Annotated in this window: 49 protein-coding genes and 2 pseudogenes (2 of these 51 cut by a window edge); 13 read left to right on the forward strand and 38 right to left on the reverse strand. The window is 63.8% G+C overall.

Annotated features, from left to right (window positions below):
• The 6 genes in view from P6U25_RS23315 to P6U25_RS23340 are tightly spaced (at most 18 nt apart) and all read right to left on the reverse strand, a layout consistent with a single transcriptional unit that may run on beyond the window.
• Window positions 1-706, reverse strand: partial view of a type II secretion system protein J gene (locus tag P6U25_RS23315; protein WP_407147112.1) — the 5' portion only. 11 nt of this gene lie to the left of the window's left edge; 706 of the gene's 717 nt are visible here — the first part of the coding sequence; its start codon is at window positions 704-706; its stop codon lies beyond the left edge, outside the window.
• Window positions 707-714: 8 nt separating this feature from the next.
• Window positions 715-1131, reverse strand: coding sequence for a prepilin-type N-terminal cleavage/methylation domain-containing protein (locus P6U25_RS23320; protein WP_407147113.1), 417 nt, complete (start codon window positions 1129-1131; stop codon window positions 715-717).
• Window positions 1103-1567, reverse strand: a complete 465-nt coding sequence (locus P6U25_RS23325; RefSeq protein ID WP_407147114.1) for a Tfp pilus assembly protein FimT/FimU — start codon at window positions 1565-1567, stop codon at window positions 1103-1105. The genes P6U25_RS23320 and P6U25_RS23325 overlap by 29 nt, the downstream gene beginning before the upstream one ends.
• Window positions 1560-2066, reverse strand: a complete 507-nt coding sequence (gene gspG, locus P6U25_RS23330; protein ID WP_407147115.1) for a type II secretion system major pseudopilin GspG — start codon at window positions 2064-2066, stop codon at window positions 1560-1562. The genes P6U25_RS23325 and gspG overlap by 8 nt, the downstream gene beginning before the upstream one ends.
• Window positions 2067-2084: 18 nt before the next feature.
• On the reverse strand, window positions 2085-3296 hold the full coding sequence (locus P6U25_RS23335) for a type II secretion system F family protein (protein ID WP_407147116.1): 1212 nt from the start codon (window positions 3294-3296) through the stop codon (window positions 2085-2087).
• A 4-nt stretch (window positions 3297-3300) separates the two neighbouring features.
• Complete coding sequence (locus P6U25_RS23340) at window positions 3301-4980, reverse strand: GspE/PulE family protein (protein ID WP_407147117.1); 1680 nt, start codon at window positions 4978-4980, stop codon at window positions 3301-3303.
• A gap of 343 nt (window positions 4981-5323) precedes the next feature.
• Here P6U25_RS23340 and gspD point away from each other — a divergent pair, with 343 nt between their 5' ends.
• Entirely contained in the window at window positions 5324-7678 is a 2355-nt protein-coding gene (gspD, locus tag P6U25_RS23345) for a type II secretion system secretin GspD (protein ID WP_407147118.1), read from the forward strand.
• A 43-nt stretch (window positions 7679-7721) separates the two neighbouring features.
• The gene (locus tag P6U25_RS23350; protein WP_407147119.1) at window positions 7722-8213 is read left to right on the forward strand and encodes a tetratricopeptide repeat protein; all 492 of its coding nucleotides are present in this window, start codon (window positions 7722-7724) and stop codon (window positions 8211-8213) included.
• 75 nt (window positions 8214-8288) lie between these two features.
• Here the strand turns inward: P6U25_RS23350 and P6U25_RS23355 are convergent, their stop codons facing one another.
• On the reverse strand, window positions 8289-8726 hold the full coding sequence (locus P6U25_RS23355; RefSeq protein ID WP_407147120.1) for a cupin domain-containing protein: 438 nt from the start codon (window positions 8724-8726) through the stop codon (window positions 8289-8291).
• A 3-nt stretch (window positions 8727-8729) separates the two neighbouring features.
• Window positions 8730-9389 (reverse strand): helix-turn-helix domain-containing protein, encoded by a 660-nt coding sequence (locus tag P6U25_RS23360; protein WP_407147121.1) that lies wholly within the window; start codon window positions 9387-9389, stop codon window positions 8730-8732.
• Window positions 9390-9578: 189 nt separating this feature from the next.
• On the opposite strand from P6U25_RS23360, the gene P6U25_RS23365 reads away from it, so the two are divergent.
• Window positions 9579-10781 (forward strand): ABC transporter substrate-binding protein, encoded by a 1203-nt coding sequence (locus P6U25_RS23365; protein WP_407152587.1) that lies wholly within the window; start codon window positions 9579-9581, stop codon window positions 10779-10781.
• A gap of 46 nt (window positions 10782-10827) precedes the next feature.
• Window positions 10828-12597 carry a sulfatase-like hydrolase/transferase gene (locus P6U25_RS23370; RefSeq protein ID WP_407147122.1) on the forward strand — a complete coding sequence of 590 codons (1770 nt, stop codon included), beginning with the start codon at window positions 10828-10830 and terminating at the stop codon, window positions 12595-12597.
• 118 nt (window positions 12598-12715) lie between these two features.
• Here P6U25_RS23370 and P6U25_RS23375 read toward each other — a convergent pair whose 3' ends face one another.
• The 6 genes from P6U25_RS23375 to P6U25_RS23400 are packed head-to-tail and all read right to left on the reverse strand — an operon-like array spanning window position 12716 to window position 21357.
• Window positions 12716-13435: a peptidylprolyl isomerase gene (locus tag P6U25_RS23375; protein WP_407147123.1), complete on the reverse strand. Its 720-nt coding sequence runs from the start codon at window positions 13433-13435 to the stop codon at window positions 12716-12718.
• Entirely contained in the window at window positions 13432-14151 is a 720-nt protein-coding gene (narI, locus tag P6U25_RS23380; RefSeq protein WP_407147124.1) for a respiratory nitrate reductase subunit gamma, read from the reverse strand. The genes P6U25_RS23375 and narI overlap by 4 nt, the downstream gene beginning before the upstream one ends.
• 12 nt (window positions 14152-14163) lie before the next feature.
• A complete protein-coding gene (gene narJ / locus P6U25_RS23385; RefSeq protein WP_407147125.1) occupies window positions 14164-14784 on the reverse strand; it encodes a nitrate reductase molybdenum cofactor assembly chaperone in 621 nt (206 codons plus the stop codon).
• 9 nt (window positions 14785-14793) lie between these two features.
• The gene (gene narH, locus P6U25_RS23390) at window positions 14794-16326 is read right to left on the reverse strand and encodes a nitrate reductase subunit beta (protein WP_407147126.1); all 1533 of its coding nucleotides are present in this window, start codon (window positions 16324-16326) and stop codon (window positions 14794-14796) included.
• On the reverse strand, window positions 16326-20081 hold the full coding sequence (locus P6U25_RS23395; RefSeq protein ID WP_407147127.1) for a nitrate reductase subunit alpha: 3756 nt from the start codon (window positions 20079-20081) through the stop codon (window positions 16326-16328). The genes narH and P6U25_RS23395 overlap by 1 nt, the downstream gene beginning before the upstream one ends.
• A gap of 40 nt (window positions 20082-20121) precedes the next feature.
• Complete coding sequence (locus P6U25_RS23400; RefSeq protein WP_407147128.1) at window positions 20122-21357, reverse strand: nitrate/nitrite transporter; 1236 nt, start codon at window positions 21355-21357, stop codon at window positions 20122-20124.
• A 473-nt stretch (window positions 21358-21830) separates the two neighbouring features.
• Here P6U25_RS23400 and P6U25_RS23405 point away from each other — a divergent pair, with 473 nt between their 5' ends.
• On the forward strand, window positions 21831-23342 hold the full coding sequence (locus tag P6U25_RS23405) for a helicase HerA domain-containing protein (RefSeq protein WP_407147129.1): 1512 nt from the start codon (window positions 21831-21833) through the stop codon (window positions 23340-23342).
• Between the two features lie 52 nt (window positions 23343-23394).
• Here the strand turns inward: P6U25_RS23405 and P6U25_RS23410 are convergent, their stop codons facing one another.
• Together P6U25_RS23410 and P6U25_RS23415 are read right to left on the reverse strand one after the other, a co-directional pair.
• Complete coding sequence (locus P6U25_RS23410; protein ID WP_407147130.1) at window positions 23395-24447, reverse strand: hypothetical protein; 1053 nt, start codon at window positions 24445-24447, stop codon at window positions 23395-23397.
• Entirely contained in the window at window positions 24444-25085 is a 642-nt protein-coding gene (locus P6U25_RS23415) for a TetR/AcrR family transcriptional regulator (protein WP_407147131.1), read from the reverse strand. The genes P6U25_RS23410 and P6U25_RS23415 overlap by 4 nt, the downstream gene beginning before the upstream one ends.
• Before the next feature lie 181 nt (window positions 25086-25266).
• Between P6U25_RS23415 and P6U25_RS23420 the strand changes: the two are divergent.
• The 3 genes and pseudogenes from P6U25_RS23420 to P6U25_RS23430 all read left to right on the forward strand — a co-directional run bounded on the left by P6U25_RS23420 (window position 25267) and on the right by P6U25_RS23430 (window position 28283).
• Window positions 25267-26474: pseudogene (locus P6U25_RS23420) on the forward strand (ABC transporter substrate-binding protein).
• 18 nt (window positions 26475-26492) lie between these two features.
• Window positions 26493-27266, forward strand: a complete 774-nt coding sequence (locus P6U25_RS23425; RefSeq protein ID WP_407147132.1) for a crotonase/enoyl-CoA hydratase family protein — start codon at window positions 26493-26495, stop codon at window positions 27264-27266.
• Between the two features lie 3 nt (window positions 27267-27269).
• Window positions 27270-28283: an NADPH:quinone oxidoreductase family protein gene (locus P6U25_RS23430; protein ID WP_407147133.1), complete on the forward strand. Its 1014-nt coding sequence runs from the start codon at window positions 27270-27272 to the stop codon at window positions 28281-28283.
• Between the two features lie 494 nt (window positions 28284-28777).
• Here P6U25_RS23430 and P6U25_RS23435 read toward each other — a convergent pair whose 3' ends face one another.
• The 7 genes from P6U25_RS23435 to dinB all read right to left on the reverse strand — a co-directional run bounded on the left by P6U25_RS23435 (window position 28778) and on the right by dinB (window position 35290).
• Entirely contained in the window at window positions 28778-29239 is a 462-nt protein-coding gene (locus P6U25_RS23435; protein WP_407147134.1) for a hypothetical protein, read from the reverse strand.
• Between the two features lie 4 nt (window positions 29240-29243).
• Complete coding sequence (locus P6U25_RS23440; protein WP_407147135.1) at window positions 29244-30377, reverse strand: thiolase family protein; 1134 nt, start codon at window positions 30375-30377, stop codon at window positions 29244-29246.
• On the reverse strand, window positions 30374-31861 hold the full coding sequence (locus tag P6U25_RS23445; protein WP_407147136.1) for an AMP-binding protein: 1488 nt from the start codon (window positions 31859-31861) through the stop codon (window positions 30374-30376). The genes P6U25_RS23440 and P6U25_RS23445 overlap by 4 nt, the downstream gene beginning before the upstream one ends.
• Window positions 31858-32412, reverse strand: coding sequence for a biotin transporter BioY (locus tag P6U25_RS23450; protein WP_407147137.1), 555 nt, complete (start codon window positions 32410-32412; stop codon window positions 31858-31860). Before P6U25_RS23450 ends, P6U25_RS23445 begins: the two co-directional genes overlap by 4 nt.
• Entirely contained in the window at window positions 32412-33035 is a 624-nt protein-coding gene (locus P6U25_RS23455) for an energy-coupling factor transporter transmembrane component T family protein (protein WP_407147138.1), read from the reverse strand. Before P6U25_RS23455 ends, P6U25_RS23450 begins: the two co-directional genes overlap by 1 nt.
• Window positions 33032-33736, reverse strand: a complete 705-nt coding sequence (locus P6U25_RS23460; RefSeq protein WP_407147139.1) for an energy-coupling factor ABC transporter ATP-binding protein — start codon at window positions 33734-33736, stop codon at window positions 33032-33034. Before P6U25_RS23460 ends, P6U25_RS23455 begins: the two co-directional genes overlap by 4 nt.
• Window positions 33737-34042: 306 nt before the next feature.
• A complete protein-coding gene (dinB, locus tag P6U25_RS23465; protein WP_407147140.1) occupies window positions 34043-35290 on the reverse strand; it encodes a DNA polymerase IV in 1248 nt (415 codons plus the stop codon).
• A 112-nt stretch (window positions 35291-35402) separates the two neighbouring features.
• Between dinB and P6U25_RS23470 the strand changes: the two genes are divergently transcribed.
• Together P6U25_RS23470 and P6U25_RS23475 are read left to right on the forward strand one after the other, a co-directional pair.
• Entirely contained in the window at window positions 35403-35612 is a 210-nt protein-coding gene (locus P6U25_RS23470; RefSeq protein ID WP_407147141.1) for a hypothetical protein, read from the forward strand.
• A 169-nt stretch (window positions 35613-35781) separates the two neighbouring features.
• Entirely contained in the window at window positions 35782-37005 is a 1224-nt protein-coding gene (locus tag P6U25_RS23475) for an ABC transporter substrate-binding protein (RefSeq protein WP_407147142.1), read from the forward strand.
• Between the two features lie 73 nt (window positions 37006-37078).
• Here the strand turns inward: P6U25_RS23475 and P6U25_RS23480 are convergent, their stop codons facing one another.
• The 10 genes from P6U25_RS23480 to P6U25_RS23525 form a co-directional block, all read right to left on the reverse strand.
• Window positions 37079-38587 (reverse strand): glycerol-3-phosphate dehydrogenase, encoded by a 1509-nt coding sequence (locus P6U25_RS23480; RefSeq protein ID WP_407147143.1) that lies wholly within the window; start codon window positions 38585-38587, stop codon window positions 37079-37081.
• Window positions 38584-39321, reverse strand: coding sequence for a class II aldolase/adducin family protein (locus tag P6U25_RS23485; RefSeq protein WP_407147144.1), 738 nt, complete (start codon window positions 39319-39321; stop codon window positions 38584-38586). Before P6U25_RS23485 ends, P6U25_RS23480 begins: the two co-directional genes overlap by 4 nt.
• A 19-nt stretch (window positions 39322-39340) precedes the next feature.
• Entirely contained in the window at window positions 39341-40381 is a 1041-nt protein-coding gene (locus P6U25_RS23490) for a 2-hydroxyacid dehydrogenase (RefSeq protein WP_407147145.1), read from the reverse strand.
• A complete protein-coding gene (locus P6U25_RS23495; RefSeq protein WP_407147146.1) occupies window positions 40374-41954 on the reverse strand; it encodes an FGGY family carbohydrate kinase in 1581 nt (526 codons plus the stop codon). Before P6U25_RS23495 ends, P6U25_RS23490 begins: the two co-directional genes overlap by 8 nt.
• Before the next feature lies 1 nt (window position 41955).
• Window positions 41956-43071, reverse strand: coding sequence for an ABC transporter ATP-binding protein (locus tag P6U25_RS23500; protein WP_407152588.1), 1116 nt, complete (start codon window positions 43069-43071; stop codon window positions 41956-41958).
• Window positions 43072-43087: 16 nt separating this feature from the next.
• Window positions 43088-44191 (reverse strand): ABC transporter ATP-binding protein, encoded by a 1104-nt coding sequence (locus P6U25_RS23505; RefSeq protein WP_407147147.1) that lies wholly within the window; start codon window positions 44189-44191, stop codon window positions 43088-43090.
• A 4-nt stretch (window positions 44192-44195) separates the two neighbouring features.
• The gene (locus P6U25_RS23510; protein ID WP_407147148.1) at window positions 44196-45053 is read right to left on the reverse strand and encodes a carbohydrate ABC transporter permease; all 858 of its coding nucleotides are present in this window, start codon (window positions 45051-45053) and stop codon (window positions 44196-44198) included.
• Between the two features lie 13 nt (window positions 45054-45066).
• Window positions 45067-45999, reverse strand: coding sequence for a carbohydrate ABC transporter permease (locus P6U25_RS23515; protein WP_407147149.1), 933 nt, complete (start codon window positions 45997-45999; stop codon window positions 45067-45069).
• 105 nt (window positions 46000-46104) lie between these two features.
• The gene (locus P6U25_RS23520; RefSeq protein WP_407147150.1) at window positions 46105-47544 is read right to left on the reverse strand and encodes an extracellular solute-binding protein; all 1440 of its coding nucleotides are present in this window, start codon (window positions 47542-47544) and stop codon (window positions 46105-46107) included.
• A 23-nt stretch (window positions 47545-47567) separates the two neighbouring features.
• Complete coding sequence (locus P6U25_RS23525) at window positions 47568-48557, reverse strand: sugar-binding transcriptional regulator (protein WP_407152589.1); 990 nt, start codon at window positions 48555-48557, stop codon at window positions 47568-47570.
• A 184-nt stretch (window positions 48558-48741) separates the two neighbouring features.
• Between P6U25_RS23525 and P6U25_RS23530 the strand changes: the two genes are divergently transcribed.
• From P6U25_RS23530 to P6U25_RS23540, 3 genes and pseudogenes are all read left to right on the forward strand, one after another.
• On the forward strand, window positions 48742-50022 hold the full coding sequence (locus P6U25_RS23530) for an FGGY-family carbohydrate kinase (RefSeq protein ID WP_407147151.1): 1281 nt from the start codon (window positions 48742-48744) through the stop codon (window positions 50020-50022).
• Complete coding sequence (locus tag P6U25_RS23535; protein WP_407147152.1) at window positions 50019-50876, forward strand: TIGR01459 family HAD-type hydrolase; 858 nt, start codon at window positions 50019-50021, stop codon at window positions 50874-50876. The genes P6U25_RS23530 and P6U25_RS23535 overlap by 4 nt, the downstream gene beginning before the upstream one ends.
• A gap of 10 nt (window positions 50877-50886) precedes the next feature.
• Window positions 50887-51913, forward strand: a pseudogene (locus P6U25_RS23540) (class II aldolase/adducin family protein).
• Between the two features lie 47 nt (window positions 51914-51960).
• Here P6U25_RS23540 and P6U25_RS23545 read toward each other — a convergent pair.
• From P6U25_RS23545 to P6U25_RS23565, 5 genes are all read right to left on the reverse strand, one after another.
• Window positions 51961-53601 carry a choline dehydrogenase gene (locus P6U25_RS23545; protein WP_407147153.1) on the reverse strand — a complete coding sequence of 547 codons (1641 nt, stop codon included), beginning with the start codon at window positions 53599-53601 and terminating at the stop codon, window positions 51961-51963.
• Window positions 53602-53716: 115 nt separating this feature from the next.
• Window positions 53717-54826 (reverse strand): ABC transporter ATP-binding protein, encoded by a 1110-nt coding sequence (locus P6U25_RS23550; RefSeq protein ID WP_407147154.1) that lies wholly within the window; start codon window positions 54824-54826, stop codon window positions 53717-53719.
• Window positions 54827-54841: 15 nt separating this feature from the next.
• Entirely contained in the window at window positions 54842-55645 is an 804-nt protein-coding gene (locus P6U25_RS23555; RefSeq protein WP_407147155.1) for an HAD-IIB family hydrolase, read from the reverse strand.
• Entirely contained in the window at window positions 55642-57171 is a 1530-nt protein-coding gene (locus P6U25_RS23560; RefSeq protein WP_407147156.1) for an FGGY-family carbohydrate kinase, read from the reverse strand. Before P6U25_RS23560 ends, P6U25_RS23555 begins: the two co-directional genes overlap by 4 nt.
• A 65-nt stretch (window positions 57172-57236) precedes the next feature.
• Window positions 57237-57671, reverse strand: the 3' end of a protein-coding gene (locus tag P6U25_RS23565) for an ABC transporter substrate-binding protein (RefSeq protein ID WP_407147157.1). It continues 1092 nt past the right edge of the window; only the last 435 of its 1527 coding nucleotides appear in the window; its start codon lies off the right edge, out of view — the gene reads right to left on this strand; it ends in the stop codon at window positions 57237-57239.

Genomic DNA, 57671 nt, shown 5'->3' on the forward strand with positions numbered 1-57671 from the left:
CTCCCTGCCCGACGGCGTTGGCCGGCCCGCCGCTGCCAGCGCTATTCGGCTTGTCGGTGCAGTTGCCGTCAGGCCGCGTGCAATCGCTCGGCACCTGAGCATGGACCGGCGCAATGGTCGAGACCGAGAGCACGCGCTGGCTGGCGGCGTCGCGGATGGTCAGCTTGATCATGACGGGCAATTGTTCGGCCTCGCGCCATGTGCTCTTCCAGACCCGGTCCGGCCCCGCATAGGCAAAGGACAGTCGAAACGGCGAGCGCAGCAACACCACGGGATCGCGGAAGTGCAACTGCTCGGACAGCGACGAGCCGGCCGGCAGCGGCGCAAACCGCGTCCGCGAGCGCACCGTGACAAACTCTCGGCGATCGGAGCTCTCGCCGAGATGCACGACGTCGAGCCCTGGCCCGGCGTTGGGGCCAATCGCAGTGCGCACGAAGGTGATCGAGAGCTCCGAGCCATCGAACAATGGACGGCGGGATTCGCGATTGGCGGGAACGTACTCGGCTGCGGCCAGGTCGGCCGCAATGCGTTGCAGCGCCGTACCAATCGCTTCATCGCGTTGGACCCGGTCAATCCCCCGATTCCAGTTCGGCAGCCATTGCGCGGTGATGCTGGCAAGCGCCGATAGCAAAAGGCCCATCAACGCGAGCGCCACAATGGCTTCGATCAAGGTAAAGCCGGCCTCACGCTCACGCCGGGTCGCCATCACCACCGTCATTGGGAGGCGACCTTTTTCATCAAGCGCACCGTGCGAACGTCCGATGTGGCTCCGCTGGGCGATCTGACGCGCACCCTGACAAGCTCGGGTATCCAGACCACGTCGGAATCCGGGACTGTCCAGTCACCGCCGAGTGGAGTGACGTCGACCGTCCAGCCGTAGCCGTCGGCCTGCCCTGACGACGTCCCCTGCCGAAGCTGATCGCGCGGCGGAATCGCTGCAGCCATCGCGGTGCGCGTGGCCTGCACCAGAGCGACATGTCGCTCCAACGAGCGCACCCCGCGTACGTTGGTGCCCATCACCGAGCCGATGGCAACGATCACGACGGCGACGAGCGCCAGCGCCACCAGCACCTCGATGATGGTGAAGCCGGCGTCGTGGCGTTCAGTTGATGGCGACGTGGCGGGGAACAATCTCGACCCTCCCGGTCAGCCAGTTGACGCGAACTTCATAGCCTGCGTCGAAACGCGTCAAGGCGATGGTGCCACCGCACGATGTGCCGTTGGCCAGAAAGCGAATGGTCGACAACGCGGCCTGCCGCTGGCACGTCTCCGGCAGCACCGCATCAAAGCGCACGTCTTCCGGAATCCGGATCGCGCGTTGCGAAGCGCCGGACCGGATCATGCGCCCCTCGGCATCGACCAGCGTCGCGACGCTGACCTGGCGGCGGATCGCGGCATCGCGGTCCCCCTTCAGGAGCGTCGCCGCCTGCAAGGCATAGGCCTCCAGTCGCGAACGCGAGGTCTCGCGCGGAACGAACGGCAGCAGGACAGCCGAGAGCAGCGCGATGATCGCGAGCACGCAGACCATCTCGAGCAAGGTGAAGCCTTGTTCCGCCGATCTATTCATTCTTCGCAGTGAGCTTTTCCAGCGAGATGTCGGCGGCCGTGCCGCTGCCCCCTTCCTGACCATCCGAGCCGTAGGAGACAATGTCATAGGGGCCGTGCTCGCCCGGTGAGCGATAGATATAGGCGTGGCTCCACGGATCGTTGGGAACGCTGCCACCCTTGAGATAGGGCCCGTTCCAGGCCGCGACGCCCGGGGTCGACCGGACCAGCGCGGCCAATCCCTCCGCGCTCGACGGATATCGGCCGGCATCGAGATAGTAGAGGTCTAGGGCGCTCGCAAAGCTCTGTAGCTGAATCCTGGCCGCCTTGACCTTGGACTCACTGAGGTAGTTGAGCACGCGGGGACCGATCAAGCCCATGATGAGACCGATGATCGCGATCACGACCAGCATTTCGACGAGTGTGAACCCGGCCTCGCTGGCGTGCGCGCCTTGACGTCTGGCGCCCCGTCGGGCCGTTCCGTCGATGAGATTTTCGCAGATGTATTTGAATGAGATCATGTTGCACCACCCTCTGGTCTAGTTGACCAGTTGCGTAACCGACAGCAACGCTGTCATGAGCGACACGATCAGGCCCCCGACGACCGTGCTGATGGAAATGATGGCAAGCGGCCCGACGATGCCGACAATGCGATCGAGGCTGCGTTGCAGCTTGGCCTCGTAGAATTCGGCGACGCGGCCGGCGAGCGTCGGCAACTGCCCGGTCTCCTCGCCCAGCCGCAGCATGCGCACCGCCATCGGCGGCAGGCTGTTGGCAACCGCAAGCGCGTCCGACAGTTTTCCGCCGTGCCGCACGCGGTCGGCCGCCGCGCTCCAGCTTTGCTCGTTCCCGGTCACCGCCATGATATCGACGAGGATGCGCAGGGTCGCCGTGAGGTTGACACCGCTGCCGAGCAAGACGCCGAGATTCCGGCAGAACAGGCTGCTGCGATAGAACTGGAAAATGCTGCTGACACCAGGCAGGCGCGACAAGCCGCTCACCATCGCCGCGCGCGTGCCCGGCCGGCGCAACAGCACCCAGCCGCCGGCGATGGTTACCGCGGAGACCAGCATCGCCGGGGTCGCGTTGGCACGCAGAAAATCCGACAGCTTGATGAAGGCGCCCAGCGTCGTATCCGATTTGCTGCCGAAATCCTGCAGCACCGACGAGAACTGCGGCAGCACGAACAGAATAAAGAACAGCATGACGCAAGCCGAAGCGGCCAGCACGAACGCCGGATATTGCATCGCATCCGTCAGCTTGCGTCGCATCTGCTCCGAGCGTGCACGCTCCGCGCCAAGCATGTCCAGCACCTGATCGAGCGTGCCCGACACCTCCCCGACGCGGACCAGCGCGGCATACATCGGCGAGAACAGCGCGGGATGATTGGCGATGGCATCGGCCAGGCTTTCGCCTGTGAGCAGCGAGGCGCGAAGCTTGGCGACCACGGGCCGCAACCGTCCGACATCGGCATCGCCGGCCAGCAGCTCAAGCGCATCGTCGAGCCTTGCGCCGGCCTTCAGCAACAGCGCAAGGTCCCGCGTGAAGGTGGTGATCTCGGCGGCACTCGGCCGGCCGAACAGGCCGTAGGCCGTGGCGCCCGAGGCCGACCGCTTGTCTTCGATCGTCTCGATCGGGAGCAATCGCAGATATTCGATGCGGCGCGCAACCTCAGCCGAGGTCGGCGCCGTGATCGTGCCGATCACGATCTCACCGTTCTGTGTCAACGCCCGGTAGCGGAAGTTCGGCACGGCATCACCGCAGAGTTGTGACGCGGAGGATTTCGGCGGGCGATGTCAGGCCCGCACGGCACTTGACCACGCCATCGTCGAGCATCGTCGTCATGCCACCGCGTATCGCCATCTCGTCGATCTTCCGTCCATCCGTCTTGTCGCCGATCAGTTCGCTGAGCTCGCCGGTGAGCTCCAGCACCTCGAAGACGCCGAGGCGACCGCGATAGCCCGTACCGCCGCAGCGTTTGCAACCAACGGGGTCATGGATCACGTCGCCGCAATGAAAGCCGAATGCACCAAGCCGCGGGTCCTCAGCAAAATCAGCATCGGCGAGCATGCGGGGTGCCTTGCAACGCTCGCAGAGTTGGCGGACCAGCCGCTGCGCGATCACCGCGCGCAGGACCGAACGCAAAAGATATCCCTCGACACCGAGATCAAGCAGACGGGGCACCGCAGCCGCGGCCGTCTCGGTATGCAGCGTGGTGAGCACCAGATGCCCGGTCAGCGCGGCATGAACCGCCACATGCGCCGTCTCGGAATCGCGGATTTCGCCGACCATGATCACGTCCGGATCCTGGCGAACAAACGAGCGCAGCGCCGCCGCAAAGGTTAGGCCGATTGCCGGCTTGACCTGGGCCTGATTGATGCCGGGGATTTCGTATTCGACGGGATCCTCGATGGTCAGGACCTTGCGGATCGGCTCATTGAGGATCGACAGCACGGTGGCGAGCGTCGTGGTCTTGCCGCTGCCGGTCGGGCCGGTGACGACGATCATGCCGTGCGGCAGTTTCAGCAACCGCCGCAGCCTCGCTTCGTCGGGAGGAGAAAATCCCAGCTTGTCAACGACGAGCAGCCCCCGATCCTTGGGCAGGATGCGGATCACCGCCGATTCGCCGTGCTGCATCGGCATGATGGCGACGCGGATATCGATGTCGGCGCGGCCGGCCCTCAAGCGCGCGGCGCCGTCCTGCGGCAGCCGCCGCTCCGCAATGTTGAGATTGGCCACGATCTTGATGCGGGAAATCACCGCCTGCGGCAGCACATTGGCCGGCGCCGAGACGGGTCGCAGCATGCCATCGATGCGCATGCGCACCACGAGCCCGCTTTGAAAAGGCTCGATGTGAATGTCGCTGGCGCGCAATTCGACCGCCTTTTCAAGCAGATCGTTGACGGCGCGCACTACCGGCGCGCCGCTTGCGAGGTCGCGCAGGCTCTCGATGTCGTCCTCGCGAAGCTGCGCCGGTAAGGCATCGCTGGCCTCGGCCTCTTGCTGCTCCAGACGCTGATCGAGGACCACCGCCAGGTCTTCCCAGGTCGCGACCTTGATGACGACGCCCGTGTCGAGCACGATCTGCGCAGCACGCTGCGCGGATTGATCGGTCGGGTCGGCAACGGCGAGCACCGCTTCGCCTTGCGGCGAGCGATACGGAAAGACAACCGTTTCCCTGAGGAACCGAGGCGAGAACGACGATGCCAGCGACGCCGCCGACATCATGTCCTGTAACGTCGCCCGCTCAAGACCATGAAAACGTGCGGCCTCGTCGGCGAACTCGCTCGCCGACAGGTCCACGAGCTCCCACAGCTTGGCTCGTCGCTGATCGGCGCTAAGCTGACCTGCGGCATCCTCTTGGCCATCGACCACCGTCAAGTGCTTGGCTTGACGGAGATGTTCAGCAAACTGCGAGGATAAGTCGCCGGCCATATGTCGCTCCGGAGGCGCAAGCTTTGAGCTAGGCCGCCGTGTCATGGACTGTCGAAGGCGATGCGTGCGGGTGCCAGCTATCCGCGATGTTATTGACCCGAAGTATGACAGCCGTACGAAGCTTCGCGCGCCGCCACCGCCCAAAAAAGCGTTCAACGATCGATAGTCACCGGCGAACGCCGACATCATTTGAAATCAACATAGGTCCGCAAACCGCCGGTCGATGTGGCGACCAATTTATTTCTGTCATGTTCGATCGCTAAGAATTCAATCCCGGAGAGGTGACACAATCAGATCGTCACAAACGATCCACAAACACCGGTAGTCGGAACGGCGAAGTCTTATGATGCGTGTCACCAAGCTTAGCCGTCATCCGGCGATCCGTCGTGGCATGGCGGCGGTCCTTCTTCTGTCTTCGCTGACGCTCCTGGAGTCCTGCAATTCCGCGACCGTCGGCTCCAGCGTCGACGGCTCCCAGCTCGACATTACGGACAAGATCCGCTCGATCGACCTATTGCCGCATCAGCCTCAGCCGGTGGGTAACGGGGCCGCCGCGGCTGGCAGCAACCGCGCCGGCTCCCCGGCGATCTATGAAGGCGCAGCGATCACGGCTGTTTCCGATGACCGGCCGCAACCGACGTCGAGCGGCAACGGCTTCGACCTGAATTTCGAGAACACGCCGGTCGCAACCGTTGCCAAGGTCGTGCTCGGCGACATCCTCCAGGTCGGTTACACCATCGATCCGCGGGTGCAGGGTACAGTGAGCCTGGTGTCGGTCAGGCCGGTGTCGAAGTCGGACATCATCTTTGTGCTGGAAGATGCGCTGCGGCTCAGCGGCGTGGTGCTGCTTCACGATGCCTCCGGCTATCGCCTGACGCCGCTGGGCGATGCGGTCGGCGCCGGTCGGGTTGACGCCGCGGCGGCACATCCCGAGCCGGGCTTCGGGGTGTCGGTGGTGCCGCTGCAATATGTGTCGGCGCAGACGCTGCTAAAGCTGATGGATAGTTTCGCCACCCGGGCCGGCACCGTGCGCGCCGACACCACGCGCAACCTGCTCCTGATCCAGGGCACCGGCGCCGAGCGCCGCACCGCAGTCGACACCGCGATGAGTTTCGACGTCGATTGGATGCGCGGTCAGTCGGTCGGCATTTTTCCGATTTCGAGCGGCCCTCCGGCGCCGATCATCGCCGAGCTGGAGAAGATCGTCGATTCCGGCGAGAACGGCCTCAGCCAGAACGTCGTCAAGTTCGAGCCGATCGCCCGGCTGAACGCCGTCATGGTGGTGAGCAAGCGCCCGGAAATGCTGCGCACCGCCGCGACGTGGATCAAGCGGCTTGATCACGCCGACACCGCGCGCACCAGCGTCCATGTCTATCACGTGAAGTATGGCGAGGCCCGCCAGATCGCGCGCGTCTTGACCGACATGTTTCTCGGCGGCTCAGGGGCCTCCAGCCTGCTTGACAGTGCCGACAACCAGGTTGCGCCCGGTTCGGGCACGTCGGCGACGTCAAGCGCCGACCGCCTGTCGCTCAATGCCAACAATCCTGCCACCGCCAACAATTTTGCTGCGCGCGGAGGCACCGCGAACGGCAGCACGCCCGGTCTTGGCGCGCAGGGCGCAAATTCCGGCGGCAACAACGGCGGCGCGCTCGACGCCGGCCATGGTGCGACGCCGTCAGGCAACGGCCAGCCGATGCTTCAGGACGTCCGGATCACTCCGGACGCCACCAACAATTCGCTCCTGATCTATGCCGATCAAGCGAACTATCGGATCATCGAGTCGACCTTGCTGCAGATCGACCAGCCCCAGGTGCAGGTTGCGATCGATGCGACAATCGCCGAAGTGACGCTCAACAACACCCTCTCCTACGGTGTGCAGGCCTACATCACCGGGCAGAATCTTGGATTGCGTCCAAACTCCGGATCGATCCTCAACACCCAGGCGACGCAGGCGCCCGCAACCACCGTCGATACCAGCACCGGCATCGCCTCCGTGACGGGGTCTTTGACCAACGCCTTCATCAACCAGGCCTTTCCCGGCTTCAATTTCCTGGTTGGTTCGGCGACGCAGCCAAGTCTCATTCTTGATGCGCTGCATGCCGTCACCAACGTGAAGGTGCTGTCCAATCCCTCGCTGGTCGTGGTCAACAATCAGGTCGCAACCCTGCAGGTGGGCGACGTGGTACCGGTTTCAACGGGCAGCGCCACCGTGCTGACCACCAGCAACACCGTCGTCAACACCATCGACTATCGTAACACCGGCATCATCTTGCGTGTCTCGCCCCGCGTCAGCGTCAACGGCACGGTCCGGCTCGACATCGAGCAAGAGATCAGCAACGTGCCGAACACGGGAACAGCCAGCACCCCCAACCTGACGCCGACCATCTCGGAGCGCCGGGTCAAGAGCCAGATCGCGGTTGCGAACGGCCAGACCGTGCTTTTGGCCGGCCTGATCAGGGAGCAACAGACCGGCGCGCGCAATGCGATCCCCGTGCTCGACCAGATACCCGGACTTGGCGACGCGTTCGGCCACCAGTCCAACAACACCCAGCGAACCGAACTGATCATCTTCATCAGGCCGCAGATCATACGCGATGGCTCGGACGCGCATGTTGTGGCCGAAGAACTTCGCTCCAAACTGCGCGGAACCATCGCGACCACGAACACCAATGCTCCAATCACGACCAGCTACCATTGAGACCAGCCGTTCGGCGTCACTCCGACGTGCCCTGCGGCGCTGCTTGCCGGCTGCCCTGGGAGTTGCGCTTGCCATCTGCGGCGGCCCGCCTGTCGCTCGCGCGGACGCGCTCAGCCGCGGTGTGGCGGCGCTCGACCGTGCCGACTATCTCCGGGCCGTGCGGGAATTATCGCCGCTGGCAGCGCGAGGCAATCCAAGAGCGCTCGGCCTGCTCGGCTTCATGTATGAGCATGGCTTCGGCGTCCCGCAGGCCTATGATGCCGCGTTCGATCTGTATTGCCAGGGCGCGACCGGGGGCGATCCGTTCGCGCAAGCCATGCTCGGATTGATGTACGACAAGGGCCACGGCGCGCGTCAGGACTTCATCCAGGCGTACAAATGGCTCAATCTCGCGGCGGCCCGGTCGCAAGGCCACACGCGCGATGTCTATACGCGACTTCGCGATGCGGTCGCCTCAAAGCTGTCGCGCGATGAAATCATCGTCGGACAACGACTCGCCCTGAGTTGGTTGCCCGGCGCTCCAGCTTTTCCCTAGATTCGCAACGGCTCACGCTCATCTGGTCGCGATACGGGTCCAGCGGTCCGCATCATCGCCGAGGCGAACAAACGATCAGAGATCGGTCCGCTCTTCGGAGATGTCGCGACGCTGCTCCATGTTGAAGCGCCCTGCATAGATTGGTCGCCCGCCGGTAGTCGGACCGGGATACTGCACGATCAAGATTTCGCCGCCGGTCGAGGTCTCGAACTTGCCTTCGAAATGCGGATCCGGATGGAAGATCATCGTGCCTGGCGTGTAGAGTTTGTCGTCGATCTTGAATTCGCCGCTCAGGATGTACCAGACCTGTGCGAAATCGTGATTGTGGATTGGATGATGCGCTCCGGGCTCGAGCCGCAGGATGCCGGCATTCGGTTCGGTCGGCCGCTCCGGCCGCGGATGAAACAGCATCTTGCCGGTCTCACCGGGCCAGCGGATGGTTTCCCATTCCACATCGTCGATGTGCTTCGCCTCATAAGGCAGGTGCCTGCCGGTCCCGGTTGCCGTCTGCATGGATCAATCTCCTTGGGGCTTGCTCTTGCTTGATCGAGGTAGAGCGGCGGCGCTCGGCACGCGCCACCAATCGAAATGCTCGGCTTTCTGCGGTGATTTCGCGACCACCATCAGGATGCGCGCCTCATCCTCGCCGATATTGTCGGCGCGGTGCGGCAGCTCGGAATTCAGGAAGATGCCCTCACCGGGCGCCAGATCGAACACCTCGGCGCCGACGTGGAAGCGGATGCGCCCGCTGATCACGTAGCAATATTCCTGCCCCGGATGCGACACCATCAGGTCCATCCGGTTCTTTCGCGGAAACGAGAGGTGAAACACCTCGAGATCGTCGTTCGGCATGCCGCCAGCAAACAACCGCCAGCGATAGCCGGTGCTCGGGATGCTCTGGTCCTCACCGTCGTCACCGTGCCGATGCACCGTGACATGGCTGCGCGACGGGTCCTGCGGCGCGGCGAACAGCTCGCTGACACCGATGTCGAGCGCCTGGGCGATCTGGATCAGGTTGGCAACGGAGCTCGAGACCTGGCCGCGCTCGAGGCGTGACACGAAGGCGTCGGACAGCCCTGTCATGTCGGCGAGCTCCTTCAATTTCATGCCGCGCTCCTCCCGCAGTGAGCGAATGCGTGCGCCAAGCCTTGCCAGCGTCTCGTCCTGCGTCCTCATTGCTCCCATCCTCCCGCCAATTTGCTTCCTTGTCAATATAAATTGCCTTATAGACAATTAGCTTGCAGCCGATGTGCGAAATCCTTCGGAAAAATCCGTCATCCCGAACGTTGGCGCGCGAGCAAGTTGCGTATCACGCAATCAAAACGAAGAGCAAACAATACCCTGGAGGAAGCCCCTGACATGACGATGCCTTTCAAGACCACCCTGTGCGCGGCGACCACCGCGATGTTGCTGCACATCCCGTTCGCGCACGCCGCGATGTCGGACAACGTCATCCGCATCGGGATTCTGAACGACCGTTCGGGCGCCTATGCCGACCTCGGGGGCGAAGGCTCCGTCGTCGCGGCGAGGATGGCGGCGCAGGAATTCGACGACAACATCGGCGGCGTGCCGGTGGAGATCGTCTCGGCCGATCACCAGAACAAGCCGGACATCGGGCTTGGCATCGTGCGGCGCTGGTTCGATACCGAGAAGGTCGACGCCGTCGCCGACATTTCCAATTCCGGCGTCGGTTTCGCCGTGACCACGCTGGCCAAGGAGCGCAACAAGATCGTGTTGAACGCGTCAGCGTCATCCGACTTCACCGGCAAGGCCTGCACCCGCACCTCATTCCAGTGGGTCTACACCAGCTACACCAACGGCTACGGTCTCGCGCGGGCCCTTACGGCGCAGAAGCTCGACAGTTGGTTCCTGATCACAGTGGACTATTCGTTCGGCCATGCTTTCGCCGCCGACATGCGCCGGGCGGTCGAGAGCGGCGGGGGCAAGATTGTCGGCGAGGTGCGCCACCCGCTCAACACCGCGGACTTCAGCTCGGTGCTGCTGCAGGCGCAGGCATCCGGCGCCAGGGTGATCGCACTCGCCAACGCCGGCGCCGACATGACCAACTCGGTGAAGCAAGCGGCCGAGTTCGGCGTCACCCGCGGCCAGACCCTGGTGGCACCGACCGTATTCCTCACCGACGTCGATGCGATGGGCCTCGCCTCCGCGCAGAACTTGCAGTTCATCACCGCCTTCTACTGGGATCGCGATGCGGAGTCGCGGGCGTGGGCTAACAAGTTCTTCGAGAAGTACGGGCGGATGCCGACCACGACGCAGGCCGGCATCTATTCCGCCGTGCGCCACTACTTGCGCGCGGTCCAGGCGGCCAACTCCGACGACGGCCTCGCGGTCGCAGCCAAAATCCGCGAGCTGCCGGTCGCGGATGCATTTGCTCATGGCACGGTCCGCGCCGATGGTCAGTTCGTACACGACATGTACCTGGCGCGCGTCAAGACGCCGGCGGCCTCGACCCGGCGCTGGGATTACTACGATATCGTCGCGACGGTCCCCGCAGCGCAGGCATTCCGCCCGCTCAGCGAAGGCGGATGCGAGTTGGTCTCGCAGTGACGACGCCGGTGGCGGACCGCGTACCGCTGTCCGCCACGATCTCAGGATGCCATTTGCTGCGATGCACCGGTCGCTAGGACTCGTGGCCGAACGGGCCAATAGCGGCATTGCAGAAGTCGCGTACCAAGGGCATCCTAATCCCATGGGCTCGATGCTGATAGTTGTGGCAGTGGTCGGCGCCGTGGCGCTGACAGAACGCAGCACTGAACACCTCCCGTTTGCCATCGCTGCGCTGCTTTGTAACGCAGCTCTGTTGCTGATCTTTGTCGCCGATTTCGACAGAGCGATCCTGCTGTCCGGCATAGTGGCAATCACCATTGCCGGAGCATCCACGGTAAAGTTCGATCACAGCGCCCTCAAGCTGACCATTTCGGATTTGCCGCTGGTATTTGCAGGGACCGTTCCATTTCTTGTGCTGCAATATCCACGCGTGATGTTGGGAGTGCTCGTCAGCATTGTCCTGTTCGTTGCCGCTTCGATTGCTGTGCTGCTCTACGCCGCCGGGCCACCGATGTCGTTGGCGCTTCGACTCCTGCTGTTCAACGTTGCCGTTATTGGCTTCGCCGCTGCTGCCGCGACGAAAGATGCCATCGCACCGTCGCGGCTCGCGTTGACGCAGCGGCGCAGCTTCTACTCGACCTTCATGGCGTCCCTCGTCGACCGTGTTTGCTGGCGACAATTCGGCGGCCTCGCGCTGAGCGACATCGCCAACGAACCGCTGCCGCTGAAGGAGGCGACACCTGCGCGCTCAGACGCCTCTCCGGACATTATAATCATCCAGCACGAATCGGTCTTCGACCCGCGCATCCTTGGACTGCCCGTCGAGCCGATCGTCGAAGGCTTGCTGTCTCCTGCGAATGGTCAATATGGGCGTCTCAACGTCGACATCTTCGGCGGAGGCTCCTGGCAGTCCGAATTCAGCCTCCTGACCGGCCTTTCGAGCGCGAGTTTCGGGTCGAGCGCCTACTACCTGTTCAAGAAAGGCGCGGGGCGATTCCACAGCAGCCTCCCCCGTTCATTGGCATCGCTAGGCTACCGGACGACACTCATCTCGAGTTGCCGTCGCAGCTTCCTCAGCTACGACCGATTTTACAGCTCGATCGGCATACATGAGCGGGTGTTCATTGAAGACCTTCCACCTCCGTTCGATGCCCGACGCTTCGAGGCGACAAATTCGGATGCAATATTTCTTGAAGCGGTGATCGATGCTCACACGAAGAGCGTCATCAATCATCCGGCACCGCACTTTCTCTACGTGCTGACCAACTTCAATCATGGCCCACACGATCGGCAGCTTGTGCCGGCCGGACAATTTGAGAAGGAGCGCACCTTTGCGGCGGCAAGCCTCCCCGATGCCGGATACGCCGAGTATTATACGCGGTTGGTGGAGACCGCTTCCACGTGGCAGAAACTCAAGCGAAGGCTGGCAAACCGTTTCCCGGGACGCCCCATGCTGATCGTCCATTATGGGGATCACCAACCGGTATTGACGGGGCGCATCGCCCACCGGCTTAAGTGCCGAGGAGACGCGCGAGACGCGTTCACGACATTTTACGCGATAGAGGCTTTGAATATGTCCCGGACGCCATTTGGCTCCGGACGCGGCCCGGACCTCGACATCGCCTTTCTCGGGACCGTTGCCTTGCAACATGCGGGGCTTCCGCTTGACCCGGTCTTCTCCACCCGTGCAAGCTTGCTCGACGATTGCAGGGAAGCCTACTTTGGCTCGGGCTCGGAACGGAAACGCCAGTTCCATCGTACACTTGTGGACCTGGGCTTGATTGATCTCGTGCCGAACGTTCCGCGCGCGCGGTAACCTGGCGCGCTGTCGCACCGACGCGTTCATGCCAGGCCGTTTGACCATTGATCCCGCACAGTTACGGCGGACGAGTGACGAGGCAAGTGATCGACGCGCGATCAGCTCACAACGACACCTATTGGACAAGCGGAGAGCTTGCGGCATCAAGGTCTACACCCACGACACTGGCCTCTCCTGCCAAAATCGCGACATACTGCTTGAGCGCTCGACGTTCGACGCTCGAGCGCAGCGATTGCGCAATGTCCGCATGAACCATCTCGAAAGGCGATTTCTGTCCGGGGATCATCCTGTCGACGGCGACGATGTGAAAGCCATAGCGTGTTTTCACCAGTTCGGGGAGAATCCCAACCGCATCGATCCGAAACAGCGCTTTCTCGAACTCAGGAACAGTCGTGCCTCGCGCGATCTGCCCGAGATCGCCGCCCTGCCGGCCTGACGGGCAGTTGGACAGTTCCTCGGCCAGCGCCGCAAAGCGGTTCGGCTCAGCCAGGATCGCATTCAGTGCCTGCTCTGCTCGCGCGCGAATTTTGGGGACAGGCACCCCGAGTGTCACTTGAAACAGGATGTGGCGCGCGTGGACGAGATCGCCACTGATGAACTCCTCGCCGTGGGTCTCGTAGTAGCGGCGGCATTCCGCTTCGGTCGGTGCTGGTACCTTCACCTCGACCGAAAGCAAGCGCTCGATGCCCTCCCCAACCGCGTTCGCATCAGCCTCGTCAGTCGCCAGCAATCCGATCGACACAGCGCGTTGGCGCAACAATTCGCGGGCCGCCGCGAATTCAGCGGACGTTGCCTCGTCCACCCTGACTGCAACGCCGTTGACCGACACCGTCATGGCCGCGCCGGCTCCTTGACCCTCCGCCGCTGCGGCGCCCGCACGACCTGGTAGGGGCGAATGAGATAGGCCAGCGCGCCGGCTCCACTCCAAATATGGATCATGCGCGTGAAGGGCGAGATCAGGAACAACGTGAAGCCGAGCAGGATATGCAGCTTGTAAGTCAGCGGAACATCCTGCATCAGCGTGGACGCACCACTGTCGAAAGTGACGACGCCCTTCACATAGCTGGTCAGCGTTTCAAACAGCACACCGTCCATATGCGCAGCCGACAGCGGCACTGTGAGCAGACCCAGCGCCAGTTGGCACCACAACATCACCACTACCGCAATGTCCCATTTGCGGCTGTTTGCACGAATACGCGGGTCGGCGAGCCGGCGGTAGATCAGCAACGACAGCCCGATGATCGCGACGACGCCGGCAATGCCGCCGACCACCATCGCCAGCAACTGATGGCCAACCGGCGACAGCGCCCAGTCGACTGCCCAGTGCGGCGCCAGGAAGCCAGCGAAATGGCCGAGGATGACCACTAGCACACCGTAGTGGAATAGGTTGGAGCCGGTGCGCAGCACCCCGCTGCGCAACATCTGCGACGAGTCGCTCTTCCAGGTATAGGGGTCGCGGTCGAATCGGATCAGGCTGCCAAGCAAGAGCACGCTGAGGCAGACATAGGGGTAAACACCGAAGAGCAGCGTATTCACATAGCTTTCGGACACGGGCGGACTCCCTCAAGGTGTGGGCGGACCAGCCGTCGGCGCCCCGAAGGCTGGTTGCTCGAACCAGTCACGGTCGAGGATTTCCTTGCGATCCTTGATCGGGGGCACGGTCGAGGCGCCAACGGCACTCTCGCCGGCGATCACGATCAGGGCCTGCAAGACCGCCGCGTAGCGGCTGCGACGCCCAATCAGCGAACGCGCAATCGAGTTCAGGATGTAGGCGCAATCGCCGAGCATCTCGCGCGCTTCAGCGATGTCCCGGCAACTCAGATATTCCAGCAGCACAGGCAGATAGTCCGGCAGCTCGCTCGCTGCGAGATCGTAGCCCGCGGCCGCATAAATCTGCTTCAGCTCCACCATGGCGGAGCCGCGATCGCGACTTTCTCCATGGAGATGCTCGAACAGATGCAGCGACAGCGCCCGTCCTCTGTCGAACAGGTCGACATACCGCTCTTCGGCGGCCAGTTGTTCGCCGGCTCCGATCTCGCCGATCAGATCGAGCAATTCCTGCCGCTCGCGCGCCGCAACCAGCTTCGAGCCGCGCACCACCCCGGCGATTTCAGGCAGCGCTGCCCGCATCTCCGGAGTCGGATAAGACAACAACGCACTGAACGCCCTGAACAGCAGAACCATGACCGCCTCTCAATTGTCCAACGGCCGCATCGGGACCGCCCGGCGCGCGCCCATCTTGCCGCCGAACAGGCTGGACGGCGCCGGCCCATGGTCGCAGCCGTTGCCGAAGGAGAAGCCGCAGGCACCCTTCAGCCCATAAGCATCTTCCGCCTCCTCGCGATGGCTGGTCGGGATCACGAAGCGGTCTTCGTAGTTCGCGATCGAGAGATAGCGGTGCATGTCCTCGACCTGGGCACGGCTGAGGCCGGCCTGGTCGAGCACGGCCTGTCCGTCGCCCTCGCCTAGCTGGCGCTGCCGGAAGTGAATGCGCATGGCGAACAGTCGCTCGAGTGCTGCGACGATCGGCGTTTCCGCACCCGCGGTGAGCAGGTTGGCAAGATAGCGCACCGGAATGCGCAGCGATCGAACATCCGGTAATTCGCCGATAGTGTCGATAGCTCCTGCATTAGCGTGCGACTGGATCGGCGACAGCGGCGGCACGTACCACACCATCGGCAGCGTGCGGTATTCCGGATGCAGCGGAAAGGCGATCTTCCAGTCCACCGCCATCTTGTAGGCGGGAGAATGCTTCGCCGCCTCGAGCCACGCGTCCGGCACGCCATCGGCGCGCGCCTGGGTTTGCACGGCGGGGTCGTTCGGATCGAGGAAAAGCTTGAGCTGCGCCTCGTAGAGATCCTTCTCGTCTTCGACCGCGGCAGCTCGCTCGATGCCGTCGGCATCGTACAGCAGCACACCGAGATAGCGGATGCGCCCGACGCATGTCTCGGAGCAAACCGTCGGCTGGCCTGCCTCGATACGCGGATAGCAGAAGATGCACTTCTCGGCCTTGCCGGAGCTCCAGTTGTAATAGATCTTCTTGTAAGGACAACCCGACACGCACATCCGCCAGCCGCGGCACTTGTCCTGATCGATCAGGACGATGCCATCCTCCTCGCGCTTGTAGATCGAGCCAGAGGGACAGGACGCGACGCAGGCCGGATTGAGGCAGTGCTCACACAGCCGCGGCAGATACATCATGAAGGTGTTTTCAAACTGGCCGTAGATATCCTTTTGAACGGCCTCGAAGTTGTAATCCTGGGAACGCCGGTCGAACTCGCCGCCAAGGATCTCCTCCCAGTTCGGCCCCCATTCGATCTTCTCCATGGGTCGGCCAGTCAGCAGTGACAACGGCCGGGCTACCGGCGCCGTGACCTGCTCGCCCGCGTGCTGCAAGTGCTCGTAGTCGAAGGTGAAGGGCTCGTAGTACTCGTCGATCTCCGGCAGGTGCGGATTGGCGAAGATCTTGGCAAGGACAGCCAGCCGGCCGCCCTGCTTCGGCACGATCTTGCCGTTCCTCTTGCGCTTCCAGCCGCCGTGCCAGCGCTCCTGGTTCTCCCAATCCTTGGGATAGCCGATGCCGGGTTTGGTTTCGACGTTGTTGAACCACGCATACTCCACGCCCCGGCGCGAGGTCCAGACCTGCTTGCACGTAACCGAGCAGGTGTGACACCCGATGCACTTGTCGAGGTTCATGACCATCGCGATCTGAGCACGGATTTTCATCAGCGGACCTTCCTGTGCGCAAGCGCCGTCGCATCGCTGTGATCGAGCCAGTCGACCCGGCTGAGTTTGCGGACGACCACGAACTCGTCGCGATTGGAGCCGACGGTGCCGTAATAGTTGAAGCCGTATGACAGGTGTGCATAGCCGCCAACCATGTGCGTCGGCTTCAGCACCGCCCGTGTCACCGAATTGTGGATACCTCCGCGCAAGCCCGTGATCTCTGATCCCGGCACGTTCACGATCTTCTCCTGTGCATGGTACATCATGCACATGCCGTCCTTGATCCGCTGGCTGACCACGGCTCGCGCGGCAATGGCGCCATTGAGATTGAACAGCTCGATCCAGTCGTTGTCGGCGATGCCGGCCTGTTTTGCGTCATTCTCCGATATCCAGACGATCGGACCTCCGCGTGACAGCGTCAGCATCAAAAGGTTGTCTGTGTAGGTCGAGTGGATGCCCCATTTCTGGTGCGGTGTGATGAAGTTCAGCACGATCTCCGTCTCTCCGTTGGAGCGCGTGCCTACCATGCCGGCGGCGGACCGCGTGTTGATCGGCGGGCGATAAACGGCGAAGCTCTCGCCGAAGTCTCGCAGCCAACGATGATCCTGGTAGAACTGCTGACGGCCAGTCAGCGTGCGCCACGGGATCAACTCGTTGACGTTAGTGTAGCCGGCCGTGTAGCTGACATGCTCGCTTTCGATGCCGGACCAGGTAGGCGACGAGATGATCTTGCGCGGCTGGGCCTGAATGTCGCGAAAGCGGATCTTCTCATCCTCCCGCGCGAGCGCAAGGTGGCTGTGATCTCTTCCCGTCACCTTGCCGAGTGCTTGCCATGCCCTGACTGCGACCTGGCCGTTGGTTTCCGGCGCGAGATAGAGGATGGTTTCTGCCGCATCGATGTCGCTGTCGATGCGCGGCCGTCCGTCGGTTGGCCCGCCATCATTGACCCGGTAATTCAACTCGCCGAGGCCTGCGACCTCCTCCACTGTCTGCCATGCAATGCCCTTGCCGCCATTGCCGAGCTTGTCCGCCAGCGGGCCGAGCGCGGTGAAGCGACGATAAGTATTCGGATAATCACGCTCGACCACGGCAATTTGCGGCGCGGTGATACCTGGAATCAGCTCACACTCGCCTTTCCGCCAGTCCCGCACGTCGAACGGCTGCGCCAGTTCGCCCGGCGTATCATGCTGGATCGGAGACAGCACCACATCGCGCTCGACCCCGAGATGGCCGACCGCGAGCTCCGAGAAGCGCTTGGCGATCGTCTTGTAGGTCTCCCAATCGCTGCGCGCCTCCCAGACTGGATCCACCGCCGTCGACAGCGGGTGGATGAAGGGATGCATGTCGGAGGTGTTGAGATCGTTCTTTTCGTACCAGGTCGCCGTGGGCAGCACGATGTCCGAATAGAGGCAGCTCGTCGACATGCGGAAGTCAAGCGTGGTGACGAGGTCAAGCTTTCCCTCCGGCGCTGTATCGCGCCAGACGACCTCCTGCGGCTTGGTCCCGTTCATCTCGCCGAGATCTTTGCCCTGCAGGCCATGGCGCGTTCCCAGAAAATGGCGCAGGAAATACTCGTGGCCTTTGCCTGAAGAGCCAAACAGGTTGGAGCGCCAGATGAACAGGTTGCGCGGAAAGTTCGCCGGATCATCTGGATCTTCGCAGGCCATCGTCAGCGCGCCCGATGCGAGCCCAGTCGCAACGTGGTCCTTGACGTCGCGGCCCGCCAGCCGTGCGTCATCCGCGAGCGTCAGCGGGTTGACGTTGAGCTGCGGCGCGGACGGTAGCCAACCCATCCGCTCCGCCCGCACATTCATATCGATCATGCTGCCACGATAGGCTGCCGGATCGGCGAGCGGCGACAGCAGGTCGGCGACGTCGAGCTTCTCGTACCGCCACTGGTCGCTGTGCGCATAGAAGAACGAAGTGCCGTTCATCTGCCGCGGTGGCCGCGCCCAGTCGAGGCCAAAAGCCAGCATGGTCCAGCCGGTCTGCGGGCGGAGCTTCTCCTGGCCGACGTAATGCGCCCAACCGCCCCCCGACACGCCGATCGTTCCGCACAGCATCAGGATATTGATGATACTGCGGTAACCCATGTCCTGATGGTACCAATGATTCATACCCGCACCGATGATGATCATCGAGCGGCCGCGGGTCTTTTCCGCGTTGTCGGCGAAACCGCGCGCAACCACGATGGCCTGCTCGGCCGGTACGCCGGTGATGGCCTGCTGCCAAGCCGGGGTGTAGGGCACGTTGTCGGAGAAGCTCTTGGCACAGTGGCCGCCAAGCCCTCGATCGAGTCCGTAGTTGGCGCACAACAGATCGAACACGGTTGCGACATGCGCCTCACCATCCGCGAGCATGATGCGACGCACGGGAACGTTGACCTCCAACACGTCGCCGCCCTGCGCATTCGCCTTGAAGTATTCGCTCTCCTTGCCGCCGAAATAGGGAAAGCCAACGGAGACGACTTCGTCCCGACGGTCGACCAGGCTCAACGCCAGTTGGACGTCGCGGCCGGTTTCACCATCCTTTGACTCCAAATTCCACCGGCCTGCAGGTTCGCCGGGCTTAGGCCAGCGATAGCCGATCGCCCCCTGCGGGAGGACGAGATCGCCGCTCTCGTCCGTGGTCGCCACCGTCTTCCAGGCGGCGCGATCGGACGCCGGCGCGCCCGGAAGATCGCTCTGCCGAAGATAGCGGTCCGGCACGAAGCGGTCGCCGTCGCGGCGCAACCGCACCAGCATCGGCAGGTCGGTATAGCGGCGCGCATAGTCCTGGAAGTACGGCACCTGCCGGTCGAGGAAGAATTCGCGCAGAATGACGTGTCCCATCGCCATAGCCAGCGCAGCGTCGGTGCCCTGCTTGGGATGCAGCCACAGGTCGGAGAACTTGGCGACCTCGGCATAGTCGGGCGTCACCGCAACCACCTTGGTGCCGTTGTAACGCGCCTCGACGAAGAAATGGGCATCGGGTGTGCGGGTCTGAGGCACATTCGATCCCCAGGCGATGACGTAGCCGGAATTGTACCAGTCGGCCGATTCCGGAACGTCAGTCTGCTCACCCCAGGTCTGCGGGCTGGATGGCGGCAAGTCGCAGTACCAGTCGTAGAACGACAGCATGGTACCGCCGATCAGACTGAGATAGCGCGACCCCGCCGCGAAGGAGACCATGGACATCGCGGGGATTGGCGAAAAGCCGATCACGCGGTCGGGTCCGAATGTCTTGATCGTATGCACATTGGCGGCGGCGATGATCTCGCTCACCTCGTCCCAGTTCGAACGCACGAAACCACCATGCCCGCGTGCGGATTTGTAGGATTTCGCGATCTCCGCATCGCCGACGATCGATGCCCATGCCTCGACCGGTTCGCGGGTGCGACGCGCGTCGCGCCATGCCTTGATCAGACGGCCGCGAACCATCGGATATTTGATGCGGCTCGCACTGTAGAGATACCAGGAATAGGACGCACCGCGCGAACAGCCGCGCGGCTCGTGATTGGGCATGCCGGGGCGCGTGCGCGGATAGTCCGTCTGCTGCGTCTCCCAGGTGACAACGCCGCTCTTGACGTAGATCTTCCAACTGCACGATCCCGTGCAGTTCACGCCATGGGTCGAACGCACGATCTTGTCATGCTGCCAGCGCTGGCGATATCCCTCCTCCCATGTGCGGTCTTCGTCACGCACCTCGCCGAGGCCCTCGGCAAACGGCTCCCGCTTCCGCGACAGATAGGTGAGGCGCTCGAGGAAATGACTCATCCAGGGCTCTCCTTCCGCAAGCCGCGCCAAAGCTCGGCTCCTACGCGTTGAGCGGCCTTCCCATCACCGGCGCCCGACGAACTTCGGTCAGATAGTTCAGGAACAGCGAGACCGACACAATACCATACAGCAGCATGAAACAGCTTGAGTTGAATCCTAACCAATCACGCAGGCTGCCAAACATGATCGGCAACAGGAAGCCGCCCAGGCCGCCGACCATGCCGACCAGCCCGCTCACGGCGCCCATGCTCTCCGGAAACTCGTCGCCGATATATTTGAAGGTCGATGCCATGCCGAATGCGAAGGTGACGCCGACGATGAACAGCAGCGGGGTGAACATCCAGGGCGTCAGCGCGATCGTGAACTGGCGCGAGCCGTCCACGGTGCGAATCGAAAAATCGGTATGCGGATAAGACAGAAGAAATAGCGCAATCCACGCAGCCCACAGCACCCACCATGTTACGTTGTGGGCGCCAAATCGGTCGGACAACATGCCACCGACAGCGCGCAGAAGGCCTCCAGGAAGAGAGAAACAGGCCGCAAGCAACGCTGCCTGGGCGACCGAGAAACCGTACTCACTGACGAAATATTGCGGCATCCAGATTGACAGCGCGGTGAAGCCGCCGAACACGATCGAATAGTACTGACAATATTTCCACACCCGCCGGTCGCGCATCACCGCAAGTTGCTCCGACAGAGACGCTCCGCCTCTACCCGCTCCGGGATCGGGCGCAGACAGGAACCAGAACAAGACCGCGCTCACCAACAGCGCGGCCGCATAAGCGCGCGGCACCGCTTGCCAACCATAGGCTCCCATCAGCGCTGGAGCGACGAACATATTGAGCGCGGCACCCGCGGTGCCCGCGCCGAATACGCCCATGGCAAACCCGCGCTGGTTGGTGGGAAAGAAGCGCGCGACATAGGGCGTGCCCACCGAGAAGGAAGCTCCTACAAGGCCGAGTGCCAGCCCCAGCAGCAGAAATTGCCACAGTGCGTTCGCGTAGGAAGCAAAGTACAAAGGCACGGCACAAATCAGCAGGAGCAGCGTCATCAGGATGCGTCCCCCGACCCGGTCGGTCCAGATGCCAAGCGGCAGGCGGAACAGTGAGCCAGTCAGCACCGGGGTCGCAGTCAGAAGGCCAAACTCGGTCGCGTTGAGGTGAAGTTCATCGCGCAGCGGAATGCCAATGACGCCGAACATCATCCAGACGGCAAAGCAGATCAGGAATGCCCAGGTACTTGCCAGCAGAACGGTGATGCTGCGCGCGTTCGACATGTCCCCTCACACCTCCGGCGCTGCGCCAGATCGTTTGAAAGAAACCTCAAGACGCAGATGACCGCACACCACGGGTGCCAACACCCCACCGACTGCGGCAATCCGCGTGAGCAGACCCCCTAACGTTGAAGTATGCAGAGAATACACCTACTTTACAATATCCCAACGTCATTGACGGAACGGGGACGCCTTCTCCCCGCCACATTCCTGCGACCGCTGCTACGGCGTCATCGCCTCTGCAGAGGTATGGCGGAAGGAATCGCCGCCCTCACTGCCTGCAGCGCTTCGGGAAACGCATGCAATTTTCTGACAATTCACAGCCTTTTGGTTGATGGAGATCGCTTCAGATTTTCCTCATGTCAAAGCGGCGTTGCCGCTGCGTCCACAGTCAGCCGTCCTCCGAAACATGAGGCGCTCGACTGGCCGCGATCAGGTTGGTAAGCCCCACCCGCAAGGAGACTTTGAGTCGGGACATGACCGTTGCGATCGAGATGGGGCACACGACGGCGGGCGGCTCGGCCACTCTGGACCTCGAGGAACTGCTGGCAACGCGGCTGCTGGTGCAAGGTAATTCGGGGTCCGGCAAATCCCATCTGCTGCGCCGGCTGCTGGAACAGAGTGCCCCATGGGTGCAGCAGACCATCGTTGACCCGGAAGGCGACTTCGTCACGCTGGCCGAATGTTTTGGTCACCTCGTCATCGATGCCGAGGACCATACCGAACGCGGCCTGCAGGTCGCCGGCGAGCGAGCGCGGATTCATCGTGTCTCCACGGTGCTCAATCTCGAAGGGCTCGATGCCGAGAACCAGATGCGGCGCGCCGCCGCTTACCTGAACGGACTGTTCGAGATCGCCCGCGATCACTGGTATCCGATGCTGGTGGTGGTCGATGAGGCCCAGTTGTTCGCGCCGGCGGTTGCCGGGGAGGTGTCGGACGAGGCGCGCAAATTGTCCCTCGGGGCCATGACGAATCTGATGTGCCGCGGCCGCAAACGTGGTCTTGCGGGCGTGATCGCGACCCAGCGACTGGCAAAGCTTGCCAAGAACGTCGCGGCGGAGGCGTCGAATTTCCTGATGGGCCGCACCTTCCTGGATATCGACATGGCGCGCGCCGCCGACCTCCTGGGCATGGAGCGCCGGCAGGCCGAAGCGTTCCGCGATCTCGAACGCGGTCAATTCATGGCGCTGGGCCCCGCCCTCTCCCGTCGTCCCGTGGGTCTGCGCATTGGAGCCACCGAAACCCAGCCGCGCAATGCGCCGGCGAGACTCGTTCCGCTCCCTGGAGCGGCGCTGGAGGACGCGCGGGCCGTTATCCTTGCGGCACCGCCCCCCGAGCATAGCCGGCCCCAGCGCCGGCCGGCGCCGGATCTGCTCGGCCAACTCATGGCCGCGAAGTCCGCAGCGGCGGAGATGCGTCCCGACGTCGTGGAGCAGGCCCTCAGCGCTGAGGAATTGGCGGAGCGGCGGGCGCGGCTCGACCGCATCCTGTGCGCCATCCTGGCGGAACCTGACGCGGGCTTCCGCGCCATCGGCGTCCTCTATCAGGAGTTCGTGGTCCGCTGCCGGATCGAGGGCCTCGGCGCGGCCGTGCCTGACCTCGGTGACTTCCGGCGCATGCTGACACACGCCCGCGCCGGGCTTGCCACCGACATGGCAGAGGATGACACGTGGCAGGATGTCTCGGTCCGCGCCTCCATCCTGCCCGAGGACATGCAGGGTGTGTTCATGATGATCGCACGCGCGGCGAAGGAAGCCCGGCCCTGCCCAAGCGATGCCGCGATTGCCCGTGCCTATGGCACGCATTCGTTTCGCCGCGCACGACGTTTGCTGACCTACATCGAGGAGCAAGGCCTCATCGTCTGCCAACTTGACGGTACCGGTCGACGAATCGTGACGCTCGTCGAACTGGCCTGGGCGACGGCTCCGGGTGATCCAAATGCCGAGGAGCTGTCCGTCGAGGCGGACCCAAGCAGCCTGGCTCAATGACGCGATGCTCGGGCACGCCAGGCTGAACCTCCTCCAATCCCACCTTTGCCCGCTAGCGAAATTGCCAGCACCAATACGGGTCGCCGCGATCGCGCCGCTCCGTGACGTCGACGCGAATGAAGCGGTCGTGCGCCAGCGCGGCGCCAACCCACAGCTCATTCCATGCGTCAAAGACGGCCGAAGACAAAGCCTCGCGCTCCGCCATCAGGCGCCATGATGTCTGCCGGACGGTTGCGAGGCCGCGTTCCATCAGCAGTTGCGTATCGTCGCCCTGCCCGGCCGCAAGCCTGGCGAAGGCGGCGGCGAACCCTGCGGCTCCTGGGCCGACGCCTCCCAGCAGCGATGCGACCTCGTCAAACGTGTGCATTCCGACCAGTCGCGCGGCCGCGCCGGCGAGATGGCCACCCACTTCGGGGCCGAGCACTGCGATCGTCTCCGGAACGATCGAGGTGATGTATTCCATCGCATAGTTGCGCAGCACCTTCTGCAGCCGCGCTTCCGGCCAGGCATTTTCGGGGAGCCGCGGGGCGAGATCGGCCCGGAACGGAGGGCAACGCTCACCGGGCGAAAACTGCAAGCGTTCCTCGGGAGCGAGGTCGTGATCCCACTCCTTGTAGTAGCCTTCGAGGCCGGGCTGTCCGTCCACGGTCTGGCCCGTGCATACGAACCCCAGTCTCGGATTGCCGAGAACGACGCCGTTGTTGGCGTGCCAGCCCCACAACATCGCGCGGGACACCTCCGACGGGATGCCGCAGATCGCCGTCCCCGACCAGATCCACCGCGGCGGCGGATAGCGGACCCAGGCCTTTGTGTCGCTCTCGTAGACATACTCGACCTTCACGCCGCCGACCTGGTTCGAGAGATAGTGATATTGTGCGCAGGCGACCGCGTGAGGAAGCTGATCGAGGCCGAGCTTCTTCAGGCCCGGAACGAAACGCGCTAGCTGCTGGCGCCTGAACGTCCTGAACACCACGTCGGCGGCGCGGATAGCACCGGCGCGGGACGAGATCATCAGGATCAGCCCCGTCAGGTAGGAGTGATAGATCAGCTCGATCGCGCGATAGGCCGCGATGTCGTCCTTTGTGATCCCCGATCCCTGGCTCATTTCTTCTTCTCCAAGCCGGCGACCACGAAGTCGGCAATCTGCTCTGCCAGACGCTTCTTCGCCGCCTGTGTTTCCCCCGAGCGCGGCTGGTACCAGCGCGACGTCCAGTTCAGGGCGCCGAGCAGCGGCTTTGCCGCGAGTTTCGCATCCACCGGCCTGAACTCGCCGGACTCAGCGCCATCCTGGATGACGCGGATATAGAGGTTCTCATTCGCCTCGCGCAGCGCGGCGACCTCCGCAAGCTCCGCCCGTTCGCTTTCGTTGGTGCGCTCCAGAAGATGCAATTCGAGCCCCTGCGCGATCACGCGCAGATACGGCAGGCGATCGATGACCAGGATCGTGTGCGCGACCGCCATGCCGTGCAGTCGCTCGCGCGCGGACAATTTCGCTTCGAAGGACGGCCGGATCGCGGCTTCCGTCAGCTCCATGCCGCGGCGATGCACCGCGAAGAACAGCTCCGACTTGCTGCGGTAGTAGTAATAGATCGCGCCTTTGGTCGAGCCGATCTCGTCGCTGACCCGATCGAGCGACGTCGCGGCGAAGCCCTGGCGCATGAAGGCGCGCGCAGCAGCATCGAGAATATCGCCCCTGCGATCGGCCAGCGGTTGGCTGCTCTCAATCCTGCCCAGCTTGCTCACATGGCTCTCCTATCGTCGGCACCGTTGACATCACAACATACTACTCGGTAGGTTTCAACATACTACTCGGTATTTAAGGCAGGACGAGGGTCGGGTTGGTGACGGCCGATCGCCCCTCGTCGAGAACGGCACGGTCATCGCCGCACAACAAGAAAAGGCAGGTTGGAAAATGACAGCAAAGATGAAAGCGGGCGCCGCGGTCGCCGGGCTTCTGGCGATCCTGACGGCTTCCTCCGCGACGGCCCAGGTGTCCGACAACGTCGTGCGCATCGGCATCCTCAACGACATGACCGGAATCTATGCGGATGCCGGCGGCAAGGGCTCGATCCTTGCGGCCCAGCTCGCGGCCGAGGATTTCGGCGGCAAGGTCGCCGGCGCGCCGATCGAGATCGTCTCGGCCGACCACGCCAACAAGCCCGATATCGCAGCCAATCTCGCCCGCCAGGAATACGACGCCCAGGGTGTCGACGTCATCGCCGACGGCGGCTCGTCGGCGGCGGCGCTCGCGATGCAGAACGTGTCGCGCGAGCGCAAGAAGATCATCCTGCTGTCAGGCCCCGCCACCGCCGAGATCACCGGCAAGGCCTGTTCGCCGTACAGCTTCCACTGGATGTACGACACCTATGCGCTCGCCGCGGCTCCTCCGGCGGGCGTGTTGAAGCGCGGCGGCGACACCTGGTTCTTCATCACCGCCGACTACGCGTTCGGCAAGTCGATGGAGAGCGAGGCGACGAAGCGGATCGTCGCCGACGGTGGCAAGGTGATCGGCGGCGTGCGTTCGCCACTCGACACGCCGGACTTCTCCTCGTTCCTGTTGCAGGCACAGGGCTCCGGCGCCAAGGTGCTTGCGCTGGCGACCGCCGGGAGCGATACCAGCAACGCGATCAAGCAGGCGCAGGAATACAACGTGATCGGACCGAATACCCAGGTCGTCACCTTCCTGATGTTCATCAACGACGTCGACGCCATGGGCCTCAGGAACGGACAGGGCCTCGTCTCCTCGACGACCTACTATCATGACCTCGACGATGGCAGCCGCGCATTCGCAAAGCGCTTCTGGGACAAGATGGGACGGCCGCCGTCGATCGTGCAGGCCGGCGTCTACAGCTCGGTGGTCCACTATTTGAAGGCGGTCGCCGCGACAGGAACTGACGACGGCGACAAGGTCGCCGCCAAGATGCGCGAGCTGCCGGTCGAGGATGCCTTCACCCACGGCGCCAGGATCCGCGCCGATGGTCGCCTGCTGCGCGATCTCTACGTGACCGAGGTGAAGAAGCCGGAGGAATCGAAAGGCCCTGGGATTATTGGAAGATCGTTGCCACCATCCCCGGAGATAAAGCGTGGCGGCCCGTCGACGAGAGCGAGTGCCCGCTTCTGAAAACTCACTGAACCAGGGAGCGTCGGGGCATGGCGGATCACCGCAAGCTTGTTGTCGAGACCGATGGTCCGGTCACCATCATCACCATCAATCGCCCGGAGGTTCGCAATGCGCTCGACAACGAAACTGCGTCGGCCCTGACCGCTGCGCTGCGCGCGTTTGACGCGGCGCCTGACCAGGCCGTGGCGATCCTGACCGGAGCCGGAGGTCACTTCTGCGCCGGCGCCGACCTGAAGGAGCTCGCTGCGGGCCGCGAGTACCGGCCGTGGGCGGGCGATCCCGATGGTCCGTGCCATGACCTGCTCTCGAAGCCGGTCATCGCCGCGGTGGCAGGCTACGCGTGCGCGGGCGGCCTCGGCGTCGCGCTGCGCTGCGACCTCCGCGTGGCGGAGGAAGGCGCGACCTTTGCCGTCTTGTCGCGGCGATGGGGCGTTCCGATGAGCGACGGCACCACGGTGAGGTTGCCGCGCCTGATCGGCGCCGGACGAGCGCTCGACATGCTGCTGACCGCAAGGAAGGTGTCGGGAGCAGAAGCCGTCGCGATGGGGCTTGCCGACCGGCTGGTGCCGAACGGGCAGGCCCTGCCCGCGGCGATCGCGCTCGCGCGCGAAATCGCCGCCTTTCCCCAGATCGCCATGCGCTCGGACAGGATGTCCGCGATACGTCAATGGAATCTGTCGGAGGAGCAGGCGCTCGCGCTTGAAACCAGCCTGTCGATCGAGGCGAGGCAGAAGGAAGCACGCAGCGGCGCTGCCCGCTTCGCAGCCGGCGCGGGGCGTCACGGCTCGATCGAGAAGGAATAGTTCATGCGCGCGGTGGTTGGACATCAGTTTGGCGGCATCGACGACTTGCGTCTCGAAGATGTGCCTGCTCCGTATCTTGCGCCAGGCACTATCCGCATCTCGGTCCGCGCGGCCGGCGTGAGCTTTGCAAACCTGTTGTTCATTGCAGGCAAGCACCAGAACCGACCATCGCTGCCCTTCATTCCCGGAACGGAGATCGCCGGCATCGTCACCGAAATCGCTTCCGATGCCGCGACGCCGCTCAGCGTCGGCGACCGCGTGTGTGCCGGATTGCCCTCGGGCGGATTTGCCGAGGAAGCCATCGTCGATGCCGGCAACGTCTTCGCAATTCCCGATGCGCTGAGCTTTGCCGGCGCGACGCTGTTTCCGACCATCTATGCAACGGCCTATGCCGGCCTGACTTGGCGTGCCAACCTCAAGGCCGGCGAAACCCTGCTCGTCCACGGCGCGGCCGGAGCAAGCGGATTGGCCGCAGTCGAGATCGGCCGCGCGCTGGGGGCGCGGGTGATCGCGACGGCCGGCGGCGAGCATAAGCTCGATGCCGTCAGGCGTTTCGGCGCGCATCACGCAATCGACTACAAGCGCCAGGATTTTCGCGAGGCCGTTCTCGAGCTCACCAACGGACGCGGCGCCGACGTCGTATTCGATCCGGTGGGCGGCGACGTCTTCGACAATTCCCTGCGCTGCATCGCCCCGCTCGGCCGCATCCTGCCGATCGGCTTCGCCTCCGGCCGCATCCCCCAAATACCCGCCAACATCGTCTTGGTGAAGAACCTCACGGTGATCGGTCTCTATTGGGGATTCTACATGGCATGGGGTAAGTCCAGGGCCAATACAGCGCTGCGCGCGCAAGTCAGGACCTTGTTCGACGAGCTGTTTGCGCTCTTTGCGGCCGGACAGCTCGGCGCTCCGGTCGACCAGACGCTTCCCCTTGCGCAATTCGCCGACGGCCTTCGACGCGTCGAGCAGAGGCGAGTCATTGGCAAGGTTGTCCTTGTCCCAGGAGAAGCGGCGTGACCGGACAAGCCCCGTCGGACTGACTTGGCGCAATATCGCGGCCTGTGCACGTTCGATTTCGGCTGGACGTGGCCACTCCTGTTGCCATGCGACCGCCACAGCGGATGTTGTACGCGCGAGTCTCCGTTCGTCGTCCTGGCGAAAGCCGAGCCGCATCCACTGCCGTCGTCCCGGCGCAGGGCGGGACCCATAACCACCGCACTTGGTGATGAATGGGATTGTGGCCCCGGCGTCGTGCAACAATAAACATTTGGGGTAATGGGTCCCGGTCTTCGCCGGGACGACGCTGGGGATAGTTCTCACGCGATGTCTCAACACCGTCATTGCGAGAAACGAAGCGACGAAGCATCCATCGATCCGCATATACGCACTCGTCAGTTGCACAATCGGCGTCCACCGCATCTCGACCCAGCACTCGTGACGATCGCGAAGCGCCCCTCAAGCGGGTGAGACGGGTATTTCATACACTGAATTGATCTTCTTGATTGGCAGATTCAGCGCGCGTCGTAGAAGACGTCGACGACAGTCAACGTCAGCGCAGCCTTGCGGGTTTCAACGAGCTTCATTGCACAGGCGGTTTCGACACGAACAAAGTTGCGCGCCGGCGTGACCGAGAGGAATTCTGCCTGCAGGACCAGCGGCGCGTTCGTCTCGACGGGATGCCTGAAGCGGACATGGCGATATTCGGCGACCAGGCATTTCTCGAAATGCGTGACGCTGTAAGTCTCTTGCAGCAGGCGCGGAAGCCGCAGCAACAATAGATTGCCGGGCACGATGGTGCGACCACCCGGCAGTTCCAGCTTGGCTCGCTCGACATCGGAGTGAATCCACTGGCGATCACCGCTGAGTTCGACGAGGCGATCGACGTCGGACTGAGCGAGCGTAAATGGCTCGCTCCGCAGTCCGACGCCGACGAACGCGGCAAGGTCGGCTGGGCGGTCGACACGAACTAGCATGAGCCTACTCCACGCGAAGCAGCACGGCGGAGCCAAGTCCGCCTGCCGCAGCGATCGCCGCAAGTCCGGTCGCCCCCGCATGCATGCTCTGCAATTCGTGCCAGGCGCGCACCGCCACGATCGCCCCGGACGCGCCGATCGGATGCCCACGTGCCAGCGCGCCGCCGCCAGGATTGACGAGGGTAGGCTCGAGGTCGAGCGCGCGGATACAGGCCATGGCCTGAACGGCGAAGGCCTCCATGATTTCTGCGACAGCAAGGGACGATGTGGTCAATCCCGCACGACGCAGAGCCGCGCGCGAAGCCTCAATCGGCGCCAACCCCGGGCGCTCGGGATCACCGCCCGTCCGCCCGGCACCGACGACACGGATCACGCGAGTGGAGCAATGCAAGGACGCCAGCGTGCGCTCCGACACCAAGAGCACCGCGGCGGCGGCATCGGCTTCGACCGCGACGGTCGCGGCAGTCACGCCATGGGTCGCACTGCCTGCAAGAACGGGAAGTCGCGCACAAAGACCGGCCGTCAGACGGCGGGCAAAAGGATCTCCCGCATGCTCCGCGACGGGCACGAATTCCTGCGCCGGGACGCCGCGAGCCAGCGCCTTGCGGTGGCTCTCGATGGCGAACGCCTCTTGATGATCGCGCGTGATGTTCCACTCCGCCGCGAGCATCGCGGCGGCCGGAATCATGTCGGGATCACGCTTCGGCCAGGGCGCGAAAGGCGGCCTGTCGTAGGGCTGCGCGGCCTCATCGGGAACGAGCGGGCGGCGCGCGCGGATTGGACTACGGCTAAAGCTTTCGACGCCGCCCGCGATGATGGCATCGGCTTCTCCGGCCTTGATGCGCGCGGCCCCCAGCAGGATCGCATCGAGGCCTGCGCAACATTGGGTGTCGATCGTGCTTGCCGGAACCTCGGCGGGTAATCCTGCTTTCAGCGCCGCGACGCGTGCCGGGTTGCCGCCGCCATACAGCGCGTTGCCCAGGATCACCTCGTCGACATCGGACGGTGGAAGACCCGCGTCGTCGAGCACCGCTCGAATGGACGCTTCGGCCAGATCGACGGCCTCGACCCTGGCAAACGCGCCGCCGCGCGGCACGACCCCGGTGCGACGCGCGGCAACGATGAAAGCCGCGCTCATGATAGTCTCCGCGCCATCGTGCCCGCGCTCCAGGCCTGGCGCAGCCGGTCGAAATCAGTTTTTCCGGAGCGTGTCAGAGGCCATTCCGGCACACTCGCATAAACACGCGGCACCTTGTAGAGCGGCAGCACCGCGCGCAGGTAAGCAATGAGTTCCGACGCGGCGACGATCGCATCCGCGCGCGTGTTGATGAGCCCGATCAATCGCTCGCCGCGGCTGGCGTCGGGCGCGCCGAGCACGGCCGCGGCCGCGACCGCGGGGTGACGTTCCAGCACTCGCTCGACTTCCTCGGGATAGACGTTCTTTCCGGACGTCACGATCTTCCGGCTGGCGCGGCCGACCAAATGCAGGAATCCATCAGCATCGAGGTAACCGATGTCACCGACCGACACAGCATCGCCGTGACGGAGCAGATCGGATGATTCACCGCAGGCATAATTCATGAACAGAAACGGGCTCTCGACGAACACATAGCCGTTCTTTCCGGCTCGCAGGGATCGGCCCGCACGGTCCCGGATCGTCACCACAGCGCCCGAGAAGGCGCGGCCGACCGATGTTTCGGGACTGCCTTCGTCGGCCTTCGCCACCGTCATGAAGCTCGTCTCCGAGGCGCCGTAGAATTCAGCGATACGGGCATTGGGAAACACGCGCCGCAACGGCGCGCGCTGTTCCGCCGGCAGCTTGGCACCTGACGACAGGACCCAGCGCATCGAGACGAGCGAAGCATCGCCCGCGGCCTTGACGATCATCTGGAGCTGCGCCGGCACAGCATAGAGCACAGTCGCACGCTCGGCTTCGATCAGGCGCACGACCGTGTCAGGTCGGAATTTTCGGCAGAGAATGACGCGGGCGCCGACGTTGAGCCCGTGGACGAGCGCGTAAAGGAACAGCGAGTGGGTGAGCGTCCCGGGCGCGAGGATCACGTCCTCTGCGCCAATTCCAAACTCCTTTGCGTCGTGGCGGATGCTCTCGGTCCACGATCGATGATGACGGCGGTAGCCTTTCGGAAGGCCGGTCGATCCCGAGGTAAAGCCGACGTAGAAGGGCTTGAGGCCATCCGGCGCGGCGACCGGGGTTGCTTCGGGCGCCGCGCCGAGGATCGTCGCAAGCTGCGTGAAGGAGGACAAAGGATCGGCAAGGACGATCGCCCGGTCTCCGGCGAACCGGGCATCGAAGCTGATCAGCAAAGCAGAGGATAGCTGCGCCAAGATCGCGCGCGTCATCTCGGCCGGCCAATCGGGATCCAGCACCTGCGCCTCGCGCCCGGCGCGCGCAACCGCGAGAAACAGCAGCGCAAGTGCGGGACCGGTCGGCAGATGCAGCGCGACGCCGCTGCCTTCCGGAGTCGCGGCGGCAATGACGCTCGCCAATCGATTGATCTCGTGGTCGAGATCTCGCCAGGAGATCCGCTGCTCCTCGAATACCAGCGCGTCGCGGTCCGGCGTTCGCACGGCGTGATGCGACAGCGGCTCTGTGATGCTCACGCGCGATACCCGAGCGCGGCCGGATAGGCCTGTTCGGCGGCTTTGGTCAGGAACGCCGCGGCAAGCACCTTGACGAGGTCACCCGGCAGGAACACCGAGGTGGCCAGCATCGCCTGCAATGCCCCCATATGCGCCACGATCATGAGACCGATGATGCCACAGCCATAGACGACGACGATTCCGCCGGCGATCGCGGCTGCGAATGCGGCGGCGAACACCGGCACTTTGGTGAGACGCTGCATGACGGCGCCGGTGACGAAAGCGCCGGGAATCCAGCCAAGCAGGAAGCCAGTCGAAGGAGCGAAGAACACGCCGAGCCCGCCTCGCCCGCCCGCCAGAAGCGGCGCACCAAGCGCCACCACGAGCAGCAGCAGCACCACGGCAAGTGCGCCCTGACGCGCCCCGAGCACAATGCCCGCAAGCATCACGCCGAGCGTCTGCGCGGTGATCGGCACGCCGCCGGCCAGCGGGAGATGAAACGTCGGCAGCAGGCCGAGCACTGCGATCATGGCAGCGAGCAGCGAGATTCGAGCAATGGCGCGCGAGTCCATCAGCGTGATCCTTTGGGTTGGCGACCCGCACGGCCGTAGCCGCGCGCATCCAGCGCGTCGGCGACGTGGTCGGCAAGTCGCAGTGTCTCAATCAGGAACAGGACAACAATGCGAAGCGGAACGCGTCGCTGTGACCTCGACCGCCACGCCTCCTCGCGTGCGTGCCAGTTGGCCAGCAGCACCGGAATGAAACGCAGCACCAGCGCGACCGACAACGCGATCTTCCTGGAGTTGACGCCCAGCGGGCGCAGCAGCCGGAACAGCGGCTCGACGGCTTCCATCAATGCCGACATTGTCGTCGTCATCGTGACGAGATCGGCGACAAGCACCATGACCAGGAGCCGCAGAACCACGCTCGCTCCCTCGTCCCACTGGCTCGACAAGCCCTGCAAGCCGCCGACGATCACGAGCAGCGGAGCGATCGGCCTCAACAGGCCGAGCCGCCGCACCGCGTCGCGGCCCAGCGCCGCATAGATGCCGACCACGACGGCGAGGCAGAGCGCGAGCAGCCGCCAGTCCTGCATCGGCAACAGCACGATACTGATGCCCGCGACCGCGAGGAGCTTGAGACCCGCAGGAAGCCGATGCAGCCACGTCGCGCGGGACAGATACCCGCTCATCATGCCGCGCCGCTCTCCAGCATCAACGCGCCCCGCGCGGCGGCATGCGCCCGGTATTCCGGGAACACCTGCGAAGGCGTGCCGTCGGCCCTCACCTGCCCCTTCTCCAGCCAGATCACGCGATCGAAATCGTGCAGCAGATCGAGGTCATGGCTCGCCATCACGATCTGCTGCGGCAACCGCGCAAGCCTTGCCGACAGCGACAACCGCGTCGGCAGGTCGAGGCTGGAAAATGGTTCGTCGAGTAGCATTATCTTCGGCTCGGTCGCTAGGATCGCCAGGATGCAGACGAGTTGCTTCTGTCCCTCCGACAGGTCGTGGATCGCGCGATCGATCCACTCGGCGCAGCCGTGATCGGCCAGCAGATCGCTCGCCGCCTGCTTGGCCTGAGCCGCGGTCCGGCCACTTTCGATCAGGCCGAAAGCGACTTCCTCGCCGACGGTCGGAAAGATGATTTGATGGTCAGGATTCTGGAACACGAATCCGACATCGGCGTGCGGTTCCCTGCCCGCCCGCGTCGTGCGATGTCCGTTGACAATCACCTCGCCGCGTTCGGGCGACAGCAGGCCGTTGGCGAGGCGCAACAACGTGCTCTTGCCCGAGCCATTGTCGCCGACCAACCCAATTCGCCGCTCACGCAGCTCGAGCGACAGGCCATCGAAAATCCGGTTGCCTCCCCGACTGAGGCAAACCTGATCGAACACGACCCCAACAGACGGCGCCGCACGGCGAGGCTCGCCCGCATCGCCCTGGTGCCCGCCGGGGCTGCGCCTTGACCGCAAAATATCGAGGAATCCCATAGTCTTCGGCCGTTCTCAAAGCCCCTGTCGCAGGCCAGGAAGCCCGCCACCAGTAGCCCGTGCGCGCCGAAAACTCCACCCGGTCGAATGAGTGGATGTCTAGGATCTGAGCGGGTTTGCCCGATCCATTGGTATTGGGGAACGGAGATAGCTGACACTCCCGGCTGGCTTGCCCTGCACCCAGACCGACGATCGAGATACCGTCACTGGCTACAGATCCTTCTCGGCCAGCTTGCGGAACGCGTCAGGCACCGAACGAGAGAAGCCAAGTGCCACCGAGCCGTATCCGATCGCATCCCATCCGAAGCGATCGCGGATCTTGTCGATGGCGCAGTCTGCCGCCCAACGCGCCAAGCCGAGCTTGCTGCCGGGGCGACGCGCCTGATCGTCAAGCCCGAACGGGAGCTCGAGTTCGAGATCCCAGTGCTCCTCGAGATGCGAGACGGAGATCGCCAGCAACGAGATGATCTTCTCATCCGGGTGATCGGCCAGGATCGTACGCACCAATTCCTCGGCAAGCTCGGCGAGGATCATGGTGGCCGAGATCGGCACATCGAGCGTGGTCGAGCGCGTCACCGAGCTCAAGTCGGCGAAACGCACGCGCACCGTGATCGTTCGGCCGGGCCTGGACTTTGCGCGGAGCCGAGTGGCGACGCGATCTGCGAGGTGAAGCAGGGTCGGGCGGATGACGCGCTCAGCGGCGGGTTTCCTGCCGATCGCCGACTGCGCCCCAGCCGATCGGGCCCGACGGTGAGGCTTCAGTTGCCGAGGATCACGATTCCAGGCCAGCTCCGAGAGTTTCTGCCCCGCCGCCGGTCCGAGCAACCGCTCGAGCGACCAGCCGGGCAATTTGGCAAGCTGCCCAATCGTCGACACGCCGATTGCCGCCAGCCGAGCCTTGGTGACCGGGCCCACGCCCCACATCAATTCGACCGGCAGTTGGTGCAGGAATTCCAGCTCACGGGCGGGATCGACCACCACGAGCCCGTCAGGCTTGGCAACCTGCGAGGCGATCTTGGCGAGGTGCTTGGTGCGTGCGACACCCACCGAAATCGGCAGGCCAAGCTCGGTGCGCACGCGCCGGCGGATCGCCGCCGCGATTTCGGCGGGCGTGCCGAACAGATGGGTGCAGCCGGCAACGTCGGCAAAGGCCTCATCGATCGAGATCCGTTCCACGAGCGGCGTGAAATCGCCGAGCACCCCGATGGCGGCGTCACCCAGCCGCTGATAGTCCTTGAAGTGGCCGCCGACAAAGATGAGCTGCGGACACAACTCGCGCGCCTGGCGTCCCGACATGCCGCCACGGATTCCGAATGCCCTCGCTTCGTACGAAGCGGCAAGCACCACTCCGGCACCGACGGCAATAGGCTGGCCACGCAAGGATGGATCCAGCAGTTGCTCAACCGACGCATAAAATGCATCCAGGTCCGCGTGGAGGATGGTGCCTGCTGTTGCCATCCCAACCGTTCACCTGTGCTGACCAAAACTTGATGCCGCTATCGCAGGGCAGCGATTGACATGAGAACAAAATAGGAACATCATCAAGGCCGGTCAATCGGGAATCTTCGATATGCCAGCCGTTTCAAAGACGCTGCAAAGGCGCGATCCGTTGGATCGGGCGGCCGATCAAGTGATCGCGGCGTGCGACGGCGACCCGCGTGCCGCGGTCCGCGCGCTGATCGTCGCCAAGGGACTTCTCGAAGCTGAACTGGAAGACATCTGCGCGGCGACGTCGAAGGGTTACGCGCGCGGACGAAGCACAGGGCGTGCGCGGGATTAGGCCTCGCATAAGCGCGCATTTTCCTTCAGGCGGCATCTGATCGATTTTGTTGCTTGAGCTGAGTTGTCGAAGCGTCGCGTTGGCGCAGAGCGCCATGCTCGGGAAGAGGTTGTGGTGGGCAAGTAACTCCTGCAGTAGACGCCCCGATATCCTCCACTCGAGAACGGAAATGATCTGGACCAAAGCTTCGCCATTTTCATTGCTGATTGCGCTCGGCACTTCTCTGTTGTTCGCGGCAAGTACCGCTCGCGCCGACGACGGCGTATTGCGCGTCGGCATCATCACCGACATGAGCGGGCAGTATTCCGATGGCAACGGCACCGGCTCGGTGATCGCGGCGCAAATGGCGGCCGAGGAAATCGGCGGCACGGTCGCGGGACGCCGGATCGAGATCATCTCGGCCGATCACCAGAACAAGCCCGATGTGGCGGCCGGAATCGTCCGCAACTGGATCGATACCAAGGGCGTCGACGTGATCGCCGAGGGTGTGAATTCAGCCGTGGCACTCGCCATCCAGACCGTGACCCGCGAGCGCAAGAAGCTGTTCCTGATCTCAGGCTCCGGCTCGTCGGAACTCACCGGCAAGCAGTGCTCGCCAACAAGCGTGCAATGGACCTACGACACCTATGCCTCCTCGAACGCCACCGCCAAAGCCGTGGTCGCGCGCGGCGGCACACCGTGGTTTTTCCTCACCGCGGATTATGCGTTCGGCCAGGCGCTGGAGCGCGACGCGAGCAAGGCGGTGACGGCTGCCGGCGGCAAGGTGCTGGGCGCGGTCCGGCATCCCTTCGACACCGCGGATTTCTCGTCATTCCTGCTGCAGGCGCAATCGTCCGGGGCCAAGATCCTGGCGCTCGCCAATGCCGGCTCCGACTTCCGCAACGCGGTCGCCCAGGGCGATGAGTTCAATATCCGCGAGAGCATGCAGGTCGTCGCGCTGCAGGTGACGCTCACCGACGTGCCGGCACTCGGCCTGCAGCATGCGCATGACCTCCTGTTCACGGACTCCTTCTATTGGGACCGCACGCCGGAGACGCGCGCATTCTCGCAGGAGTTCTTCAAGCGGCACGGCGCGATGCCGACGGCATACCAGGCCGGCGTGAATTCCGCGCTGCGGCACTATTTCAAGGCTGTGGCTGCCACCAACTCGGTCGACCCGGAAACGGTGATTGCGCAAATGCGCAGGACGCCGGTCAATGATTTCTTCGCTCAGGGCGGCGTCGTACGCAATGACGGCCGGATGGTGCACGACATGTATCTGATGCGCATCAAGAAGCCGGAGGAGTCCAAGAGCAAGTGGGATCTCTACGAGTATCTCGCGACCATCCCCGGCGACCAGGCCTTCCGTCCGCTCAACGAAGGCGGCTGCCCCTACATCACCAAGACGCAGTGACGATAACTGCGCATGGCAGGGACGATTGCCTCGCCCCTGCCGCTATGCCTGAGCTTCCTCGAACGGCCTCTGTTCACAAGTAGCTTTCGAAGCTATCGCGTTGCGCGCGCGTCAGGTGCAGGCCGTGCTTGGTGCGTCGCTCGAGGAAGTCTGCGGCCCTTGTCGCCCACTCCGTCTCGCGGAGATAGACAGCTTCGCGCTCATAGAAATTGCCACCGAAATGACGACCGAGATCGGCAACACTGCGTGCCGATCCGAGAAGATCGCGTGCGCGCGTACCGTACAGGCGCGCATAGTGGTGGACGACCTGTTGAGGCAAATCGGCGTAGGCGCGTGCCAGGTCGGTCGCAAAGCCCTCGAAGGTGCTGCCGATATCGCCGCCCGGCAGCGGCTTTCGCGCCGTCCACGCCGATGACATCAAGGGAAACCAGGGCTGCAATCGACCGAGTGCGTGCTCGGCGAGCCGGCGATAGGTCGTGATCTTGCCGCCGAAGATCGCGAGCAGCGGCGGCTGCTCCGTCGTTCCATGAACTTCGAAAACGTAGTCTCGCGTCACCGCGGAGGGATTCGCGGAATTATCGTCATAGAGTGGTCGCACGCCGGAAAAGGCGTGCACGATATCCTCTTCGGACGGGGACGCGCGAAAATAACGGCGCAGTATCCCGAGCAGATAGGCAATCTCGCTGCCGTCGATCGCGACGTCCTCCGCGCGGCCGTCATAGGGAATATCCGTGGTCCCGATCAGCGCCAGATCCCCCTCGTAGGGGTTGACGAAGATGACGCGGCGATCCTCGTTCTGAAGCAGATAGGCCTGCGGACCGCTCCAGAACTTCGGCACGACGACGTGGCTGCCCTTGACCAGCCGCACATTGTGCGCCGAGTTCAATCCTGCGACGCCCTGCACGACATCGCGGACCCACGGGCCGGCCGCATTGATAAGCGCTCGCGCCCGCACCACCTGCAGGCGGCCGTCCTCAGCCAGCATCTCGAGGCGCCAGCTCTCTCCCTCCCGTCGAGCGCCCACCGCGCGCGTTCGCGGCAATATCCGGGCGCCGTTGCGGGCGGCATCGATCAGATTGAGGATCACGAGCCTGGCATCGTCGACCCAGCAATCCGAATACTCGAAGCCACGGCGAAACTCGGGACGTAGCGACGCGCCCTCAGGCACCCGGGACAGATCGAGCCCGCGGCTCGGCGGGAGCTGCTTGCGGCCGCCGAGATGATCGTAGAGAAACAGCCCGGTCCGCACCAGCCACGCCGGCCGCTGCTCAGGTGAGTGCGGCAGCACGAAGCGCATCGGCCAGATGATGTGCGGCGCCGACGCCAGCAGCACCTCCCGCTCGATCAAAGCCTCGCGGACCAGGCGAAATTCGTAGTATTCGAGGTAGCGTAGCCCGCCATGCACGAGCTTGCCCGAGCGCGACGAGGTGCCCTCGGCAAAGTCATCCTTCTCGCACAGCAAGACCTTGAGGCCGCGGCCGGCCGCATCTCGGGCAATGCCGGCGCCATTGATGCCGCCACCGATGATGGCGATATCGACGAGCCCGTGGTCACTGCCCGTGCCCGGTGCGGCTGCACTCATCGCGTCCCGCTGCGCTTCTTCTCGACCCGTCGGCGGGCTGCGGCTTTTCCAGCCGTGCGCGCCTTCGCGGGCTTTGGCTTCGGCGTCTGGAGACCATAGGTCGAAAATCCCTGCGCCGTTTCCGCGATCTGGTCCTCGCTGAGAATGTGCGGGGTCTCGAGCGCAAGCGAGAGATAATATTGTCGCGCGATGGTCTCGAGCTCGACCGCAAGCCACATTGCTTTGTCCAGGTTCGGGCCGACGGCAATCATGCCGTGATTGGCCAGCAGGCAGCCGTTGCGGCCCTCGAGTGCGGCGAGCGCGAGTTCGGACAGCTCCGCCGTGCCGTAGCGCGCATAGCCCGCACAGCGAATGTCGTGGCCGCCGAACGCCGCCATCATGTAGTGACAGGCTGGAATCGACTTGCGTGCGATCGCCAGCACCGTGGCATAGGTCGAATGGGTGTGCACGACGCTGCCGACGTCGGGCCGGCCGCGCATGATGTCGAGATGGAAGCGCCATTCAGTGGAGGGCTGCAGCGGGCCTTCCCACGACCCATACTGGCCCTCGAGCGGCATCGATGCGATCATCTCAGGCTTCATCGCGTCGTAGGGCGTCGCCGACGGCGTGATCAGCATCCTGTCCTTGTAGCGGGCGGAGATGTTTCCTGACGTTCCCTGGTTGAGACCCGACGCATTCATCCACCGGCACTTGGTGATGATCGCTTCGCGCAGCTCTCGTTCCTCGCGGGTCATATCAAGGCACCTTTCGTCTTCAGCACGGATTGAGCGGCGGCTCGCCGGCCAGAAAGCGGCGAACCTCCTCGGCCGCCTGGTCGGCGGCAAACGTCACGGTACGCACGGAAGCGCCGGCGATATGCGGCGTCAGCGTGACATTGGGTAATTGCAGCAGCGGCCAGTCGGCCGGCACCGGCTCGACCGCGAATGTGTCAAGCATCGCGCCGCCAAGCCGTCCGGCGGACAACGCTTCGCAGAGCGCCTCATAATCGACCAGCGGGCCGCGCGCGGTATTGATGAAGACCGCATCCGGTTTCATCCGCGCGAGCGCCGCGCGATCGATGAATCCGGTCGTCTCGGCCGTGACCCTTGCATGCAGGCTGATCACGTCGGCACGCGCCAGAAGGTCCGGCAGCGCGACATGCTCGACACCGTCGTTACGGTCCTGTGCCGTGAGCTGAACATAGGGATCGGCCACCAGGATCTTGCAGCCGAACGCCTTGAGCAGCTTCACCACGCGGCTGCCGATCGCGCCATAGCCGACGATACCGACCGTCATCTCGCCGAGCTCGCGGCCCGTGCGGTCGGCGCGATAGAGGTCGCCGCGCCATTCGCCGGCGCGCAGGGATTCATGCCCGCTGCGGATCAGCCGCGTCTCGGCGAGAATGGCGCCGATCGTGAACTCGGCCACCGCGCTCGCGTTGCGTCCCGGAGTGTTGACGACAAGCACCCGGTGATCTCGCGCCGCCTGCATGTCGATGTTGACCGGACCGCCGCGCGAGACCGCGATGAATTTGAGATTCGGCAGCCGCTCCAGCATCGATCGCGATATCGGCGCCAAATGCGTCACAAGCATTGGCGCATCGGCAATGAACTCGGAAATCTCATTTGGATCACCCATGAACTCCTTCAACCCATCGAGCTTGGAGCCGGCATAGCCGTGCTCCATCGGCTCGTCGGGCCATGGCTGCTCCAGGATCCGAATGTCGACAGCGTCGCCGCAAGCCGCCCTGATCCGCTCGGCAAAGACCGACGGCAGCATGAAGCGGTCGCCGATGATGGCGATGGTTCTAGACATGGCCGCCTCCTGTCCGCAGCGCTGCGAGTTGCTTCCAGACGGGCGGCGCGGCCAGCCTTGCGCCGAGATAGGCCGGGAACATCCGCGAATAGAGCGAAGCCAGCTCCGGATCATGCGTTTGCGCCGGGTTGAGACAGGGTGTCACCCAGTCCTCGGCGCACGCCGCCATATCAGGGTATATGGCGGTCGCGACCGCCGCGATCATGGCAGCGCCTGCCGCGCCGGCTTCACCGCGGTTGCAAACGCGGACATTGCACTCGAGCGCGGCGCCCAGGATCGCGCCGAGCGCGCGACTTCGCGCCGCTCCGCCCGTGATCCGCAAGTCACGCGGCAGCGAGCCCATCGCCGCATAGCAATCACGTGCAGCGAAGGCGAGCCCTTCCATCACCGCTCGCATAAGGTCCCAATAGCCGTGACGCGAGCGCAGCCCGAGGAATTGAGCACAGGCTTCATGCGAAACGAATGGACCGCGCTCTCCCGCATCCGAGATGAAAGGATGAAACAGCAGTTCGCCGGGCCGCGCCCCGAGCACCCGCTCATCCAGTCGTCGGATCAGATCGGCGCGCGAACGTGTCACGCCCTCAGCGGCCAGGAGGTCGCGCGCAAGATCGATGAGCCAATCGATATTCAGCGTGGCAGCCATGTTGGACTGCATCTGCGCATAGTGACCGGGCACGGGGAACGGCATGGTGTAGCCAGTGGCCTCGGTGTTCAGCACGACGGCATCGGCGCGTGGAGCGAGCCGCATGTGCATGCCGGTCGATCCGATGATGGTACAGCCGACGTCCGGCGCCGGATCGTAGAGTCCAGCCCCCAACGCATTGCAGATCACGTCGACATAACCAAGGGAAACCGGTACGCCCTGCGGAAGCCCCGTCTCTAGCGCCGCCCCGGCGCTCAGTGGATGCGTCGTCGAGACACCGTCGACAACGTCTGGAAAAAGCGCCACGCAATCGGTGATGCCGATGAGCCTCGCGGTCTCCGCATCGAACCCGCGCTTGCGGAAATTCCCGCATGTAAAGCTCGCTTCCGACGGATCGGTCGCACGCTGGCCGGTGAGCAGAAAATACAGCCAGTCCTTGCAGTGAAAGGCCGTCGCGGCCTGCGACAGCGTCTCCGGCGCGTAAGCTTGCAACCAGGCAAGCTGAGCGCCCTGCTGGCAGGCGTTCAGCCCCGAGCCCGTCCGCTGATAGAGGGCCGTGTTGCGATCGCTGGAGCGGATGTCCTCGACCAGGCTTGCCGCCCGGGAATCCAGCCAGAGCAGCGCGGGCGCGACCGGACGGCCGTCATCATCAATCAGCCACGTGCCGTCGCCCTGCCCCGTGACTGCGATTGCCGCGATCCGCGACGGCAGGTCCGGCACCGCCGCCACCAGACCGCGCAGCGCAGCGACGGTGTCATTCCAGGTCCGCGCCATATCCTGTTCGATACGTCCACCTGGCAACGTGCTGTACGTGTTAGGCAGCGAGAAGTCCGCGAGCTGTCGACCATCTCGCGTGAAGGCGACGGCCTTGATCAGCGATGTTCCGGCATCGATGCCGATAATCACGTCGCGGCTCTGCGGGATCGACATCTTAGACGGCCTCCGCATGGCGGATGCAGGCTCCGTCGGCGCCGAAAATATGCAGATGCTGCGGCGCGAGCCCGAACGGAATGATGTCTCCAGGCCGCGCCGCGACCCGGCTTGACGTCACCGCGATCAGGACATGACCCGCGCATTCACCGGCGACATGCGACTGATCGCCCAACCATTGATTTGAGATTACGCGCAGCCGCGCTTCACCCGCGCCGACCGCAATCTTCTGCGGCCGGATGCCGACCCGGAGCCGCTTGTTCTGCTCAAGCGCGCGCCGGGCGGCCTCATCGAGTGCGCCGCCAGCAAGGTGCAACGCAATATCCGAGCCGACAGACAGGCGAAAACCGCCATCCGCGGCCGCCACGTCGGTCTCAAGCAGGTTCATCGGAGGTTCGCCGATGAAGCTTGCCACGAACAGATTCGCAGGTCGGCTCTTGAGCTCCTTTTCGCTCGCGAACTGCTGGAGTACGCCATCCTCCATCACGGCGATGCGATCGGCGAGCGCGCTGGCCTCCGTCTGGTCGTGGGTGACAAAGATCGCAGTCATGCCGCGCTCCGCCAGCAAGCCCTTGATCCGTCCGCGCAGCACGGCACGGAGCTGAGGCTCCAGTTGCCCCATCGGCTCGTCGAGCAAATAAAGATCGGCGTCGCGCACCAGTGCCCGCGCCAGCGATACGCGTTGCTGCTGGCCGCCCGAGATCGAGCGCGGATATTTGTCGAGGGTGTCCTCGATCTCGACGAGCCGCGCGATCGCATCGACACGGCGCGTGACCTCACTATGCGACAACTGCTGCGCCTTCAGCGCGAACGCGATGTTCTCGCGAACCGTGAGCGGCGGATACAGCGAATAGCCTTCGAAAGCCATCGCCACCTTGCGCCTCGCCGGCGGCAGCTCGTCGATGCGCCGCTGGCCCAACGTGATCGCTCCCGAGGTGACGCTCTCAAAGCCTGCGATCATCCGTAACGTCGAGGTCTTGCCGCAGCCCGAGGACCCGAGCAGCGCGACGATCTCGCCCTTTCCGACTTCCATATCGAGCGCGCGGACAGCGTGGACGGGCGGCTTGCCACGACTACGGTAGACCTTGTCGACGTTCCGGATCTCGAGCATGCCCATGGTCATTCCGCCTTCTTCACGCCGCTTGCCGATGATCGGATTGACCGACGCGGAGCCCGGATGCGCGATCGAACAGGAGTGCCGCCTGGGGTGCGAACCGAACGAAGACATCGTCGTCCGCGCTCGCGGCCGACGCATCAGGCGGTAACGCGGCCAACCATTCGGAGCCATCGGCAAGGCGCAGCAGCAACACGTTCCGCTCGTGCATTGGCGTGATCGCGACGACCCGGGCGGGAATGGCGTCATCTCCGGGATCGCGGCTGATCGCGAGATCGTCGGGACGAACACCGAGCCAGCAGGGACCATGTGCAGCCGGCTGATCCGCCGAATCGAGCCGCACTCTCGTTCCCGCTATCTCGGCGCTCAGTCCTCCCTGCCCGACTTCAGGATCGACTTCGGCAAGATTGATGCTGGGATCGCCAAACAGCCGCGCCACAGCGACCGATGCCGGCTTTGCGTAGACCTCCGCCGGTCGTGCGAGCTGCACAAGCTGGCCCCGAACCAGGACGGCGATCCGGTCCGCGATCGCCATCGCCTCGCGATAGTCCTGCGTGACATAGAGGACCGCGGCGGAACTCCGGCGCAGCAGGCTCGGCAGCTCCAATCGCATCTCGTAACGAAGCTTGGCGTCGACGTTGCGAAGCGGATCGTCCAGCAACAGAACATCCGGATTACCGATCAGGGCACGCGCCAGCGCAGTGCGCTGCTTCTGCCCGTTCGACAATTCCCGAGGCATGTGACCAAGGACGTGCTCGATCTTGAGAAGCCTGCTGATCGACTTGACGCGCGCGGTGACGTCGGCATCACCTGCCTTCGCTCGCAGGCCGCTTGCGATGTTGTCCCGCGCCGTCATATGCGGAAACAGCGCAAAGTTCTGGAAGGCCATGCCGACCCCGCGCCGCTCCGGCGGTGCGCCCACGATCGACCGCCCGCCAACCAGGATATCGCCCTCGTCGGGTTCGTACATGCCCGCGATCATGCGCAGCAGCATGGTCTTGCCGCTGCCCGACGGCCCGAACACCGCGACGATCTCGCCGGGTTCGACGGTGAACGACAATGCATCGGCGCAGCGCACCGGACCGAACGACTTGCCGAGGGCGTTGATGTCGAGACGCGCCATGCCTTCAGCCTTTCACCGCGCCCAGCGACAGACCTTCGACCAGATAACGCTGCGCGTAAAGCGCAAGCAGAAGGGTCGGCGTGACGGACAGCACGATCGCCGCCGCGATCTGTCCGTACTGGATACCGGATGCCGTGACGAACGCCAGTGCGCCCACCGTCACCGGTTGCTTGTCGGCGGATGCCAGGATCAGCGCAAAGACAAAATTGTTCCAGCAGAAGATGAAGGACAGCAGGCCAGCGGCTGCGATGCCAGGACCTGCGAGCGGCACCGCGATGCGCGTAAACGTTTCGCGCCAGGAATGTCCCGCCAGGCGGTAGGCGTGCTCAATGTCAGGGCTGATATCCTCGAAATAGCCGCGCACGATCCACAGGATCAGAGGCAGCGCGATAAGCTGATACACCCAGACGATGCCGAAGTAGGTGTCGCTGAGTCCGAGCTGCTGGTAATAGAGCGACAACGGCAACAGCACGAGCAGCGGCGGCGCGAACCGGAACGACAGCAGCGTGAAGGCGATGGACTCACCGAGGCGGAACTTGAAGCGGGCGAAAGCATAGGCCGCGGGCACGCCAAGCAGCAAGGCCAGGATCACCGCGGCGCTCGACAGCACGAAGCTGTTCATGAGGTTGCGCATGAAAGAGAGCTCGAGATTGCCGGCCGTAGTACGAAGCTGTCCCGAGATCAGCGCCTGGTAATTAGCAAGCGTCGGCTCGAACAGGATATGCGGCGGAATTCGCAGAATTTGCTCGTTGGTCTGGAAGGACATCAGAAAGATCCAGACGATCGGAAACATGAAGAACACCAGAACGAGCGCGAGCGCCACACCGCGGAAGACGCGACCTGCCAGACTGGAGTGATCCATCGCCGCCTCCTCGCTACGCGTGACCATGGGCGCGCGCACGCAGCCGCAGCCAGTTCTTGATGAAGATGTTCGACAGGATGTTGGTGACCAGCCACAGGATCATCAGCAGCGCTGCCGAACGCCCGACATTGGTGTACTGGAAGAATTCGAGATAGGCCTGGACCTGAAACACCATCAGCCGATCGCCCGGGCCGCCTTGAGTCATCGCATAGATGATGTCGAACTGCTGGATGGAATCGAGCAGGCGGAACAGCGACGCCGTGATGATGTAGGGTGCGAGCATCGGCAACGTGATGCGGAAGAAGACGAAGCTCGCTGGCACTCCATCGAGCGCAGCCGCCTCGAACGGCTGGCGCGGCAGCGAACGAAGCCCGGCCAGCAGCAGGATCATGATGAAGGGGGTGTAAACCCAGACGTCGACCAGCACCACGGTGAACAGCGCCGTCGACGGATCGGACGCCCACTTGAAATCATGGACGCCGAACAGGCTCACCAGATAGGACAGGATTCCGAAGCCCGGATTGGTCATCAGCTTCCACATCAGCGCTGCGATGGCCGGCGCCGTCATCAGCGGCAACAGCAGCACGATCGACACCGCGTTGTGGAAACGGGTCGGACGCCGCAACAGCAAGGCGATCCCGAGGCCGAGCAGAAGCTCCAACACCACGGTCAGCGCGGTGTAAACCAGCGAGATCCGCAGCGTGTTCCAGAACGCGGGGTCGGAGAGGAAGTCGATGTAGTTGTCGGCCCAGATGAAGCCGCGCAGATAAGGCAGGTTCAGCCGGTAGCGCTGCAACGAATAGACCGCCGCTGTCACGAACGGCACCAGGATGGCGATGCAGACGAGCAGAGCCGGCAGGCTCAGGAGGTAAGGCAGAATGCGTCCGCGCGGCCGAGGGCTACGGCGGGGGACCGCGTTGGTCTGGGAAAGCTGGACCGTGCTCATGACAAGAGATCACTTCTTCGCTGCAACATCGCCGGTCCGGATCGGCTTGCCGTCCGGACCGGCGGGTTGTCGTGGTGCGGAGGAATCAGGGCACCACGCAAGACGTCAACCAAGGCCGGCCTGCTTGAGCTGGCGATTGATGCTCTCGGCGAGCTTGTCGAGGCCCTCGTCGACGCTCACCTCCTTGGCCACCATCTTCTGCAACGATGCGGCCCATTCGGTGGTCAGGTCGAAGAACAGCGGCTGCGCCGTGAAGTAGATCTTGGCGCCGGGCGATGACACATCATGCTGCTCGAGATAGCCCGGATAGGATTTGGCGATACGGTCACGGAACTCGCTGTCTTTCCACACCGAGGCACGCACCGGATTGACGAAGTCCATCTTGCGCGCGCCGAACAGATCGTGCTCGGTCGACGCCGCCCACTGCATGAACAGCCACGCCGCATCCTTCTGCTTGGAGAAGCTCGAGAGCGCGAGTGACCAGATCCAGACATTCGGGGTCGGCGCTTTGGCCGCCGGATTGGCGGCAAACGCGGCGTAACCGAGATGCCCCTTCTCCTTGTTGTCGCCGCCGTTCATGAAGTAGCCGAGGATGTCGGCATCGAAGATCATGCCGGAGGCACCCGCGCCAAGGTCGGTTCCGACCTGATACCAGGTGTAGGTCGACCAGTTCTTCGGGCCCGAGGTCTGGATCATCTTGACCCATTTCTCGTGGAACTCTTTCGACGCCTTGGTGTTCATGGCGGCCTTCAGCTTGCCGCCTTCCATCACGAAGTCTTTCTGGCCGAAGTTCGAATAGGCGGACAGGAAGCCCGGATGGATGGTTGCCCAGGAGCGTGAACCGCGCACGCCGATACCATAGGGCCCACCCGCGTCCTTGGTGATCTTTGCCGCGACTTCGAGCAAATCGTCGAGATTTTTCGGCGGCTTGACGCCGACCTTATCGAAGATGTTGCGGTTGTAGGTGATGTTGTTGAGCTCGTAGCCCCAGGGAATGCACCATTGCTTGGCCTTGCCTGAACCGAGTTCGGAGCCGGCAACACCGTCCCACGCCGTTGAGGCGCGCAGGCCCGGCAGCACATCGTCCCAGGCAAAGGCCGGGTTGGTCTTGGCAGGATCCTTGATGTAGGTGTTGAGATCCTCGATCCAGCCGGCCGGACCATATGTCCAGGTCATGTAGGCGCCGGTCATGAAGGCGTCGTACTGGTCCGACTTCGACGATAGCGCCGCGGTCACCTTGTCGAAGTAGACGTCTTCCGGGAAGATGTCATAGGTGACGTTCATCCCGGTGAGAGTCTTGAACGCCTCGAGATCGCCGATCATCGCATCGACGTAGGGATGCTTGTTCAGCAGCAGCTTGACGGACTTGCCGCTATAGGCCTTCCAGTTGAAGTCCGCGGCCATCGCCCGCGATATCGAGGACGCAAAGGCGGCATTGGCGGCGACGCCGGCGATGCCGAGCTTGGCGGCGCCATCCAGCAGATCACGCCGGCTGATGCGCTTGGCGGCGTAGGAGTCGAATAGATTCTTCTCTCGATCGTACATTATAACCTCCCATTGTGCGCGTTTTACTTTCCCTTACGACCCTTGTTTCTGGTCTTGCCGGATGTTGCTTCCGGTTTGTCGGTAGCGAGTGCCTGAGCGGTGGCCTCATCGATGATGAGGCCGTGCAGGAGGCCGCTGCGCAGGACCGCGCGCAATGCGGTCACCTTGGCTAGCCCGCCGCCAATCGCGACGATGCGATGGGCCCTGAGATCCGCCGCCTCCATCGAGGTGGCGCGTGCGGACAGATCGATGTCCAGGATCTGGCCGTCAGCGCTGAAAAAACGTCCGAGCAAATCGGCGCAGGCGCCGACACGCTTCAACTCGACGACCTCATCCGGCTTGATCATGCCGCTTGAGACCAGGAACCCGTCGCTGTGGATTTGCCCGATGCCGACGAACAGCAAGGATGCCTGGCGCGCCAGCGCAAACACCTCGGCAATGCCATATTGCTGCATCAACACGGCGCGGTCCGCGACCGAATTGGCGAACACCGGGACCGGCAGCAGGTACGCCTCGGCCCCTGTCCGCTCCGCCAGCCGATGAATGACATCGAACGGATTGGCGGCGAACTTGCGGGTGAGACCGCCGAGCAGCGACACGAACTGCACATCGCGGGTCGGCGTCTGCGGCAACTGCTCGACCACGGCTGCGAGCGTGCGGCCGTGGCCGACGCCAATGATCCGGTGCTCGCCACGCTCGAGGAGCTGCCGCAGGAAGCTCGCCCCTTCGAGCGCGAGCGCCTTCAGCGGCAGGTCGCCCTCGCCGAGATCCGGCGCCACCCGACAGAACGCAAGGCCGTAGCGTTCGGCCAAGGCGTTCTCCAACGCCACGCATTCCGCCACGGGCCCCTCGACGAAGACACGGATCATGCCTTCGCGGCTCGCCCGCGCGATCAGCCGGTGCGCCTTGGTGCTCTGAATGTTGAGCCGGTCCGCAACCTCGGACTGGGTGAGCCCGGCAGCAAAGTAAAGCCACGCCGCCCGCGTCGCGAGCGAGGCTTCGCCATCAACCATCGGCAGCCTGTCGGGGGAGATACTCACGCCGCAAAAGCCCGCTTGCAAAATTATTCAGATGCTGCAAAAAATTGCAGAGGTGGATCGGGACGTCAATCCCCCAAACGTGCTGCAGTGCGATCACACAGCAATTGCGCTTCTGGGCGGAGTAGTCGGACCAGATCGCCAATCGCGGTGAGCTCGAATGGCAGGTTTGTTCCTTGGAATTGACGTCGGAACGGGTGGCGTACGCGCCTGCGCTATCGATGCGCGCGGCGATATCCAGGGAATGGAAGCCGTCGCTTTGCCACCGCCTCGGCAGGACGGGAACGCGATCGATCAGGATCCGGAACTGTGGTGGCATGCGACCGTCGCCGCCATCCGCAAGCTTAGAGGCAAAATAGATCCCGCAAGTGTTGAGCGAATTTCGGTCGACGGCACCTCCGGAACCCTCCTCCTGATAGGAGCCGGCGGCCAGCCGCACACGCCAAGTCTCATGTACAACGATGCGCGCGCCTCAGCAGAGGCCGCGCGCATTTCCGAGGTGGCTCCTCCGGAAAGCGGCGCTCACGGCGCGAGCAGCGCGCTGGCGAAGCTGCTCCATTTGCTAGACCACACGGAGCGTCGGGATGTCCGCTTTGCCGTGCATCAGGCCGACTGGATTGCAGGGCGCCTTGCCGGACGCCATGGCATCAGCGACGAGAACAACGCGTTGAAGCTCGGATACGATCCGATCACGCAGACCTGGCCGGACTGGCTCGATCGGCTCGACGTGCCGCGCGAGTTGCTGCCGAAGGTTCTGGTGCCGGGAACACCATTTGCGGATATCGACCCGACGGTCGCGGCCACTCTCGGCCTGCCGCGATCAGTTCGCATCGCAGCAGGCACCACCGATGGCGTCGCCGCCTTTATCGCCACCCGCGCCGATGCTCCGGGCGACGCAGTCACCTCGCTCGGCACGACGCTGGTGGTGAAGCTGCTGGCGACAACACCGATCTTTGCCGCCAATCAGGGCGTCTATTCACACCGGCTTGGCGACAGTTGGCTCGCCGGCGGCGCTTCAAACTCCGGCGGCGGCGCGCTGCTGGCACATTTCACCGCCGCGGAAATGGAGCGGCTGACGCCGCAGTTGAACCCTGACGAACCGACCGGCCTCGACTACTACCCCCTCACCAAACCGGGCGAGCGATTTCCGATCGCCGATCCGGCACTGCCTGCGCGGGTCACGCCGCGTCCGCCCGAGGATCACCGCTTCTTCCAGGCTCTGCTCGAGGGGATCGCCTCGGTCGAGGCCCTCGCCTATCAGCAACTCTCCCGCCTCGGAGCGCCGCCGCTTCGCCGCGTCATCAGCATCGGTGGTGGCGCAAGGAACGATGCGTGGACCGCAATCAGGCATCGGCGTCTCGGTGTACCCGTGACGGTCGCGGAGCAAACCGAAGCCAGTTATGGTGCGGCCCTGCTTGCCCTGCGGGGCGGTCCGCAATGAGAGACGGGCCGATCGACATCGCAGGCCTCGGCACGATTGTCGAGCATTTCGATCACGTGCTGCTCGACCAATGGGGCACACTTCACGAGGGGCGCTCGATCTTCCCCGAGGCCCGCGACTGCGTGGCGCGGCCGCGCGAAGCCGGCAAGCGCGTGCTGGTGCTGTCGAATTCCGGCAAGCGCGCAAGCAGCAACGCGCAGCGGCTTGCCTCGCTTGGACTGCCCACGGAAGCTTATGATGGGATCTTGACGTCGGGCGAAGTCACCTGGATCGGCCTCAAGGAGCGCAAGCATGCGCCGTTCACAGAACTTCGTCGCACGTGCTTTCTGATCACGCGGGGCGGCGACCGAACCATCGTCGACGGGCTCGATCTTGACGTCGCGGGCGATATCGAGAATGCCGAGTTCATTCTGCTCGCCGGGCTCGACGATAGTGCGGCCGAACCCGAACGTTGGCGCCGATGCCTGACTGGAGCAGCGTCGCGTAGACTGCCGATGCTGTGCGCCAATCCCGACCTCACCATGTTCGGCGCCAACGGATTGATGCCTGCACCGGGCGCCTTGGCGCGCTTCTACCAGACATTCGGCGGACATGTGACGTTCGTAGGCAAACCGCATATGCCGATCTTCGCGGCGGCGCTTGACCGGCTAGGCCATCCGGCGCCCGCGCGCGTCCTGATGATTGGCGATTCTCTCGACCACGACATTGCCGGCGCACACGCGGCCGGCATGTTGACGCTGTTTCTGCGCGCCGGTGTGCGCCGGGATCATCTTATGGCCGACAAATCCAAGACGATCCACGGCCGAGGAGACGCCCGCACTCCGCACTGGACCATGAATCGCTTAGCCTGGTGAGATCCAAACCATGCAGCAGCCCGCGCAACTCGACGACCTCCGCGACATGTCGGCCCGTGTCGGCAGGAACATCCTGCTCGTGCAGGGCGCCGGCGGCAACTCGTCGGTCAAGGATGGCGATGTGCTGTGGGTCAAGGCGTCCGGAACCTGGCTGGCGGACGCCAACGACAAGGATATCTTCGTCCCGGTTTCGCTGTCCGCCGCACGCGCGGCGCTGGCGCGAGACGACGAGCGCGTGCCGCTCGCTCCGGGGACCGAGACGGCATTACGCGCCTCGATCGAAACCTCGCTGCATGCTCTCATGCCGCATCCGGTCGTCCTTCACGTCCACTCCGTCAACACGATCGCATGGGCGGTGCGGACCGATGCCGCCGCGGAACTTGCGCGGCGGCTCCACGGTCTGGCGTGGCGCTTCCTCGGTAACTGTCATCCGGGACTGCCTCTGGCACAGGCCGTGAGCGAAGCCATCGCGCAAGATGCTGTCGACGTGCTGATCCTCGGCAACCATGGACTCGTCGTAGGTGCGGCAAGCTGTGAAGCGGCGGAGGCGCTGGTGGCGGACGTTGAAAAGCGGCTGGCGCTCGAGCCACGCGAGGCTCCGACCGCGGACCATGGCGCGCTCGCCGCGATCTGCGCAGGAACAGATTATCGCTTGCCCGAGGACCCGCGTTGCCACGGCATTGCCATCGACCATCACAGTTTCTCGGTCGCCACGCGCGGCTCGCTCTATCCCGACCATGTGGTTTTCCTGGGACCGGCGATGCCGACCATGAGCCCCGGCAAGGATCTCCTGAATCTGCAAAAGACGGATGGAGCACCGGCCCCGGTCGCGGTTCTCGTTCCAGGCATCGGCTGCATCATTCGCAAGGACGCGAGCCCCGGGGGCGGAAGCGATGCTGACCTGTCTTGCACTGGTCACCAGCCGTGTGCCGACCGATGCAGAAGTCATCTACCTCACCGCAGAGAACGAGCGCGCATTGCTCAATTGGGACGCCGAGCGGTATCGCCAGCAATTGACTGCCGATCGCTCAACCTGATTGCGCCGACCGCCCTTCGCCCTTCGATGTTGGAAGGACGAGCGGCGTTACAGGCTCGCCTGCAGCGTGGCTTCCATACCGCCTCGCGCTGCCGCCGCAAGGGGCGGCCGGCCGAGGATGAAGTCGGCGCCCTTCTCCGCAATCATGATCGTCGGTGCATTGGTGTTGCCCGAGACCAATCGCGGCATGATCGACGCGTCGATCACTCGCAATCCCTCGATGCCACGGACGCGGAGACGGTCATCGACAACGGCAAGCGGATCGGACCCCATCTTGCAGGTGCCGACCGGATGATAGATCGTCTCACAGGTCTGCCGGACGTAGTTGTCGATATCTGCATTTGATGTCACACGAGAGCCCGGGGCATATTCCGTTCCCCGATAGGGATCAAAAGCCCTCTGCGCGATGATCTCGCGGCCGATCCTGATGCCGTCGCGCATGTTGCGCACATCCTCCGGTGCCTCCAGATAGTTCGGGCGGATTGCGGGATGTTGCAGCGGATCAGCCGATCTGATCATGATGCTGCCGCGGCTCTCCGGCCGTGCGATGTTGAAGTAGGCCATGAATCCGTGCTCGTTCACGATCTTGCGGCCGTGATCGCCATAGATCAGCAGGACGAAAAAGAACTGGAGGTCAGGCGCAACGAGATCGGGTTGCGATTTGAGAAACGCCATAGCTTCCAGACCGTGCGAGGTCGCGGGCCCCGTCCTGGTCAGGACGTACTGGATGAAGGCCTTGGTGGCCCCGAGCGGCTTGGTGTGCTTGAGGAACGAGATCGGCTGGGTGCACCGCTGCTTCACACCGCAGGCGAGATGATCCTGCAGATTCTGTCCAACGCCCTTGAGTTCGTGGACCACCTTGATGCCGAGCGAGGTCAGGTGGTCTCCGTCGCCAATTCCTGACAACTGCAGCAGTTGCGGCGAATTGATCGCACCGCCCGACAGGACCACCTCCCGTTCCGCCTTCAGGGTATGGACCTGACCGTTCCTGATATATTCGACGCCGACGGCGCGTCCGCCCGCGACCAGGATGCGGGAGACGAGCGCCTTCGTGATCACCTTGAGATTGGGACGGTTGATGACCGGATGCAGATAGCACCGCGCGGCACTGGCACGCCTGCTGTCCGCAATCGTGCTGTCGACGGGCCCGAAGCCTTCGAGTTCGGCGCCGTTGAAATCGTCGTTGGCGCGAAATCCTGCCTGTCTTCCGGCTTCGAACCAGGCCTTGGTCAGCGGATGTGTCAACTCCGGCAGACGGCTCGTGCGCAACGGGCCATCGCCACCATGATAATCGTCGGCGCCGGCCCCGCGCCCCTCGGAACGAATGAAGTATGGCAGGCAATCTGCATAGGACCAGCCGCGGTTGCCGAGCTGCGCCCACATGTCGTAGTCGGACGCGTGGCCGCGGATATAGACCATGCCATTGATCGAGCTCGACCCACCCAGCACCTTGCCGCGCGGCCAGAACAACACCCGGTTGTCCAGATGTGGCTGCGGCTCGGTGTGATAGTGCCAATCGACACTGCCGGATTTCATCAGGGCGAGATATCCCGCCGGCATGTGGATGAATGGATTTGTGTCCTTGCCACCGGCCTCCAGCAGGATGACGTCATTCTCGGGGACAGCCGACAGACGGTTTGCCAGGACGCATCCGGCGGAGCCCGCGCCGACAATGACGTAATCCACCATGCTCTCCTCCGTCTTATTCGCCGATGGCCGTCGGCTAGTGGCAACGAACAACAATTGGCCCGCCCCTGGTTGCAGCTCGTCTATCCGGCGCAGGTTTGAGCTCCGGCCAGTGCAGTCAGGCCCGCATCAGATTGCGCGGTCGGGTCTCGTCAGAACCGTTGATGACCTTGCCTGTCGCCAGGTCGAACAAACGAATCCGGTCGAGTGCGGGCACCAATCTGATCGCGTCGTCCGGCGACAGCTCCAGTCGATCTTGCGTGATGGCGCAGACTTCCTGTCCGCCGATGTCGGCATAGATGTGAATCTCGGGACCGGTCGGCTCGACCACGGACACCTTGGCGGGAATGCCTTCATTGCCGCTGCCCGGCCGCAAATGCTCGGGCCGGATTCCGTATTTGACGACCTGCCCTGGTGCGACATTCGCACCGGGAGGCAGAGGGAGATTAACGCCATTGGCACGCACGATGCCGCGTCCCGCCTCCGTTGCGACCTCACCGGTCAGGAAGTTCATCGAAGGTGATCCAATGAACTCGGCGACGAACAGATTTGCAGGCCGATCATAGATCTCGAGCGGCTTGCCGATCTGCTCGATATTGCCGTCACGCAGCACCACGATCGTGTCGGCCATCGTCATGGCTTCGATCTGGTCGTGCGTGACATAGATCGTGGTCGTGGAAAGCTTGTGATGCAACTCCTTGATCTCGGTGCGCATCTGCACGCGCAGCTTGGCGTCAAGGTTCGACAACGGCTCGTCAAACAGGAACACGGAGGGGTCACGCACAATGGCGCGGCCCATCGCCACGCGCTGGCGTTGGCCGCCCGACAATTGCCGCGGCTGACGATCGAGATAGGGCGTCAGGTTGAGGATCGATGCCGCCCACTCCACCTTGCGCCTGATCTCCTCCTTCGGACGCTTCTTGAGCTGCATCGAGAACGCCATATTGTTGAACACGCTCAAATGCGCATAGAGAGCGTAGTTCTGGAACACCATCGCGATATTGCGATCCTTCGGATGCAGCTCGTTGACGACGACGTTGCCGATGCTGATCTGGCCCGAGGTGATCTGCTCAAGCCCGGCGACCATCCGCAACAATGTCGATTTTCCGCAACCGGAGGGCCCCAACAGCACGACGAATTCGCCATTGGCGATGGAGAGATCGATGCCGTGCAGCACCTCGAATCCGCCGTAGGACTTGCGCACATTGCTGATGGTGACCGATGCCATGCCTTGACCTTCCCGCTATATGCCCGCCCGCGCCGACAATATTCGCTCGGCGATCTCGACGAAGCCATCTGCGCCGCGCTTGCTGGCGACAAACGCCGGAGTTGCCGCCATCATGCCTTCGAAATCCTTCACGTTCGCAACGCCGCAGGCATAAGGAAAGAAGCCGAACATCGGCGCATCGTTTGGACTGTCACCGCAGAACACGATGCGGTCCCTCGCCTCGTCGAGATCGAGGCCCAGCCTGTCGCGCAGAAAGATACGGGTCATTGCCAGCTTGTCATAGCGGCCGAACCATCCGTTGACGTGGATGGAGGAAACCTTGGCGACGCCACCCGCGCTTTCGAACAGGGACACGATCTTATCGACCGCAGTGCGCGGCAGCGGAGCCACGTCCTCGCACACGTCGATCGCAAGATCCGCCTCCCGGTAAAGCTGATCGGCCGAGATCGCTGCGCCCGGCACTTCGGACAGAATGCGTTCGCCGAGCGCCAGCAATTTGCGACGGTTGGCGGCGCGCTCGGCCTCGGTCGCAACGAACTCGCGAACCATTTTCCGCGCCACTGGGTCGTATCGGAAATAGAACGCACCGTTCTCGCCGATCACGCCATCGACGGGCCAGAACCGCGCGATCATGTCGCACCAGCCCGCGGGCCGGCCGGTCACCGGAACGACCGCAAGGCCAGCGGCGCGCAGCCGCTCCAGTGCAGCATAGGAGGCGGCGGGGAGCTGGCCCTCGGTGGTCAGCGTATCGTCGATATCGGTCAGGATGCAGACGACGCGACGCGCGGCCTCGTCCGGGAAACTTGCTATGGGTTTCATGACGGCACGCCCTCGGCAAATGTCGCGAGGCGGGCGTTCCAGTCGATCAGCTTTGGCCAGAGGTCGGCGTGGATGGCGCGCAACTCGGCGTAGCGCGCAACGTTGTTGGGTTCAGGCTGGAACGTCCTTGCTGCAGGTCTCGTCATCGCCGCGGTGGCCTCGGCGATGGTCCCATACCAACCTGCTCCCTTGGCGGCAGCGATCGCCGCGCCGAGCGACGATGCTTCCCGCGCCGGTGAACGGCACACCGGGCGGCCCGATGCGTCGGCCAGAATCTGGAGCCAGAGATCGCTATCCGAACCGCCCCCGATCGCAGTGAGCTGCGCGATCGCGCCACCTGTCACGGCCACGATCCTCTCGATCTGACCGGCGAGTTCCAGCGCTATTCCTTCCAGCAAGGCACGATAGATGGCGCCCCGTCGAGTCGAACCCGACAATCCCGCAATCACGCCGCGTGCGTACGGATCCCAATATGGCGTCATGCAACCGAGCCAGTACGGCAGCACGACGACTCCACCCGCCCCGATCGGACAGCCTGCGGCCTCCGCTTCCAGCGCCTTGAAGATGCTGCGTTGAGCCGCCGGATCGGCTGCGAACATTTCGCGCGCCATCCAGTCGATCAAGAACGTTCCGGTGCGAATGACCTGCTCATAGATATAGCCACCGTCGCACACAGCCTTCTCGGTGCGGAATGCGCGGTCATAGGCGTAGTTGTGGCCGTAGCTTCCCGAGACCACCGCTGTCCCCAGATTGATGTAGGCGCTGCCCGGAGACGTGACGCCGGCGCCAGTGCTCGCGCACTGCCCGTCGCCACCGCCGGCGATAACGGGCGTTCCGGCAGGCAGGCCGGTGAACGCCGCTGCCGCATGGGTCACTTCACCCATCCGGGCGCCAGGTCGCGCCAGCGCCGGCAATTTCTCCACCGCGATTCCCGCGGCATCCAGGATCGCTTCAGACCAGGCGCCGCTCGTCATATCGAGCAAGCCGGTCGGGTCGGCCGATGCCGTCGACGTCCGCCATTGACCGGTCAGGCAATGCGTCAAGTAGCCGTGAACTTCGGCAAACCGCGCGGTGCGCGCAAAAATCTCGGGCTCTCGCTCCGCCATCCAGATCATGCGATAGAGGCAGGGCAGAACATCGAGCGGCTTGCCGGAAATGGCATGAACGCGCTCGGCCCCGAATGATTTGCCGAAACGCACGACCTGTGGCCGGGCCCGCTCATCGAGCCAGGTCATGCCCGGCCTGATTGCGGTCCCCTCCTCGGTGAACGCACTGAACGTCTCGCGCTGATTGGAGATCGCGACCGCAGCGATACGCCCGGCACCGACCTGATCGGTGACGCTGCGCAAGGCGGCTGCGGCCGACTCCCACCATTCATCCGGGTTCTGCTCGAAATATCCCGGCCGCGGATTGGCAAGGCCGATGCCCTTGCGTCCCTCCGCGACGGCGCGGCCACTGCGGTCCCAGGCGATCGCCTTGGTCGCGGAGGTCGAACTGTCGATGCCGATCACCAGATCTTGTGTCATGCCGTCTCGTTCAAAAGAGGCGAAGGCGACGTCAGCCGCCTTCGCGAACTCTTGCTCTGCGGGCCCTACAGCAGGCCAGCATCCTTCACCTTGGCATCGATATCCTTTGCGAGCGCATCCATGCACTTCTGAGGATCGCCGCCATACGCCTGCCCGGTGAGCAGCTTGCCGAGTTCCGTGGGAATCTCGTTGGTCGACAGACCGGCCCACAACGCCATGTGCGGCTCCGTGGCCATCGCGTTGTCGATGACCCACTTCACCGTTTCGAGATGCCGTGTCGTACCCGGGCCGACCTTGGCCTTGGCCTTGACACGCGGATCGGCAAACGAGGAGTTCCGCATCGGCGCGAAGCCGCCAAGCAGCGTGCAGCGTGTCATGATCTCCTTGCAGCAGCCCCACTGCATGAAGATCCACGCCGCTTCCTTGTTCTTGGAATATTTCGACAGCGAGATGCACGAGCCGCCCTGATGGCCGAGATTCGGCTGCTCGTTGAAGCCGGC

Source organism: Bradyrhizobium sp. ORS 86 (assembly GCF_045571475.1).
Lineage (GTDB): Bacteria > Pseudomonadota > Alphaproteobacteria > Rhizobiales > Xanthobacteraceae > Bradyrhizobium.

Bases quoted from the DNA above. Each gene is read 5' to 3' on its own strand.
- P6U25_RS23510 (WP_407147148.1), bottom strand. From the start codon at position 45,053: ATGGATCACTCCAGTCTGGCAGGTCGCGTCTTCCGCGGTGTGGCGCTC.
- P6U25_RS23355 (WP_407147120.1), bottom strand. From the start codon at position 8,726: ATGCAGACGGCAACCGGGACCGGCAGGCACCTGCCTTATGAGGCGAAG.
- P6U25_RS23475 (WP_407147142.1), top strand. From the start codon at position 35,782: ATGATCTGGACCAAAGCTTCGCCATTTTCATTGCTGATTGCGCTCGGC.
- P6U25_RS23325 (WP_407147114.1), bottom strand. From the start codon at position 1,567: ATGAATAGATCGGCGGAACAAGGCTTCACCTTGCTCGAGATGGTCTGC.
- narH (WP_407147126.1), bottom strand. From the start codon at position 16,326: ATGAAAATCCGTGCTCAGATCGCGATGGTCATGAACCTCGACAAGTGC.
- P6U25_RS23450 (WP_407147137.1), bottom strand. From the start codon at position 32,412: ATGGACTCGCGCGCCATTGCTCGAATCTCGCTGCTCGCTGCCATGATC.
- P6U25_RS23550 (WP_407147154.1), bottom strand. From the start codon at position 54,826: ATGGCATCGGTCACCATCAGCAATGTGCGCAAGTCCTACGGCGGATTC.
- P6U25_RS23440 (WP_407147135.1), bottom strand. From the start codon at position 30,377: ATGAGCGCGGCTTTCATCGTTGCCGCGCGTCGCACCGGGGTCGTGCCG.
- gspG (WP_407147115.1), bottom strand. From the start codon at position 2,066: ATGATCTCATTCAAATACATCTGCGAAAATCTCATCGACGGAACGGCC.
- P6U25_RS23365 (WP_407152587.1), top strand. From the start codon at position 9,579: ATGCCTTTCAAGACCACCCTGTGCGCGGCGACCACCGCGATGTTGCTG.
- P6U25_RS23560 (WP_407147156.1), bottom strand. From the start codon at position 57,171: ATGACACAAGATCTGGTGATCGGCATCGACAGTTCGACCTCCGCGACC.
- P6U25_RS23490 (WP_407147145.1), bottom strand. From the start codon at position 40,381: ATGTCTAGAACCATCGCCATCATCGGCGACCGCTTCATGCTGCCGTCG.
- P6U25_RS23340 (WP_407147117.1), bottom strand. From the start codon at position 4,980: ATGGCCGGCGACTTATCCTCGCAGTTTGCTGAACATCTCCGTCAAGCC.
- P6U25_RS23520 (WP_407147150.1), bottom strand. From the start codon at position 47,544: ATGTACGATCGAGAGAAGAATCTATTCGACTCCTACGCCGCCAAGCGC.
- dinB (WP_407147140.1), bottom strand. From the start codon at position 35,290: ATGGCAACAGCAGGCACCATCCTCCACGCGGACCTGGATGCATTTTAT.
- P6U25_RS23410 (WP_407147130.1), bottom strand. From the start codon at position 24,447: ATGAGCCAGGGATCGGGGATCACAAAGGACGACATCGCGGCCTATCGC.
- P6U25_RS23535 (WP_407147152.1), top strand. From the start codon at position 50,019: ATGAGAGACGGGCCGATCGACATCGCAGGCCTCGGCACGATTGTCGAG.
- P6U25_RS23370 (WP_407147122.1), top strand. From the start codon at position 10,828: ATGCCATTTGCTGCGATGCACCGGTCGCTAGGACTCGTGGCCGAACGG.
- P6U25_RS23470 (WP_407147141.1), top strand. From the start codon at position 35,403: ATGCCAGCCGTTTCAAAGACGCTGCAAAGGCGCGATCCGTTGGATCGG.
- gspD (WP_407147118.1), top strand. From the start codon at position 5,324: ATGATGCGTGTCACCAAGCTTAGCCGTCATCCGGCGATCCGTCGTGGC.
- P6U25_RS23485 (WP_407147144.1), bottom strand. From the start codon at position 39,321: ATGACCCGCGAGGAACGAGAGCTGCGCGAAGCGATCATCACCAAGTGC.
- P6U25_RS23480 (WP_407147143.1), bottom strand. From the start codon at position 38,587: ATGAGTGCAGCCGCACCGGGCACGGGCAGTGACCACGGGCTCGTCGAT.
- P6U25_RS23400 (WP_407147128.1), bottom strand. From the start codon at position 21,357: ATGTCGAACGCGCGCAGCATCACCGTTCTGCTGGCAAGTACCTGGGCA.
- P6U25_RS23530 (WP_407147151.1), top strand. From the start codon at position 48,742: ATGGCAGGTTTGTTCCTTGGAATTGACGTCGGAACGGGTGGCGTACGC.
- P6U25_RS23555 (WP_407147155.1), bottom strand. From the start codon at position 55,645: ATGAAACCCATAGCAAGTTTCCCGGACGAGGCCGCGCGTCGCGTCGTC.
- P6U25_RS23545 (WP_407147153.1), bottom strand. From the start codon at position 53,601: ATGGTGGATTACGTCATTGTCGGCGCGGGCTCCGCCGGATGCGTCCTG.
- P6U25_RS23505 (WP_407147147.1), bottom strand. From the start codon at position 44,191: ATGGCGCGTCTCGACATCAACGCCCTCGGCAAGTCGTTCGGTCCGGTG.
- P6U25_RS23395 (WP_407147127.1), bottom strand. From the start codon at position 20,081: ATGAGTCATTTCCTCGAGCGCCTCACCTATCTGTCGCGGAAGCGGGAG.
- P6U25_RS23455 (WP_407147138.1), bottom strand. From the start codon at position 33,035: ATGATGAGCGGGTATCTGTCCCGCGCGACGTGGCTGCATCGGCTTCCT.
- P6U25_RS23425 (WP_407147132.1), top strand. From the start codon at position 26,493: ATGGCGGATCACCGCAAGCTTGTTGTCGAGACCGATGGTCCGGTCACC.
- P6U25_RS23430 (WP_407147133.1), top strand. From the start codon at position 27,270: ATGCGCGCGGTGGTTGGACATCAGTTTGGCGGCATCGACGACTTGCGT.
- P6U25_RS23360 (WP_407147121.1), bottom strand. From the start codon at position 9,389: ATGAGGACGCAGGACGAGACGCTGGCAAGGCTTGGCGCACGCATTCGC.
- P6U25_RS23515 (WP_407147149.1), bottom strand. From the start codon at position 45,999: ATGAGCACGGTCCAGCTTTCCCAGACCAACGCGGTCCCCCGCCGTAGC.
- narJ (WP_407147125.1), bottom strand. From the start codon at position 14,784: ATGGTTCTGCTGTTCAGGGCGTTCAGTGCGTTGTTGTCTTATCCGACT.
- P6U25_RS23435 (WP_407147134.1), bottom strand. From the start codon at position 29,239: ATGCTAGTTCGTGTCGACCGCCCAGCCGACCTTGCCGCGTTCGTCGGC.
- P6U25_RS23405 (WP_407147129.1), top strand. From the start codon at position 21,831: ATGACCGTTGCGATCGAGATGGGGCACACGACGGCGGGCGGCTCGGCC.
- P6U25_RS23500 (WP_407152588.1), bottom strand. From the start codon at position 43,071: ATGGGCATGCTCGAGATCCGGAACGTCGACAAGGTCTACCGTAGTCGT.
- P6U25_RS23525 (WP_407152589.1), bottom strand. From the start codon at position 48,557: ATGGTTGATGGCGAAGCCTCGCTCGCGACGCGGGCGGCGTGGCTTTAC.
- P6U25_RS23375 (WP_407147123.1), bottom strand. From the start codon at position 13,435: ATGACGGTGTCGGTCAACGGCGTTGCAGTCAGGGTGGACGAGGCAACG.
- P6U25_RS23495 (WP_407147146.1), bottom strand. From the start codon at position 41,954: ATGTCGATCCCGCAGAGCCGCGACGTGATTATCGGCATCGATGCCGGA.